This window comes from Ruegeria sp. YTSA144, assembly GCF_059610125.1.
Genome location: NZ_JBXWNA010000003.1, coordinates 54,047 through 110,052, shown reverse-complemented (window position 1 = coordinate 110,052; position 56,006 = coordinate 54,047). Strand labels below are relative to the sequence as shown.

Annotated in this window: 56 protein-coding genes, 1 tRNA gene and 1 riboswitch (2 of these 58 running past the window's edge); of the genes, 29 read left to right on the top strand and 28 right to left on the bottom strand. The window is 58.7% G+C overall.

All coding sequences use genetic code 11. The annotated features are described in order from the left end of the window. Both AC2FF8_RS09385 and AC2FF8_RS09380 read left to right on the top strand, forming a co-directional pair. A protein-coding gene (locus AC2FF8_RS09385) for a TylF/MycF/NovP-related O-methyltransferase (RefSeq protein WP_257600501.1) crosses the window boundary here: on the top strand, window positions 1-551 show its 3' portion. Its footprint begins 202 nt before the window's first position; only the last 551 of its 753 coding nucleotides appear in the window; the start codon falls outside the window, past its left edge; it ends in the stop codon at window positions 549-551. A 210-nt stretch (window positions 552-761) separates the two neighbouring features. After that, window positions 762-899 carry a hypothetical protein gene (locus AC2FF8_RS09380; protein WP_496879531.1) on the top strand — a complete coding sequence of 46 codons (138 nt, stop codon included), beginning with the start codon at window positions 762-764 and terminating at the stop codon, window positions 897-899. 4 nt (window positions 900-903) lie between these two features. On the opposite strand, the gene AC2FF8_RS09375 is transcribed toward AC2FF8_RS09380, so the two are convergent. Then, window positions 904-990 (bottom strand) — tRNA-Leu (locus AC2FF8_RS09375). 141 nt (window positions 991-1,131) lie between these two features. On the opposite strand from AC2FF8_RS09375, the gene AC2FF8_RS09370 reads away from it, so the two are divergent. Both AC2FF8_RS09370 and lipB read left to right on the top strand, forming a co-directional pair. After that, window positions 1,132-1,791, top strand: coding sequence for a DsbA family oxidoreductase (locus tag AC2FF8_RS09370; protein WP_496879530.1), 660 nt, complete (start codon window positions 1,132-1,134; stop codon window positions 1,789-1,791). Between the two features lie 39 nt (window positions 1,792-1,830). Continuing rightward, window positions 1,831-2,487, top strand: coding sequence for a lipoyl(octanoyl) transferase LipB (gene lipB / locus AC2FF8_RS09365; RefSeq protein ID WP_496879529.1), 657 nt, complete (start codon window positions 1,831-1,833; stop codon window positions 2,485-2,487). A gap of 315 nt (window positions 2,488-2,802) precedes the next feature. On the opposite strand, the gene AC2FF8_RS09360 is transcribed toward lipB, so the two are convergent. Continuing rightward, entirely contained in the window at window positions 2,803-3,744 is a 942-nt protein-coding gene (locus tag AC2FF8_RS09360; protein WP_496879528.1) for a cation diffusion facilitator family transporter, read from the bottom strand. Window positions 3,745-3,826: 82 nt separating this feature from the next. Between AC2FF8_RS09360 and AC2FF8_RS09355 the strand changes: the two genes are divergently transcribed. Further along, complete coding sequence (locus tag AC2FF8_RS09355; RefSeq protein WP_425078056.1) at window positions 3,827-4,249, top strand: MerR family transcriptional regulator; 423 nt, start codon at window positions 3,827-3,829, stop codon at window positions 4,247-4,249. Here the strand turns inward: AC2FF8_RS09355 and AC2FF8_RS09350 are convergent, their stop codons facing one another. Continuing rightward, window positions 4,250-4,669, bottom strand: a complete 420-nt coding sequence (locus AC2FF8_RS09350; protein WP_480684584.1) for an HIT family protein — start codon at window positions 4,667-4,669, stop codon at window positions 4,250-4,252. A 305-nt stretch (window positions 4,670-4,974) separates the two neighbouring features. Between AC2FF8_RS09350 and ctaD the strand changes: the two genes are divergently transcribed. From ctaD to AC2FF8_RS09335, 3 genes are all read left to right on the top strand, one after another. After that, complete coding sequence (ctaD, locus tag AC2FF8_RS09345) at window positions 4,975-6,633, top strand: cytochrome c oxidase subunit I (RefSeq protein WP_257600497.1); 1,659 nt, start codon at window positions 4,975-4,977, stop codon at window positions 6,631-6,633. Between the two features lie 122 nt (window positions 6,634-6,755). Further along, window positions 6,756-7,355 carry a 2-hydroxychromene-2-carboxylate isomerase gene (locus AC2FF8_RS09340; protein WP_170346620.1) on the top strand — a complete coding sequence of 200 codons (600 nt, stop codon included), beginning with the start codon at window positions 6,756-6,758 and terminating at the stop codon, window positions 7,353-7,355. Window positions 7,356-7,399: 44 nt separating this feature from the next. Continuing rightward, a complete protein-coding gene (locus AC2FF8_RS09335; RefSeq protein ID WP_496879527.1) occupies window positions 7,400-7,891 on the top strand; it encodes a DUF2244 domain-containing protein in 492 nt (163 codons plus the stop codon). 18 nt (window positions 7,892-7,909) lie between these two features. Here the strand turns inward: AC2FF8_RS09335 and AC2FF8_RS09330 are convergent, their stop codons facing one another. Beyond that, complete coding sequence (locus AC2FF8_RS09330; protein ID WP_170346618.1) at window positions 7,910-8,395, bottom strand: GatB/YqeY domain-containing protein; 486 nt, start codon at window positions 8,393-8,395, stop codon at window positions 7,910-7,912. Between the two features lie 183 nt (window positions 8,396-8,578). Between AC2FF8_RS09330 and carA the strand changes: the two genes are divergently transcribed. Both carA and AC2FF8_RS09320 read left to right on the top strand, forming a co-directional pair. Next, window positions 8,579-9,745 carry a glutamine-hydrolyzing carbamoyl-phosphate synthase small subunit gene (carA, locus tag AC2FF8_RS09325; RefSeq protein ID WP_170346617.1) on the top strand — a complete coding sequence of 389 codons (1,167 nt, stop codon included), beginning with the start codon at window positions 8,579-8,581 and terminating at the stop codon, window positions 9,743-9,745. An 81-nt stretch (window positions 9,746-9,826) separates the two neighbouring features. Beyond that, a complete protein-coding gene (locus AC2FF8_RS09320; RefSeq protein ID WP_496879526.1) occupies window positions 9,827-11,704 on the top strand; it encodes a glycosyltransferase in 1,878 nt (625 codons plus the stop codon). 3 nt (window positions 11,705-11,707) lie between these two features. On the opposite strand, the gene AC2FF8_RS09315 is transcribed toward AC2FF8_RS09320, so the two are convergent. Then, a complete protein-coding gene (locus AC2FF8_RS09315) occupies window positions 11,708-12,355 on the bottom strand; it encodes a GntR family transcriptional regulator (RefSeq protein ID WP_117869320.1) in 648 nt (215 codons plus the stop codon). Window positions 12,356-12,455: 100 nt separating this feature from the next. On the opposite strand from AC2FF8_RS09315, the gene AC2FF8_RS09310 reads away from it, so the two are divergent. The 3 genes from AC2FF8_RS09310 (at window position 12,456) to AC2FF8_RS09300 (ending at window position 14,705) form a co-directional block, all read left to right on the top strand. After that, a complete protein-coding gene (locus AC2FF8_RS09310; protein ID WP_170346615.1) occupies window positions 12,456-13,100 on the top strand; it encodes a pyrimidine 5'-nucleotidase in 645 nt (214 codons plus the stop codon). Between the two features lie 85 nt (window positions 13,101-13,185). Next, entirely contained in the window at window positions 13,186-13,434 is a 249-nt protein-coding gene (locus AC2FF8_RS09305) for a hypothetical protein (RefSeq protein WP_425078052.1), read from the top strand. A 74-nt stretch (window positions 13,435-13,508) separates the two neighbouring features. Next, entirely contained in the window at window positions 13,509-14,705 is a 1,197-nt protein-coding gene (locus AC2FF8_RS09300; RefSeq protein ID WP_496879525.1) for a UbiH/UbiF family hydroxylase, read from the top strand. A gap of 12 nt (window positions 14,706-14,717) precedes the next feature. Here the strand turns inward: AC2FF8_RS09300 and AC2FF8_RS09295 are convergent, their stop codons facing one another. Continuing rightward, entirely contained in the window at window positions 14,718-15,845 is a 1,128-nt protein-coding gene (locus tag AC2FF8_RS09295; RefSeq protein ID WP_496879524.1) for an aminotransferase class V-fold PLP-dependent enzyme, read from the bottom strand. A 229-nt stretch (window positions 15,846-16,074) separates the two neighbouring features. Between AC2FF8_RS09295 and hutC the strand changes: the two genes are divergently transcribed. After that, a complete protein-coding gene (gene hutC, locus AC2FF8_RS09290; protein ID WP_257600491.1) occupies window positions 16,075-16,776 on the top strand; it encodes a histidine utilization transcriptional repressor HutC in 702 nt (233 codons plus the stop codon). A gap of 6 nt (window positions 16,777-16,782) precedes the next feature. On the opposite strand, the gene AC2FF8_RS09285 is transcribed toward hutC, so the two are convergent. Then, entirely contained in the window at window positions 16,783-17,241 is a 459-nt protein-coding gene (locus AC2FF8_RS09285) for an Lrp/AsnC family transcriptional regulator (RefSeq protein ID WP_170346610.1), read from the bottom strand. Then, the gene (locus tag AC2FF8_RS09280) at window positions 17,238-17,693 is read right to left on the bottom strand and encodes an Lrp/AsnC family transcriptional regulator (RefSeq protein WP_496879523.1); all 456 of its coding nucleotides are present in this window, start codon (window positions 17,691-17,693) and stop codon (window positions 17,238-17,240) included. Before AC2FF8_RS09280 ends, AC2FF8_RS09285 begins: the two co-directional genes overlap by 4 nt. A 131-nt stretch (window positions 17,694-17,824) precedes the next feature. On the opposite strand from AC2FF8_RS09280, the gene ilvC reads away from it, so the two are divergent. Both ilvC and AC2FF8_RS09270 read left to right on the top strand, forming a co-directional pair. Beyond that, complete coding sequence (ilvC, locus tag AC2FF8_RS09275) at window positions 17,825-18,847, top strand: ketol-acid reductoisomerase (protein ID WP_170346608.1); 1,023 nt, start codon at window positions 17,825-17,827, stop codon at window positions 18,845-18,847. A gap of 134 nt (window positions 18,848-18,981) precedes the next feature. Continuing rightward, a complete protein-coding gene (locus AC2FF8_RS09270) occupies window positions 18,982-19,884 on the top strand; it encodes a DMT family transporter (RefSeq protein ID WP_496879522.1) in 903 nt (300 codons plus the stop codon). On the opposite strand, the gene glmM is transcribed toward AC2FF8_RS09270, so the two are convergent. From glmM to AC2FF8_RS09225, 9 genes are all read right to left on the bottom strand, one after another. Beyond that, the gene (gene glmM / locus AC2FF8_RS09265; protein WP_496879521.1) at window positions 19,881-21,224 is read right to left on the bottom strand and encodes a phosphoglucosamine mutase; all 1,344 of its coding nucleotides are present in this window, start codon (window positions 21,222-21,224) and stop codon (window positions 19,881-19,883) included. The genes AC2FF8_RS09270 and glmM overlap by 4 nt on opposite strands. A 33-nt stretch (window positions 21,225-21,257) precedes the next feature. Beyond that, window positions 21,258-22,256 (bottom strand): dihydropteroate synthase, encoded by a 999-nt coding sequence (gene folP, locus AC2FF8_RS09260; RefSeq protein WP_496879520.1) that lies wholly within the window; start codon window positions 22,254-22,256, stop codon window positions 21,258-21,260. Further along, complete coding sequence (locus AC2FF8_RS09255; protein WP_170346604.1) at window positions 22,253-23,173, bottom strand: dihydroneopterin aldolase; 921 nt, start codon at window positions 23,171-23,173, stop codon at window positions 22,253-22,255. The genes folP and AC2FF8_RS09255 overlap by 4 nt, the downstream gene beginning before the upstream one ends. A 101-nt stretch (window positions 23,174-23,274) precedes the next feature. Beyond that, window positions 23,275-24,648, bottom strand: coding sequence for a multicopper oxidase family protein (locus tag AC2FF8_RS09250; RefSeq protein WP_496879519.1), 1,374 nt, complete (start codon window positions 24,646-24,648; stop codon window positions 23,275-23,277). A 74-nt stretch (window positions 24,649-24,722) separates the two neighbouring features. Beyond that, the gene (locus AC2FF8_RS09245; RefSeq protein WP_170346602.1) at window positions 24,723-25,364 is read right to left on the bottom strand and encodes a cell wall hydrolase; all 642 of its coding nucleotides are present in this window, start codon (window positions 25,362-25,364) and stop codon (window positions 24,723-24,725) included. Window positions 25,365-25,551: 187 nt separating this feature from the next. Continuing rightward, window positions 25,552-28,092: a putative PEP-binding protein gene (locus tag AC2FF8_RS09240; protein WP_425078043.1), complete on the bottom strand. Its 2,541-nt coding sequence runs from the start codon at window positions 28,090-28,092 to the stop codon at window positions 25,552-25,554. Window positions 28,093-28,181: 89 nt separating this feature from the next. Beyond that, window positions 28,182-30,416: a glycine--tRNA ligase subunit beta gene (gene glyS, locus AC2FF8_RS09235; protein ID WP_496879518.1), complete on the bottom strand. Its 2,235-nt coding sequence runs from the start codon at window positions 30,414-30,416 to the stop codon at window positions 28,182-28,184. 9 nt (window positions 30,417-30,425) lie between these two features. After that, window positions 30,426-31,634 carry a sodium/glutamate symporter gene (gene gltS / locus AC2FF8_RS09230; RefSeq protein ID WP_496879517.1) on the bottom strand — a complete coding sequence of 403 codons (1,209 nt, stop codon included), beginning with the start codon at window positions 31,632-31,634 and terminating at the stop codon, window positions 30,426-30,428. An 8-nt stretch (window positions 31,635-31,642) separates the two neighbouring features. After that, entirely contained in the window at window positions 31,643-32,164 is a 522-nt protein-coding gene (locus AC2FF8_RS09225; protein WP_425078041.1) for a DUF6446 family protein, read from the bottom strand. Window positions 32,165-32,242: 78 nt separating this feature from the next. On the opposite strand from AC2FF8_RS09225, the gene AC2FF8_RS09220 reads away from it, so the two are divergent. After that, complete coding sequence (locus AC2FF8_RS09220) at window positions 32,243-32,875, top strand: MarC family protein (RefSeq protein ID WP_170346597.1); 633 nt, start codon at window positions 32,243-32,245, stop codon at window positions 32,873-32,875. 8 nt (window positions 32,876-32,883) lie between these two features. Here AC2FF8_RS09220 and AC2FF8_RS09215 read toward each other — a convergent pair whose 3' ends face one another. Further along, window positions 32,884-33,813, bottom strand: coding sequence for a glycine--tRNA ligase subunit alpha (locus tag AC2FF8_RS09215; protein ID WP_152457612.1), 930 nt, complete (start codon window positions 33,811-33,813; stop codon window positions 32,884-32,886). A gap of 206 nt (window positions 33,814-34,019) precedes the next feature. On the opposite strand from AC2FF8_RS09215, the gene AC2FF8_RS09210 reads away from it, so the two are divergent. Then, on the top strand, window positions 34,020-35,759 hold the full coding sequence (locus tag AC2FF8_RS09210; protein WP_496879516.1) for a serine protease: 1,740 nt from the start codon (window positions 34,020-34,022) through the stop codon (window positions 35,757-35,759). A 55-nt stretch (window positions 35,760-35,814) separates the two neighbouring features. Here AC2FF8_RS09210 and AC2FF8_RS09205 read toward each other — a convergent pair whose 3' ends face one another. Both AC2FF8_RS09205 and AC2FF8_RS09200 read right to left on the bottom strand, forming a co-directional pair. Continuing rightward, window positions 35,815-37,389, bottom strand: coding sequence for a thiamine pyrophosphate-binding protein (locus AC2FF8_RS09205; RefSeq protein ID WP_496879515.1), 1,575 nt, complete (start codon window positions 37,387-37,389; stop codon window positions 35,815-35,817). After that, window positions 37,389-38,837: a TrkH family potassium uptake protein gene (locus AC2FF8_RS09200; RefSeq protein WP_257600475.1), complete on the bottom strand. Its 1,449-nt coding sequence runs from the start codon at window positions 38,835-38,837 to the stop codon at window positions 37,389-37,391. The genes AC2FF8_RS09205 and AC2FF8_RS09200 overlap by 1 nt, the downstream gene beginning before the upstream one ends. 11 nt (window positions 38,838-38,848) lie before the next feature. On the opposite strand from AC2FF8_RS09200, the gene AC2FF8_RS09195 reads away from it, so the two are divergent. Next, window positions 38,849-39,484 (top strand): hypothetical protein, encoded by a 636-nt coding sequence (locus AC2FF8_RS09195; protein ID WP_496879514.1) that lies wholly within the window; start codon window positions 38,849-38,851, stop codon window positions 39,482-39,484. 340 nt (window positions 39,485-39,824) lie between these two features. On the opposite strand, the gene folE2 is transcribed toward AC2FF8_RS09195, so the two are convergent. Both folE2 and metZ read right to left on the bottom strand, forming a co-directional pair. Beyond that, complete coding sequence (gene folE2 / locus AC2FF8_RS09190; RefSeq protein WP_496879513.1) at window positions 39,825-40,928, bottom strand: GTP cyclohydrolase FolE2; 1,104 nt, start codon at window positions 40,926-40,928, stop codon at window positions 39,825-39,827. A gap of 230 nt (window positions 40,929-41,158) precedes the next feature. Continuing rightward, window positions 41,159-42,364, bottom strand: coding sequence for an O-succinylhomoserine sulfhydrylase (gene metZ / locus AC2FF8_RS09185; protein ID WP_496879512.1), 1,206 nt, complete (start codon window positions 42,362-42,364; stop codon window positions 41,159-41,161). 62 nt (window positions 42,365-42,426) lie between these two features. After that, a riboswitch (SAM riboswitch) is annotated at window positions 42,427-42,504 on the bottom strand. 121 nt (window positions 42,505-42,625) lie between these two features. Between metZ and AC2FF8_RS09180 the strand changes: the two genes are divergently transcribed. Beyond that, a complete protein-coding gene (locus AC2FF8_RS09180) occupies window positions 42,626-43,324 on the top strand; it encodes a glutathione S-transferase N-terminal domain-containing protein (RefSeq protein WP_496879511.1) in 699 nt (232 codons plus the stop codon). Between the two features lie 69 nt (window positions 43,325-43,393). Here the strand turns inward: AC2FF8_RS09180 and AC2FF8_RS09175 are convergent, their stop codons facing one another. Together AC2FF8_RS09175 and AC2FF8_RS09170 are read right to left on the bottom strand one after the other, a co-directional pair. After that, window positions 43,394-43,780 (bottom strand): hypothetical protein, encoded by a 387-nt coding sequence (locus AC2FF8_RS09175; RefSeq protein ID WP_170346588.1) that lies wholly within the window; start codon window positions 43,778-43,780, stop codon window positions 43,394-43,396. 246 nt (window positions 43,781-44,026) lie between these two features. Then, window positions 44,027-44,398, bottom strand: coding sequence for an OB-fold nucleic acid binding domain-containing protein (locus AC2FF8_RS09170; RefSeq protein WP_480684608.1), 372 nt, complete (start codon window positions 44,396-44,398; stop codon window positions 44,027-44,029). Between the two features lie 127 nt (window positions 44,399-44,525). Between AC2FF8_RS09170 and AC2FF8_RS09165 the strand changes: the two genes are divergently transcribed. Next, complete coding sequence (locus AC2FF8_RS09165; RefSeq protein ID WP_170346586.1) at window positions 44,526-44,849, top strand: 2Fe-2S iron-sulfur cluster-binding protein; 324 nt, start codon at window positions 44,526-44,528, stop codon at window positions 44,847-44,849. After that, window positions 44,849-45,592: an FG-GAP repeat domain-containing protein gene (locus tag AC2FF8_RS09160; protein ID WP_496879510.1), complete on the top strand. Its 744-nt coding sequence runs from the start codon at window positions 44,849-44,851 to the stop codon at window positions 45,590-45,592. Before AC2FF8_RS09165 ends, AC2FF8_RS09160 begins: the two co-directional genes overlap by 1 nt. Before the next feature lie 133 nt (window positions 45,593-45,725). Here AC2FF8_RS09160 and purD read toward each other — a convergent pair whose 3' ends face one another. After that, a complete protein-coding gene (gene purD / locus AC2FF8_RS09155; RefSeq protein ID WP_496879509.1) occupies window positions 45,726-46,994 on the bottom strand; it encodes a phosphoribosylamine--glycine ligase in 1,269 nt (422 codons plus the stop codon). A 75-nt stretch (window positions 46,995-47,069) separates the two neighbouring features. On the opposite strand from purD, the gene xseA reads away from it, so the two are divergent. Further along, window positions 47,070-48,554, top strand: a complete 1,485-nt coding sequence (xseA, locus tag AC2FF8_RS09150; protein WP_496879508.1) for an exodeoxyribonuclease VII large subunit — start codon at window positions 47,070-47,072, stop codon at window positions 48,552-48,554. Between the two features lie 3 nt (window positions 48,555-48,557). Beyond that, window positions 48,558-49,199: a glutathione S-transferase family protein gene (locus AC2FF8_RS09145; RefSeq protein WP_210092177.1), complete on the top strand. Its 642-nt coding sequence runs from the start codon at window positions 48,558-48,560 to the stop codon at window positions 49,197-49,199. On the opposite strand, the gene AC2FF8_RS09140 is transcribed toward AC2FF8_RS09145, so the two are convergent. After that, window positions 49,200-49,580 (bottom strand): hypothetical protein, encoded by a 381-nt coding sequence (locus tag AC2FF8_RS09140; protein WP_496879507.1) that lies wholly within the window; start codon window positions 49,578-49,580, stop codon window positions 49,200-49,202. Between the two features lie 155 nt (window positions 49,581-49,735). Between AC2FF8_RS09140 and AC2FF8_RS09135 the strand changes: the two genes are divergently transcribed. From AC2FF8_RS09135 to AC2FF8_RS09115, 5 genes are all read left to right on the top strand, one after another. Next, the gene (locus AC2FF8_RS09135; protein ID WP_496879506.1) at window positions 49,736-50,374 is read left to right on the top strand and encodes a lysoplasmalogenase family protein; all 639 of its coding nucleotides are present in this window, start codon (window positions 49,736-49,738) and stop codon (window positions 50,372-50,374) included. 58 nt (window positions 50,375-50,432) lie between these two features. Beyond that, complete coding sequence (gene ftsY / locus AC2FF8_RS09130; RefSeq protein ID WP_496879505.1) at window positions 50,433-51,572, top strand: signal recognition particle-docking protein FtsY; 1,140 nt, start codon at window positions 50,433-50,435, stop codon at window positions 51,570-51,572. 90 nt (window positions 51,573-51,662) lie between these two features. Continuing rightward, window positions 51,663-52,565: an EamA family transporter gene (locus AC2FF8_RS09125; RefSeq protein ID WP_496879504.1), complete on the top strand. Its 903-nt coding sequence runs from the start codon at window positions 51,663-51,665 to the stop codon at window positions 52,563-52,565. Window positions 52,566-52,581: 16 nt separating this feature from the next. Next, window positions 52,582-53,187, top strand: a complete 606-nt coding sequence (locus AC2FF8_RS09120; RefSeq protein WP_496879503.1) for an inner membrane-spanning protein YciB — start codon at window positions 52,582-52,584, stop codon at window positions 53,185-53,187. A gap of 113 nt (window positions 53,188-53,300) precedes the next feature. Next, on the top strand, window positions 53,301-53,969 hold the full coding sequence (locus AC2FF8_RS09115) for a Crp/Fnr family transcriptional regulator (RefSeq protein WP_170346577.1): 669 nt from the start codon (window positions 53,301-53,303) through the stop codon (window positions 53,967-53,969). A 222-nt stretch (window positions 53,970-54,191) separates the two neighbouring features. Here AC2FF8_RS09115 and AC2FF8_RS09110 read toward each other — a convergent pair whose 3' ends face one another. Together AC2FF8_RS09110 and AC2FF8_RS09105 are read right to left on the bottom strand one after the other, a co-directional pair. Next, window positions 54,192-55,706 carry a Do family serine endopeptidase gene (locus tag AC2FF8_RS09110; protein WP_496879502.1) on the bottom strand — a complete coding sequence of 505 codons (1,515 nt, stop codon included), beginning with the start codon at window positions 55,704-55,706 and terminating at the stop codon, window positions 54,192-54,194. 110 nt (window positions 55,707-55,816) lie between these two features. Continuing rightward, window positions 55,817-56,006 carry the 3' portion of a DUF2065 domain-containing protein gene (locus AC2FF8_RS09105; protein ID WP_480684618.1) on the bottom strand. It continues 5 nt past the right edge of the window, so only the last 190 of its 195 coding nucleotides appear in the window; its start codon lies beyond the right edge, outside the window; the stop codon is at window positions 55,817-55,819.

The window sequence follows — 56,006 nt, the reverse complement described above, 5'->3', positions numbered from 1 at the left end:
AATCCGTCATTGGCAACCAGATTCCCGGCGATTTTGTCGAAACCGGAGTATGGCGTGGCGGTGCCAGCATCTTTGCGAAAGCGGTTCTTTTTACATATGGCCAGAATGACAGACGCGTCGTTCTGTGTGACTCTTTCCAGGGGCTGCCCGAGCCGAATGAAGAACTGTATCCTCACGACAAGGGGTCTGATTTCCACAAATACGACGCTCTGGCCGTGTCAGCCGATTCTGTAAGGGCCAATTTTGAAAAGTTCGGGCTTCTGGACGATAATGTCGTGTTCATCGAGGGTTTCTTCAAAGACACCATGCCACTGGTGCCCAGCGAGCAGATTGCAGTGCTGCGTCTTGACGGCGACATGTATGAATCAACCATAGATCCATTGCGGCACCTTTTCGGCAAAGTCTCGAAAGGCGGCTGGATCATCGTTGACGATTATCACGTGGTTCCCGCAGCCAAAGCTGCCGTTCATGACTATCTTGACGAAGTGGGTTATCAGCCACCCGCAATCAACGAAATCGATGGTGTGGGCGTCTATTTTCAAAAGGTCTAGAAAGGACCAGGCCTTGGGTTCAGGTCATGGGTCAGATTGCGCCCGCCACTTGCGGGCGCTGCCGACGTCGGCGCCCGTCACCTGAACACCTGAAACCTCACGCTCAGCAAGGCTGCGGCCTGTTCGTGTTTCAGAATGGCCGACCAAGCTGACACCCTTGGTGGGTGCTACCGGGGTAGAATCCTCAACATCCCGATGAGCGTCCAAAACATGGAACTGATTCAGGTTCTGAAAGCGGATCTTTCACGTGGAACCGCTGTCTTCGGCCACCCTTTCGGACATCGCACACTGGGCGCCACACTGGATGCAATCTTCGCACCCGCCCTCAATTTCATGTTCTTTCACTGAAAGTTGGTGCGGTCGAGAAGACTCGAACTTCCACGGGAGTTACCCCACAGCGACCTCAACGCTGCGCGTCTACCAATTCCGCCACGACCGCACTGCCAATGACTTGGTAAAGCGGCGTATAGACGTTGGTGCGCGCGATGTGAAGAGGCAAAAACGCAGTGGTTTAAATTCCTTCACCACGGGCTTATCTCTGCCACTGGACAACACTCTATTGACCTGACAGGAGCCGCAGATGCCCTCGCCCGATAACCGCCCGATCGTTCAGATCGATATCGTCTCGGATGTTGTGTGCCCCTGGTGCGTTGTCGGGTTTCGACAGCTTGACATGGCGTTGCAGCAACAGGATGTCCTTGCCCGGCTTCGCTGGCATCCGTTCGAGTTGAACCCGAACATGCCGCCCGAGGGCCAGAATCTGCGTGAACATATCATGGAGAAATACGGCACGACCGCTGAACAAAGCCAGCAGGCCCGGAACCGGCTTACCTCGATCGGGGCCAAGCTCGGCTTTGCCTTCAACTTCGACGATGACAGCAGAATGGTGAATACATTCGCGGCGCATCAGTTGCTGGATTGGGCGGAAGAGTTGGGTCGGCAGCATCCTCTGAAGCTGGCTCTGTTCGACGCGTATTTCACTCAGCAGAGGGATGTTTCCGATATGGTTGTTCTGCTGGAAGTTGTTCGATCCATCGGGCTGGACGCGGATACGGCGCAACAAGCGCTTGAAAGCGGAAAACACATTGACCCGGTACGTGAAAAGCAGCAGTTCTGGACCAGCCGGGGCATTTCAGGCGTGCCATCCATGGTTTTTGGCGGGAAATACCTGCTGACCGGCGCGCAGGGTTCTGAAACCTATGCCCAGGTGCTGCAACGTTGCCTGTCCGAGGCCGCCTGACCCCTTTTCTTGACCGATCCAGACGGATATGAGACCGGCATGGAATGGAAAATCACCGATGGTCTGACCAGCTATGACGACGCCGTTGCCTTTATGGAGGCGCGCGTCGCCGCAATCGCAAATGGCAAAGCCGAGGAATGCGTCTGGCTGCTGGAACACCCGCCGCTTTATACGGCCGGCACTTCGGCCAAAATCGAGGATCTGACCGACCCCGATCGGTTTCCGGTTTACGAAAGCAAACGCGGCGGCGAATACACCTATCACGGGCCCGGTCAACGTGTGGCCTATGTCATGCTGGATCTGAACAAACGCGGCCGCGACGTGCGTCAGTTTGTGAAGCAGCTTGAAACCTGGGTGATCTCGGCGCTGGCGGAATTCAATGTAAAAGGTGAGATTCGTGACGGGCGCGTGGGGGTTTGGGTTCGGCGTGATGACAAGCCGCTGACGGCGACCGGCAAACCGGCGGAAGACAAGATCGCCGCCATTGGTCTGCGCCTGCGCAAATGGGTCAGTTTTCACGGAATCTCGGTGAATGTCGAACCTGATCTGGACCATTTTTCCGGCATCGTCCCTTGCGGGATCAGCGAATACGGCGTGACCTCATTGGTCGATCTGGGCTTGCCGGTAACGATGGCAGACCTTGATGCCGCACTGAAAAAGACATTCGCAGACGTATTTGGCCCTGTGGCACCCTGATTCCATCTGCCGATCACTGCGCAGCGAATCGCTGCGCGCCACTGTTGCAAACAACAATCCCTGTGACCGGCTGGCTCTGTTTCCCATGCGTAAGGCAATTAACCCTGAATTCGGTGGATTTATGGAAGTCTTTAAGCATTTTTTAACTCAGCTAGATACAAAGGCTCCGTTAACGAGTAATATGGAACTGCCAATCAAGAGTGAGTGGTATGTTAACCGGTGATCCAGGGCTCGCCCTCGAAATCCGAGAAGTGTTTGGTTACGAGTCTGCCGTTCCGACCCCAAATCGGAACGGCAATTCTCTTTGCGGCGCCGCTATTCTTCATGGTGCCCAAATCGGGACGAACCGACGCAGGCGCGGTCGGCCTGTTCCAGTTCGAGCGTCGCGTGGCCAACCCCGAAACGAACTTGCAGCGTTTGCCTGACACTGTCCCGAACCACTTCGGCATTTGACCAGGCGTTCGCATCGACGACCAGATGAGCCGTCAGCGCGGGCTGCCGTTCCTGCATACTCCACAAATGCACGTGATGTACTTCGGCCACCCCTTCTGTTTCTTCGATAGCCGCCGCAACCTGCTCTGGTTCCAGGTCGGGCGGAGCGCCCAGCATCAGAACACGGATTGTCTCACCTATCTCTTCTTTGACATGCCACATGATGTAAACCGAGATCAGGATCGTCACCACCGGGTCCACCCATGTCCAGCCAAGCAGGATCACTGCGGTGCCCGCTACGATCACGGCGACTGATCCCAATGCGTCAGCAACATTATGAATGAATGCGGCCCGGATATTCATGCTCTCCTTGGCCATGGCATACGTCAGCGCAGCGGTTACGAGATCGACCACCAATGCCAGCGCGGCGACCCAGACCATAATCCACCCGTTGATCGGCTCGGGTTCAAAAAACCGCATCACACCTTCGTAGAACAGATAAACCGACAGCACGATCAACGTGGTGTAATTGACCAATGCGGCAACCACCTCGGCCCGGCCATAACCAAAGCTCATCCGGGGATCTGCCGGGCGGCGGGCGATCTTGCGGGCGACAAAGGCGATGATCAGCGCGACTGCGTCCGAAAAATTGTGCAATGCGTCGGCGATCAGGGCCAGAGAACCCGAAATGATGCCTCCGATGACCTGAGCCAATGTCAGGAACATGTTCACCGCAATCGCCCAGGCGACGCGTGCATCACCTGCGCCCGGATCGATGTGGTTGTGCTTGTGACCATGCCCGGTGTGGGGATGCTGGTGTGCCATATCGTTTCATGTCCCTTGTTACGGCTTCCCAGAGCATGTAATTTCTCTAGCCACTAGAGGTTCAAGAGGTCGCAACGAAAAAATGTACTCGATCGGGGACTTATCGCACCGAACCGGAGTGAAAATTCCCACAATCCGGTTCTACGAAGACAAAGGCCTGTTGCCCAAGCCAGAGCGAACCGCGGGCAATCAACGCCGGTATGACGATGCCGCTTTAAAACGGCTGATCTTCATTCGCCATTGCCGTGATCTGGGATTGCCACTGGCCGACGTCGTGGGCTTGCTGTCCCTTGAGGGCGCATCTGGCAGCGATCTTAACCGGGCGCACGAAATTGCCGAAAAGCAACTGGCCGACCTCCGGGATCGTATTGCCCGCCTGCAAAACCTCGAGGCGGAACTGACCCGAATTTCAGCGGCCTGCGACGGGCAACACGACCATGTCTGTGCCGTGCTGCACGCGTTTCAGGATCACGGCGAATGCATGGGGCCACATGGCGCCGAATGATCAGGCGAGTGCGGCGCTGATCTTTTTCGCGTGCTCTCCGATAAGGTCAAAATCCCCCATCTTGCCCGGCGGGCGCATGGAAACCCCTTCGTGGCGCGGCAGGACGTGAAAATGCAGGTGAAAGACTTCCTGCCCGCCTGCCGCCTCGTTGAATTGCTGAATCGTCACCCCGTCCGCGTCAAAGGCGGACTTGACCGCCCGGGCCATCTTCTGCACCGTTTTCACAACCGCCGTCAGTTGCTCGGGCGTAGCATCCAGTACGTTGCGGCACGGTGTTTTGGGGATCACCAACAGATGCCCGTCCGTGCGCGGCATGATATCCATGAAAGCCAGCGTTTCATCATCCTCGTACACGCGCGTGCACGGGATTTCTCCTCGCAGGATTTTCGCAAAGATATTGTCGGGGTCGTAATCAGCCATCTCAAACCTCTGGATTGCGGGTGTTGGCACAGTTCTGAGACGCGTGCGGGCAACGGTCAAGGCGGAACTCTGCCAGCGCCCGTGCCGCATCGGCAGGCCGGGCTTGAATTCTCATCCGCCATGCCCAGATAACCCACGTTCAAGGCCGGAAAATCGTGCGGCACCCGCCTGCCCGCGACAATTAATCTTGATCCAGATCAAACTCGGCCATTGAAGGTGCCCTCGTCACATTCTAAAAACAGCAGGAATCCCGCGCGTTGGAGAGGTCCGACTGCGCGGTGCAGTTGCAACAGGAGGCACCTATAATGGCAGACGCAGCCATTCACGGTCACGACCATGAAGATCAGCGCAGCTTTTTCCAGCGCTGGTTCATGTCGACCAACCACAAGGACATCGGGATTCTGTACCTGGTCGTTTCGGCGCTGGCCGGTCTGATCTCGGTTCTGATGACCGTATACATGCGGCTCGAGCTGATGCACCCGGGCGTTCAGTACATGTGTCTGGAAGGCTTCATGGCCGACCCATGTACACCCAACGGGCATCTGTGGAACGTCATGATCACCTATCACGGTGTTCTGATGATGTTCTTCGTTGTCATCCCGGCCCTGTTCGGCGGATTTGGCAACTATTTCATGCCGTTGCAGATCGGCGCGCCGGATATGGCGTTTCCGCGGATGAACAACCTGTCCTTCTGGCTGTATGTCGCCGGCACCTCGCTGGGTGTCGCGTCGCTGCTGGCGCCTGGAGGCAACGACCAGGCCGGCTCGGGCGTGGGCTGGGTTCTGTATCCGCCGCTGTCGACGACCGAAGGCGGCATGTCCATGGATCTTGCGATCTTTGCCGTGCACGTATCGGGCGCCTCCTCGATCCTCGGCGCGATCAACATGATCACCACCTTCCTGAACATGCGTGCCCCGGGCATGACCCTGTTCAAGGTGCCGCTGTTCAGCTGGTCGATCTTCGTCACCTCGTGGCTGATTCTGCTGTCGCTGCCGGTTCTGGCGGGCGCGATCACCATGCTGCTGATGGACCGCAACTTCGGCTTCACCTTCTTTGATCCGGCCGGTGGCGGCGATCCGATCCTGTATCAGCACATCCTGTGGTTCTTCGGCCACCCGGAAGTGTATATCGTGATCCTGCCCGGATTCGGCATCATCAGCCATGTCATCGCCACCTTCTCGCGCAAGCCGATCTTCGGTTACCTGCCGATGGTCTGGGCGATCATCGCGATCGGCGTGCTGGGCTTTGTCGTGTGGGCGCACCACATGTACACCGTCGGCATGTCGCTGCGTCAGCAAGCCTACTTCATGCTGGCCACGATGGTCATCGCGGTTCCGACGGGGGTCAAGGTGTTCTCGTGGATCGCCACCATGTGGGGCGGCTCGATCGAGTTCAAGACACCGATGCTGTTCGCCTTCGGCTTCCTGTTCCTGTTCACCGTCGGCGGTGTGACCGGTGTGGTTCTGAGCCAGGCTGGCGTAGACCGCGCCTATCACGACACCTACTACGTGGTTGCGCACTTCCACTATGTGATGTCGCTTGGTGCTGTCTTTGCGATCTTCGCGGGCGTCTACTTCTACTTCAGCAAGATGACAGGTCGTCAGTATTCCGAGTTCTGGGGCAAGGTTCACTTCTGGATGTTCTTCATCGGCGCCAACCTGACCTTCTTCCCGCAGCACTTCCTGGGCCGTCAGGGCATGCCGCGTCGCTACATCGACTACCCCGAGGCATTTGCCCAGTGGAACTTTGTATCGTCGATTGGCGCGTTCATTTCGTTCGCCTCGTTCCTGCTGTTCTTCGGCATCGTGATCTACGCCCTCATGCGTGGCGCGAAAGAGACACGCCCGAACCCGTGGAACGAATACGCGGACACGCTGGAATGGACCCTGCCCTCGCCGCCGCCCGAGCACACGTTCGAGCAGCTGCCAAAGCAGGAAGACTGGGACAAAGGCCACGCCCACTGATCCCGATCTGATCCAAGGAAACCCCGCCCAAGTGGCGGGGTTTTTCGTTTTCACCTTTGCCGGTTCGCCAAGTGTACCAAAATCCGCTATGATACCCCCACAGAACAGTCGGAGGATCGGCAATGCCGGAAATCGACTTTTGGTATTCAATCGGCAGCACTTACAGCTTCCTTACCGTGATGCGTCTGGACGACTGGTGCGCTGAACATGACGCCACCGTGAATTGGCGGCCCTTCAATGTGCGCACGGTCATGTCAGCACAGCAGAATATCCCGTTTGCCGGAAAACCGGAAAAATCCGCATATATGTGGCGCGATATCGAAAGGCGCTGTGCCAAGTATCACATCCACGCCAGCCTGCCCGCACCCTATCCGATTTCCGATCTTGCCCTGGCCAATCAGGTCGCTCTGCTTGGTATGATGGATGGATGGGGCAAGTCATTTACCCAAAACCTTTACCGCATCTGGTTCGAGGATGGCGTCGAAGCGGGCAGCGAAAGCGCCCTGTCCGAAGCTTTGCTGCGGTGCCAGCAGGATCCCCGTCTGACACTGGCACGCGCACGCAGCCCGGATATCGTCGCGGCACTGGAAGCTGAAACAGACATCGCAGTGAAACTGGGTGTTTTCGGTGCCCCCAGCTTCGTGGTGAGGCAAGAGGTGTTCTGGGGCGACGACCGTTTGGATGACGCCTTGTCGTGGGCGCGGGTGGGCCACGTGGTCTGATCAAAACCCGTCGACATGACGCAGCACTGCGATATGTTTCCGGTATGCCCTACAAATGGAATCAGACATCCGAAACCGTACACGAGCTGCGCCTCTGGCCGCATAACTCACTGCCGCGACGTGGGGCGATGATTGCCATCCTGTCCGTGTTTCTGTTCGGTTTGATCCCATTGTTGGCCGTGCTTGGGTCGGTCGTGTTGTGGGGTCTGTTACCGTTTCTGTTATTGACGGTGCTTGGGCTTTGGCTGGCGATTCAGGCGAACTATCGCGCGCGCAGTACGTTTGAGGTTTTTACCTTGTCCGATTCACAAGCCCGCCTGGTGCATCACACCCCTGGCAAGGACCAACAGGAATGGTCGTGCAATCGCTATTGGGCACGACCTGAAATGTACGAAAAAGGCGGCCCGGTTCCACATTACGTCACGCTCGTCGGAGACGGGCGTGAGGTGGAAATCGGGGCGTTTCTGTCGGAAGACGAGCGTATCACGCTCTACGACGACCTGGCCAGGAAACTGCGCGATCCTGTCGCGCATTAGGTGTTTCAGCCTGATGTCTCAGCAATCGCCGTTTGATGCGGCACAGAGTTGGTCTTTGACCATGGGTCCGACCCTGCCGAAGTCCATCTGTCCGGTATAGCGGGTCTTCAGCTCGCCCATGACCTTGCCCATGTCCCGAATGGAACCGGCACCGGTTGAAGTGATCGCGGCCTGAATCGCCTTTGACACTTCTTCATCATCCAGCTGCTTGGGCAGAAACTCTTCGATGACGGCGACTTCCTGCATCTCGCGTTCGGCCAGGTCCAGGCGACCGCCCTCTTCATAGGCGCGCGCACTTTCCTTGCGTTGCTTGGTCATTTTGCCAAGAATTTCAAGCACCTCTGCATCACCGCAGCCCTTGACCTCTTCATTGTCCGAGGCGCGCGCGGCGATGTCGCGGTCCTTGATGGCCGCGTTGATCAACCGCAGTGTCGACAGACGCTCGGCTGCTTTGTCTTTCATAGCTTGCTTCAGGGCGGCATTCACCCGTGATCGCATATCCATTTGGCTTGTCCATCCCCATGACAACGGAACCCCGAACATATCTAAACAAAAAGCGTGATACAACCGGGGACGATCAGGCTTAACCCATTGAAAAATAACGATAGCCCAAAAATTGAACAGACTTGACCCAGGCGCTTAACCCCCTTAGGTATGCGCCGGTTTACCTTGCAGGAGAGTCGCGCCATGGCCCAGAACGCCCCGTCCAAGCCCACCGCATGTCTGGCTTTGGCCGACGGAACGCTGTTTTACGGCCTCGGTTTCGGTGCAACCGGACAGACCGTGGCCGAACTCTGCTTCAACACAGCCATGACCGGATATCAGGAAATCCTGACCGATCCATCTTATGCCGGGCAGATCGTCACCTTTACCTTCCCCCATATCGGCAATGTCGGCGTGAACCCGGAGGATGACGAAACCGGCGATCCGGTCGCCGCTGGCATGGTTGTCAAATGGGATCCGACCGAGCCGTCCAACTGGCGCTCGGCCGAGGAACTCAAGGGCTGGCTTGCCCGCCGTGGACGCATCGCCATCGGCGGCGTTGATACCCGCCGACTGACCCGCGCCATCCGCCAGCAGGGCGCGCCGCATGTGGCGCTGGCGCATGACCCCGAGGGCAATTTCGATATCGAAGCCCTGGTTGCTGCGGCCCGCGGTTTTGCCGGTCTGGAAGGTATGGACTTGGCCAGGGAAGTCACCTGTGCCCAAAGCTATCGCTGGGATGAAATGCGGTGGGCGTGGCCTGACGGGTACAAGCGACAAGAGGCCCCTGCCCACAAAGTCGTGGCTGTCGATTACGGCGCCAAGCGCAACATTCTGCGCTGTCTCGCCTCGGCTGGATGTGATGTAACCGTGTTGCCAGCGACGGCGACCGCTGCCGAAGTGCTGGCCCATCAGCCGGATGGCGTTTTCCTGTCGAACGGTCCCGGAGACCCGGCTGCAACGGGTGCCTATGCTGTCCCGATGATCAAGGAAATTCTGGACACAACCGATCTGCCCGTCTTTGGTATCTGCCTTGGCCACCAGATGCTGGCGCTGGCGTTGGGCGGTCAGACAGTCAAGATGAACCACGGTCACCACGGCGCGAACCACCCGGTCAAGGATCTGGAAACCGGCAAGGTCGAAATCACTTCGATGAATCACGGTTTTGCCGTGGACGCGCAGTCTTTGCCGGAAGGCGTGGTCGAGACACACAGATCGCTGTTTGACGGCTCGAACTGCGGTATCCGAATGACTGACAGACCTGTATACTCGGTACAATACCACCCCGAAGCGTCACCCGGACCCCAGGACAGTTTCTATCTGTTCGAGCGTTTCGCCGATGCGATGGAAAAGAAAAAAGAGCAGGCATAAACCCTTAAGTTACCAGAGTTAACGGCACATTAACCTTGTTTGATCAACCCTGAGCGCAGGTAACTGTGCCAGGGTTTCTTTATGGTTGAACTTAATCTCCAGGACTTTACAACCGCTGCCCCGATCCCGGCGCCCGGATTTCGCAAACCGCTGGGAACTTGCCTGCTGGAAACCGAGGTCATCACGCGCTCGCAACTGGACCATGCGTTGAGCTTGCAGACCAGGCAGAAAGCGCCGCTTGGCGAAATTCTGGTTGGCGAGGGCTATGCCACCAGGCAGGACGTACTGAAGGCCCTATCCACGCAGTTCGGGTGGCAGATCGCGGACCTCGAGCAAATTCCACCGATGCCCGGATTGTGCAACCTGAAGCCGGTAGACTTCTGGCTTGAGCACAATGTCATTCCCTGGATGCGCATCGGCCCTCTGGTTTTGGTCGCCACTGCCCGGCCCGATCGTTTTGCAACCGTGGTCGCCGAGATGCAGGATTGCGACTATGCCATCCTGCCGGTTCTTGCGGATTCTCATCAGATCGACCGGGTCATTGCACAGCACTTCTCGCGGACACTTGCAAAAGCGGCCGAAACCCGGGTGAACGCCGCTCAAAGCTGCCGCAACTGGACCGCCGGGCCCCGGCTCGTATCATCTGCAACAACGCTGGGTGTGCTGTTTCTTTTCGCCCTGTTCCCTTCGTTTGGATTGATGGTTTTGTTGGGCGCAGCCCTAGGCAGTTTGGTTCTTTTTGCCGCCTTTCGGATAATTGGCGCGCTGGCCTGTCTCAGCGACCACATGAAAAAGCCGACCGAGCCACCCGAGGCGGCAATCGCACTTCGGCACCCCTGCGTGTCCATCATGGTGCCGCTGTACAAGGAACGAGAAATCGCGAGTGCTCTGGTGCAACGGCTTCAAAGGCTGACCTATCCCAAAGCGCTGCTGGACGTCATTCTCGTGCTTGAGGAAACCGATGACGTGACGCGCGACGCCCTTGCGCGGGTGGCTCTGCCCAGTTGGATGCGTGTTGTTGAAGTCCCGGAACTGAACGGGTTGACCACCAAACCGCGCGCCATGAATTACGCGCTGGATTTTTGCCGTGGTGACATCGTTGGCGTTTGGGATGCCGAAGACGCACCACAGCCAGATCAGATCGAACGTGTGGTTGCGCATTTTACCCAAGCTTCGCCCGAGGTGGTATGCCTGCAAGGTGTTTTGGATTACTACAACCCCCGCACGAACTGGCGGTCACGCTGTTTTACCATCGAATACAACAGCTGGTTTCGCGTGATCCTGCCGGGCATCGCACGTATGGGGCTGGTCGTCCCGCTTGGAGGAACGACGTTCTTTTTCCGCCGCGAAAAGCTGTTGGAACTGGGCGGCTGGGACGCCCACAATGTCACCGAAGATGCCGATTTGGGTGTGCGGCTTTGCCGGGCCGGTTATCGGACCGAGATGGTGGATACCACGACATTCGAAGAGGCGAATTTCCGCGCCTGGCCGTGGGTCAAGCAACGCTCACGCTGGCTCAAGGGGTTCATGGTCACCTATCTTGTGCACATGCGCGACCCGCGGAAATTGTATGCTGATTTGGGTGCGGCGAAGTTTTTCGGCCTACAGGCGTTCTTTCTGGGCACTCTGGGTCAGTTCCTGCTGGCCCCTGTTCTATGGATTTTCTGGCTATACGCCCTGGGCATGCCCAATCCGATGGAGCAAATCCTGCCGCAACAGATCACGACGGCGCTGATCTGCTTGTTTCTGGCAACCGAGGCGCTGAACATATGCGTTGGGATCATCGCTGTTTCCGCGCGTGAACGTCGGTTTTTGCTGCCGTGGGTCCCGACGATGTGTCTGTATTTCCCTCTGGGGGTGGTTGCCGGTTACAAAGCGCTCTGGGAACTGGCGACAAATCCGTTTTTTTGGGACAAAACCCAACACGGACAGGCCAGCGAAGACGTTCCGCTGGCCTGACGTTCATTTATCGCGACGACTGGCATCCTGTTTCAGACGTGTCATGAAGGCGATTGAAATATGTTCCTTCAGCGCCCGCCCTGCGGCTTCCTCGTCTCGGGCGGCGATGGCCTCGACGATTCCCTTATGCTCACTTTGCGCAATCTCGCCACGCCCCTGAACAGCCAGCGAAGTGGTCGCCATCAAAGCCATGGTCCGATGGACCAGATCGAGCTGCTGAACCAGGTAGCGGTTGTGTGACGCCAGATGAATCTGTTCGTGAAACCGTCGATTGGCGCGCGACAAAGCCGTTGGGTCATCGATCAGCTTGTCGTCTTCGACGACCATGTCCTGAAGAACCTTGATTTCTTCTTCGGTGGCGTGTTTTGCGGCCAGCCGTGCGGCAAGACCTTCAAGTTCCCGGCGCACGATGTAAAGCTCGGCCATCTGGTTGTGGTCCAGAGACGCCACGATCAATGACCTCCCGTCCCGTTCCAGCAAGGATTGGGTTTCCAGGCGTTGCAGCGCTTCACGGATCGGAGTGCGCGACACGCCGAACCGTTCAGCCAGTTCGCTTTCGACCAACCGATCACCGGGCTTGTAGACGCCCACATCGATGGCTTCCAGGATAAGGCTGTAGGCGTCCTTGGTCGGGGATCGGGTCTGGCTCATGGGATCGTTTGTCTCCTCGTTCGGACATGTCTAGCCGTGTCAGGGGGCGGCGATCAAGTACGGCATTGAAAACCGCCCGACTGCGCCCTAAACCCAAGCCATGGTCAAACCTTCCTTTAGTCATGTCACCCAATGGGTGTTCGATCTGGATAACACCCTGTATCCGCCGCAGATGCGGCTGTTCGATCAGATCGAAGTTCTGATGACGGACTATGTGGTGCAAGCCATCGGTGTCGACCGGGCCGAGGCCGACAGGTTACGCGCGCATTACTGGCGCGAATACGGAACCACGCTGGCCGGGTTGATGGCCGAGCATGATCTGGACCCCGACCCTTATCTGCACGCGGTACATCAGGTTGACATGAGCCACATGGACCCGGATGCGGAACTGGCCGACCATATACGCGCCCTTCCAGGTCGGAGGATCGTCTACACCAACGGCAGCGCGCCTTACGCGGAACGTGTATTGGAAGCACGCGGCCTGACAGGCCTGTTCGACGCGATTTACGGTGTCGAACACGCAGGGTATCGACCAAAGCCGGAAAAAGCTGCCTTCGAAGCGATCTTTGAAAAGGATGGCCTCCAGACCGAAATGGCGGCCATGTTCGAAGATGACCCACGCAATCTCGCGGCCCCGCACGAGATGGGAATGCGTACGGTGCATGTTGCCCCCGACCCGCATGAAGCCGATCACATTCATCACCATACGGACGATCTGACCGCGTTTTTGGCCCGCCTGCGATAGCCTGTCACAGTGCGACGATCTGCACGTTCCGCACCTGCATCTGCATACCTATATGCGCGTCAGCGACGAACAGATGGAGACCCCGATGAGCGCGATTGACATGCCGCTGCGCCTGCCGATTTGGCAGCGCCTTTTCTTTGCAATTCCCGTTTTTGGATGGCTGGCGCGCGACGCGGTCAACGCGAAGGCAGAAGACTTGTATTACACCACCGCTGCGATTTTCAGCATGTGGGGCTGTTCCATCATGCTGTTTGGCCTTCCCGGTCTCTACATCCCTGCCCTTATGATGGTGCCGGTGATGTTTCTGATCCTCGTGCTGATTTCGCGCGGCTGAAATACGGGACAGGATGTCACTTGGCACTCGGGGCAGATCCGAATTAGGTTCTGCCCGGAATGATGAGAGGCGCCATGACCGACAGCTGTGACATCCTGATTTCCGGTGGCGGGATCGCCGGCCTGACCGCAGCGGCGGTATTCGGAACGGCAGGTTTTCAAGTGATCTGCGTTGATCCGAGCCCTCCGATCACCGAGCGGGACGTGGACGGGTCGGACCTGCGCACCACCGCTTTTTTGCAGCCTGCGCGCGGCCTGCTGGAACAATGCGGTCTGTGGGCCAGGCTGGATGCCCACGCGGCTCCGCTGCAAATCATGCGGATCGTTGACGCGGGGGGCGACGTGCCCGAGCCGCGCGTTGTCCGCGACTTCAACGCAGCCGACATTTCTGACCACCCTTTCGGTTGGAACCTGCCCAACTGGTTGCTGCGCCGAGAAATGGTGGCGCGACTGGCTGAATTGCCCAATGTCGATTTCCGCACCGGCACCGGAACCACCAGCCTGTTCACCCGAACCGCCGAGGCCCGCGTGGGCCTGAGCGATGGAAGCCGCGTCCGGTGCAGACTTGTGCTTGCCGCCGATGGTCGCAACTCACCTATGCGCGAGGCCGCCGGAATCAAAGTGCACACGACACGATATGGGCAGAAGGCGCTGGCCTTTGCGGTGACACACCCAATTCCACACGAGAATGTCTCGACCGAGATTCACAGATCGGGTGGACCGTTCACGCTGGTGCCTCTGCCGGACTGGGAAGGGCAGCCCTCGTCCGCCATCGTCTGGATGGAACGCGGACCGAAGGCCGTTGAACTCCTGAACCTGGAACCCGAGGCATTCGAGGCCGCCATGACCTCTCGGTCCTGCGGTTTGTTCGGCCCGCTGAAACTAGCATCCCGCAGAACGATCTGGCCGATCATCAGCCAATCGGCGGAACGGCTGGCGGGGGAACGCATCGCCCTGATGGCTGAGGCCGCGCATGTGGTGCCACCCATCGGAGCACAGGGCTTGAACATGTCGCTGGGCGATCTGCGTTGCCTGCTGGATTTGGCGCAGGCCCGGCCCGAAAGTCTGGGAGACGCACAGATGCTGGACGCCTATCACAAGGCCCGTCACACCGAGGTCGAGATGCGTGTCAAAGGCATTGATCTGCTGAACCGCGCCTCGATGATCGAGGCACGCCCGCTGCGGGATGCACGGGCGATGGGGCTGAGCGCACTTTATTCCCTGCCACCAGTGCGCAAGACGTTGATGCAGATGGGCCTTGGCGTTCGCTAAGGCCCGGGCTGCTTACAGAACCTGATCCAGCACACGTTTCAAACGCGCGATGGTGCCGTCCACGTCGTACAGCTTGTCGAGCCCAAACAGGCCCAACCGAAACGTGCTGAACCCTTCTGGCTCATCGCATTGCAACGGGACACCAGCGGCAATCTGCATACCCAGCGCCGCAAATTTCCTGCCGTTCTGAATTTCGGGATCCGAGGTGTAGCTGACCACAACTCCAGGCGCGCCAAAACCGTCGGCCGCGACCGAAACGACGCCCTTGTCCTTCAACATCGACCGCACACCGTCACCCAGCGCCCATTGCGCCGCACGCAGCTTTTCGAACCCGTATTCACGCGTCTCTGCCATGGTGTCGCGGAAAGCCAGCAACGCATCGGTCGGCATCGTGGCGTGATAGGCGTGGCCGCCGTTTTCATAGGCTTGCATGATCTGCCGCCATTTCTTCAGATCAAGGGCGAAACTGTCGGAACTGGTCTGCTCCAGACGTGCCTCGCCCCGTTCAGACAACATGACCAGACCGGCACATGGCGACGCGCTCCACCCCTTCTGCGGCGCCGAGATCAGAACATCGACACCGGTGGCTTTCATGTCCACCCAGGCGCAACCCGACGCAATGCAATCCAACACCATCAATGCACCCACCTCGTGCGCCGCGCTTGCCAGCGCGGTCACATAATCATCCGGCAGAATGACCCCCGCTGAGGTTTCGACATGCGGCGCAAAAACAACGCCGGGTTTTTGTTCGCGAATCGCGGCGACGACCTCTTCGATCGGAGCAGGCGCAAAAGGCGATGGGCTGGCATTGCCAGTCTCTCGCGCTTTCATGACCGTGGTCGAGTTTGTCAGAGAGCCGCTCTCAATGATCTGGCTCCACCGGTACGAGAACCATCCGTTGCGAACCACCAGCACATCCGCGCCGCGTGCGAACTGTCGGGCGACCGCTTCCATGGCATAGGTTCCACCGCCGGGAATAACGGCAACGCCATCCGCGTTGTACACGTCTTTCAGCATGTCCGAAATGTCGCGCATCACCTGCTGATACTTCTGCGACATATGGTTCAACGAACGGTCGGTAAATACGACCGAGAATTCTTCGAGCCCGTCCGGGTCAACGGTTTCCAGCAAGCCTGGCATGGCGCATCCTTTCCAAAGCGTTTTCGAAGTCTTGTCCGCTTTGTCAGTGCGGGTAAAGCCTTTTCGCGGCGAAATTTGACCTGACGTAAAGCTTAACAAACACTTAATTTTTCTCACTTAGTTTCCTGAGAACTGGAAAATGACGCCAACCAGTGTCACTTCCCCTTTACACTTCTACTTGCTTCTGAACAGATGCGCACACTTTATACTTGAAGGGATAGATTCACCCGTGACGATACAAAAGCGGATCAGCTTCCAGTTCGTTCGAGACGAAGTAAAACGACGCATTGAAAGCCGTGTCTGGCCACAAGGATCGCTTTTGCCGACGGAGACCCAGCTGGCAGAGGAGTTCAATTGCGCCCGGGCCACTGTGAACAGAGCCTTGAGAGAACTGGCCGACCAAGGCTTTGTCGAGCGCAAACGCAAAAGCGGCACACGCGTCAAGAAAGAGCCCAGCAAACACGCCAAACTCGAATTGTCACTGGCGCGGCAAGTGGTCGAAAACCAGAATGCAAATTATCGTTATGCGCTTGTTGAAAGAAATGTGGTCACCAGCCCTGGATGGCTTTCCTCGCAGATCAACGTGGCACCGGATGCGCGTGTTCTACATGTAATCTGTATGCACTATGCAGACAATCGGCCCTTCCAGATGGAAGAACGGTGGATCAACATCGAGGCTGTTCCAGATGTAGAGGACGCGGACCTGGTCGAACAGGGGCCACACGAGTGGCTGTTGACAGCTGCTCCCTTTACCGACGCCGAGGTCGCTTTCTGCGCCATATCCGCAGATGCGCGACTGGCAGAATTCATGGGCACCACGGCAGGAACATCCATGATTCAGATGGAACGCACAACCTGGAAAGAAGACAGGCCGCTTACCTTTGCGCGCATGACGCATCATCCGGGCTATTGCATCCGCACCAAGTACTGACTCTGTTCAGCCGATGGGACCGGGCAGACGTTCTTCGCTCAGCAGAACGTTGGCCTCGACGTCGCCTGCACCCGGCAGAGTCATGATCCGGCGCCGCAATACACGCTCGAAATCGGCCAGGTCTCGGGCCACCACACGCAGTCGATAGTCATACAGTCCAAGCACATGCTCGACTGTCTGCACCTCGGGAATGGCACTGACAGCGCGCTCAAAATCTTCAAGACTGACTTGGCCCTTGCGCCCCAGCTTGATGCCCAGAAAGACGGTAACACCGAACCCCAGCGCTTCGGCATTCAGACGCAGCCGACGGCCCTTGATTATTCCTGCCTCTTCCAACCGGCGAATGCGACGCCACGTTGCGGGTTGGGATAACCCGAACCTGCGCCCCAATGCTCCGGCACTTTGCGTGGCATCCTGTTGCAGCGCGCGAAGAAGGCGGCGATCAATCTCATCCAATTCGATCATACCGGCAGTACCTCGTCCCGCTTGACCCGCGCGATATGCATCAGGGCCTCAATATCGGCGATGTGAGGCAGGGTCAGAATCCGGTCGCGATAGAGCTGTTGATAGTGCTTCATATCTTTTGCAATGACGGAAAGACGAACATCGACCCGACCCAGAAAGGTCTGAATTTCGATCACCTCTGCCACGTCACGCGCCGCCTGCGTGAAATCGTCGAAAGCTCGGGCCTGCGTCTTGTCAAGCGTGATCCGAAGCGAGACCTCGACAGCATATCCCATCGCGGCCCAGTCTATCACGGCCTCCTGCCCTTGGATGATCCCTGCGGCCTGCATCTTTTCGATCCGCCGCCAGCAGACACCCGCGCTGATCCGGCAAAGATCGGCCAGTTCCGCTGTTGTCAGGCTCGGGTCTGCTTGAAAGTGGCGCAGAATGCGCCGATCAATATCATCAAGCATGATTTTTTTACATTCTCCAATTATCGCGAATTATTCTTCATCTTTTTTGCAAATACTCAAGCCCAACCCTATCGCCATTGGGCGAACAGGCAGATACAACCGCCGCAACCTAACCAGAAAGGACCGGCGAAATGCGCGTCTATTACGATCGCGATTGCGATATCAACCTGATCAAAGACAAGAAAGTTGCCATTCTCGGCTATGGCTCGCAAGGTCACGCTCACGCGCTGAACCTGCGCGACTCGGGCGCAAAGAACCTGGTCGTCGCCCTGCGCGAAGGATCGCCTTCCGCCAAGAAGGCCGAAGCCGAAGGTTTGCAAGTCATGGGCATCGCCGAAGCGGCGGCCTGGTGTGACGTGATCATGTTCACCATGCCCGACGAGCTTCAGGCCGAGACCTACAAAAAATACGTCCACGACAACATCAAGCCCGGTGCGGCCATCGCGTTTGCCCACGGCCTGAACGTACATTTCGGCCTGATCGAGCCGAAAGACGGCGTCGACGTCATCATGATGGCCCCCAAGGGCCCCGGCCACACCGTGCGCGGCGAATACACCAAGGGCGGCGGCGTGCCCTGCCTGGTCGCTGTCCACAACGACGCAACCGGCAAAGCGCTGGAAATCGGCTTGTCCTACTGCTCGGCCATCGGCGGCGGCCGCTCGGGCATCATCGAAACCAACTTCCGTGAAGAATGTGAGACCGACCTGTTCGGCGAACAGGCCGTTCTGTGCGGTGGTCTGGTCGAACTGATCCGCTGCGGCTTTGAAACTCTGGTCGAAGCCGGTTACGCCCCTGAAATGGCCTATTTCGAGTGTCTGCACGAAGTGAAACTGATCGTCGATCTGATCTACGAAGGCGGCATCGCCAACATGGATTACTCGATCTCGAACACCGCCGAATACGGCCAGTACGTCACCGGGCCGCGTATCCTGAAATACGACGAGACCAAAGCGCGTATGAAAGAGGTCCTGAACGACATCCAGCAGGGTAAATTCGTTCGTGACTTCATGCTGGAAAACGCCGTAGGCCAGCCGACCATCAAAGCGGCGCGCCGTGCCAATGACGAGCATATGATCGAGGAAACCGGCGCCAAGCTGCGCGGCATGATGCCGTGGATCTCGGCCGGAAAGATGGTCGACAAAGAAAAGAACTAAGCCAGACCTTAGTCAGCATAAGGGCGGCCACGGCGGTCGCCCTTTTTCGTTTGCACAAAAAAGTGGCGCGGCACATAAACGCCCGATCAGACCAATCTATTTCGCGAACTTGCGCTGCCCGACAGGACAAACCAATGGTGCAACAGCCGACAAGACAGGACTGGAGCGGCGTCTTCACGCTGGGCCTGATCTGGGGCGCGACCTTCATGGTCGTCACCATGGCGCTGGAAGGCTATGGGCCGATCACGGTCGCCACCTCACGAACCACGCTGGGCGCTGTTACCCTGTTGCTGATGATGACGGTGACCGGTCGCAAGCTGCCGGTTCTGACGCCGGCGCTGAGTGTTTCGATTGTCCTTATCGGCGTGCTGTCTACTGCCGTACCCTTCATGCTGCTCAGCTGGGGGCAGCAATTCGTGCCATCAGCCTTTGCGGGGCTGTCCATGGCTGCCATTCCGCTAATGGTATTGCCACTTGCGCATTTCTTTTCTGACGAGCCGCTCAATCTACGTCGCCTGCTGGGCGTGTTTCTGGGCTTCTCGGGAGCTTTGGTATTGATCGGCCCCGGTCTGGCACAGCTTGGCCAAGGGGCCGAACCTCTGGCCCAATTGGCCTGTATCACTGCCGCATTGTGCTATGCGTCTTCGTCGATTTTGACCCGTCGCTGTCCGCCTGTCGACCCGTTGGCCCTTGCTGCGCTGACCCTGCTGGTTGGGGCTGCGTTGTTGGTGCCCATCATGCTGATGACCGAAGGCTTGCCCAAATGGCAAGGCACGCGCCCCACACTTGCTCTGATCGTGCTGGGCTTGGTGCCAACGGCGTTCGCCACCCTGCTGCGCGTGTCCATCACCCGCAGCGCAGGTTCCGTGTTTCTGACACTGGTGAACTATCAGGTGCCCATTTGGTCAATGGTATTCGGCGCCTGGATTCTGTCCGAGGCCCTGCCCCTGCGCTTTTTCATCGCCCTTGCGCTGATCCTGACAGGCATGGCCATCAGTCAATGGTTCAGCCTGCGCAAGGTTCTGTTCGGGCACTAGCTTGTGGCGGCCTCGACCTCGGCGACGATGCTGTCAACGACTTGGGTCAGCAACCCATCATCCTCGCATTCAGCCATCACGCGGATCAACGGTTCGGTCCCGGATTTGCGGATCAACAACCGGCCCTGCCCATTCAACCGTGCCTCGGCATCGGCAATGGCCGCCTGTACACTTTGCACCTCCAACGGGGTTTGATCGCTGGAATAACGTACATTCTTCAGCAACTGCGGCACGGTTTCGAATTGTTTGGACAGATCCGACGCCTTGCGCCCCGACAGAACCATTTCCGCCAGGAAATGCAGGCCTGCCATCAACCCGTCACCGGTGGTGGCATAATCGCTCATCACGATATGGCCGGACTGTTCCCCGCCAAGGTTGAACCCACCTTCACGCATCCGTTCAACCACGTAGCGATCGCCGACGGCCGTTCGCTCGAGGCGCAAACCCTGCGCTGTCAGGTGGCGTTCCAGACCCAGGTTGGACATGACGGTCGCGACCAGGGCATCGCCCTTCAACTGGCCCGATTTCTTCCACGCCGTCGCCAGCAAAGCCATAAGCTGATCGCCGTCAGCCACCTGGCCGGTTTCGTCGACCACAACCACCCTGTCCGCGTCGCCATCCAGACAAATACCCACATCGGCACCATGCGCGACAACGGTTTCAGCGGCCAGTTGAGGCTTGGTCGATCCGCAGTTGAGATTGATGTTCTTGCCGTTGGGCGCGATTCCCACGGGGATCACTTCTGCGCCCAGTTCCCACAGAACTTCCGGCGCGGTGCGGTGGGCTGCGCCGTTTGCACAATCGATCACCACTTTCAAACCATCCAGACTGACGTTCCGCGGCAACGACGACTTCACACGTTCACCATAGCGAAACCGGGCGTCATCAACCCGGCGCGCCCGGCCGATATTCTGCGCCTGAGCGGGTCTGACGCCATCGTCGATCAGCTTTTCGATCTCGACCTCGGCCTGATCGGACAGTTTGTAGCCGTCGGGCCCAAAGAACTTGATTCCGTTGTCTTCGGCAGGGTTGTGGCTGGCCGAGATCATGACGCCCAGATCAGCCCGCATGGACCGGGTCATGAGACCAACGGCGGGTGTCGGAACGGGCCCCAGCAGCAACACGTTCATTCCCGTGGACGTCAAACCGGCCGTCAGCGCGTTTTCCAGCATATAGCCGGACAGGCGCGTATCCTTACCGATGACAACCCGGTGCACCCCTGTCGCGTCGCGTCGGAAATACCGCCCGACCGCAGCCCCGATGCGCAACGCCATCTCTGCCGTCATCGGATGCGTGTTGGCGGTGCCCCGCACCCCGTCGGTTCCGAACAGCTTGCGCATAGGTGTCACTCCGTGATTTGTCGTGCGACCGGATTACCGGACAGCAGCCCATAGGCGCAAGGCCTGAGAGGTCTCGGCCACGTCATGAACGCGAATGATCTGCACGCCCTGAGACAATCCAGCCAGAGCCACCGCAATTGATCCCGGCGCGCGGGCAGTCTTGCGAGGTTCCTTTCCGATAGAACCAATGAAGCCCTTCCGCGACACGCCCAACAGGATCGGGCAGCCCAATCCGTGGAACAGGCTGATATCGCGCAGAAGAGTCAAATTGTGATCCTCGGTCTTCCCGAACCCGATCCCGGGATCCACGACGATCTGACCGCGGCTCAGGCCAAGACGTTCCAGCAGCGCAATCTGGCCTTCGAGAAAATCGTAAACATCCAGCAGAACACTGTCGTATCGAGGATTGATCTGCATCGTCGCCGGATCACCCTGCATGTGCATGACACAGACAGGCACGCCCTGCGCGGAACAGAACGGTGCCAATTCGGGATCGAAGGTGAAGCCCGAGACATCGTTGACCAACCCTGCCCCGGCATCGCAGGCGGCCTTGGCGACATCTGCCTTGCGTGTATCGATGGAAATCAAAGCGCCTGTTTCCGACCGGATCGCTTCGATCAACGGGCGGGTTCGCGCGATTTCTTCCTCGGCCGGGACAAAATCCGCACCCGGACGGGTGGACTCTCCGCCGATATCCAGAATCGCGGCACCCTGCGCCACCATATTCACCGCAGCCACGCGAGCAGCATCTACCGAGCTGTGAACACCGCCATCCGAGAAGCTGTCCGGCGTGGCATTCAGAATCCCCATGATATGAGGCACATGCATATCAAGGCCCGCCACGTCAGCCCGCGGTTGGCTCAAACGGCTCAGGTGATCTGACGGAACGTCCGAGGCCGCGACGATTTCAGGTTCAGACCCGCGCCGCAGGGCCTCGGCATGAGTAAACCAAAGGGTTTGGCCCGCCAGCGGCACAGCGCCTGCGGGACGGGTCGCTCCATGCTGGACCAGTGGTCTGAAATAGGTTCTCACAGCTGGGCCTGATCCACCGCAACAGCGCGCAAGGGCGTTTTGGGTTCCGTCGGCAATGCGCCGCCGATCACCATCATTTCGCTCGCTTCAAAGGTCGCCGCGAACCATGCAGCCAGCGCCACGGCATCCGACGGGGCGGCAGACGGGCCGTCAACGGCATCCAGTACGATCTTGGATGGGGCCCAGACACAGATCTGGCCATTCTTCATCGCCCAATCCAATTCGGTCCGCGTCGAAACCACCACACAGCGATGATCCCGTGCCGCCAGAACCCAGGCATTCTGTTCAATTGCCAACAGGTCAATTCGGCGTTGTGTCATCGCATGACCCGTTTGCGGAGCCGCCAGTTCCGACGCCCCGACACACAGGATCAGCGGGCGCTGGCGGTTCTCCAACTGATCGATCCAACCCTTCAGGTTTTCCGAGGCGATGGCGTCATTCGACAGGAAGACAAGGCGGGGATGCGGGCGTTCTTCTTCGGCCACCTCATGATGGACCGAGTCTTTTCCGCGCACGATCTCAACCCCCAATGCGCCCGGACCCCGATCCAGTTTTTCGATGCGGACAAAGACCCTTACAGCCTGAGGCTCAAGCAGTATGCGTTCCGCAACGCGTTCGGCCAATGTCTCAAGCAGGTTCAGGCGCTCGGCCGCCAGCTCATAGGCGATGGATTCCGTTACCCGGTCATATGACAGGATGCGATCCACATCATCATCAATCGGGTCCGTCAGAGGCCGGACTTCGACCACGATGTTGAAACAGATCCGCTGGGTTGTTCCCCGCTCGGCCTGGAAGGCACCGATTTCGACTTCGACGATATGGTCGCGCAACGAAATACGATCCAACGGCCCCCGAGGAGACGTCGCCTCGGACCGTTCGGACGGGTGTGCGAATGCCAGACGGATTTCAGAACTCATGGGTCAGGCCTTTTCGGGCTCGTTTCAAAGTTCGCCCACTATAGGCGTTGCGAGGGCCTATAGCATTCAAACAAGCGCCATTCCAACCGCCGAATGCGGCGTCACAAGACCCGAAACCAGCTCATCATCCCGGACGCGGCGTGCCCCAGCATATGGCAATGCAGCAACCAGTTCCCCGGATTGTCCGCGATCAATGCGATTTGGCGTGCCTGTCCCCGCCCGACTAGAACGGTATCACGCCAGGGGCCAAGAGAACCATCATCCAGGATCAATCGGAAGTGATGCCCGTGCAGATGCATCGCGTGCGCAAACGCGGATTCATTCACGAACTCGATCCTGTGCAAACTGCCGACGGCTGCATCCAGAAAAGGATCTTCCGGGCGCTCGGCGTACCCGTTCAGTGCCCAGAACTTGCCCAACTGCGCCAACTCGCGGCCAGACAGTTCCGTTTCACCCAGCCGGGCACTTTCCAGCCAGCGCATTGCACCACCTTGCAGACGCATCTGGTGCGTTTGTGCTTCTTGAATATTTCCGATCTCAGGCAAGGGGTTAGGCGGCAATGCTGACACGCCTTGCCTGCGCGCCCCGGCAGCGGTTCCACCGACTTCGAACCGCGCCAGCCCATAGGAGCCATCTCTTTCGACACTGACCAGGCTTGCCGTTTCATCCTCGGTGATGACATCCAAAATCAGGTCCGCGCGCTGCGCAGGTGCCAGCGGGAAAGAGCCCGACAGCCTCAGTGGTGTTTCCAAGGGCATTCCATCCAAGGCAACGATCCACCCCGCAAGACCATCAAGATCCAGATCAAATATCCTGGCATTGGAGGCGTTGACCAATCGTAGTCGCAGTCGCTCGTTTCTTCGCACCGCAAACGCAGGATCGAATGATCCGTTGACGGTCAGGATGTTTCCAAGCCGGCCTGCATGGCTCAGATCATGGCCATTGTCGAAATCATCCGTTATCTGCGCGGTCTCAGGGTTCAACCGCCAATCATCCAACATCAGCACCAGATCCTGATCGACATCCGGTGCCGTGGCCTCTGCGACGATCAGCGGCCCGTAAAGCCCGCGGGCCACCTGTTCCATCGACCGATTGTGCGCGTGGTACCAATAGGTGCCCGCATCCGGGGCAACGAAGTCATAGTCGAAAGAACTGCCCGGTGCGACGGCATCCTGCGTCAGACCGGGTACACCGTCCATGGCGTTGTCAATGCGGATCCCGTGCCAGTGGACCGATGTTGGTTGCGGAAGGTCATTCACCAGTTTGCGCTGAACGCGTGCGCCCTGTTCGACCCTTAGGACTGTTCCGGGGACAGTGTCACCGTAACTCCAGACCGTTGTGTCAGGAAACCCTTCGGGTGCAACGCGCTGCCGGCTCAGATGCGCCTTGAGCGGCGGATAACCGGCGCGGGCCGCGACCGGCAGAATTGTGGCGGCGGCGGCTGTTTTCAGAATGTGTCGTCGAGTGAAAAGCATTACGGGCCTCCTGGGCCCGCAATATAGACTGCAACCTGCCGCGCGCCACCAAGCTTCCAGCGCGGGTGCGTCAATCAGTTGCTCGCTGTCCGATAGTTGTGGCGGTAGAAAATGTGCACACCGATCCGCGCGGTCTGTTTATAGACCCGCGACCAAGATGGCCGAACCGCCGTCGTGTGGTAGTGGGTCGCCCCTTCGGTCAGCTCTTGGCCAATACCATCAATGGCTGCCCGAGCGACCTTGGATACGCGCTCATAAGCCTTCTTCTCGTGGATGACCTCTTTGCGACCGTCACATGTATAGGTGAACTGGCACTGGTATTTCTTGCCGGTGCCCTGGCGGATCACACCACACAGAGAGCTTGGAAAGCGGCTGCTTTTGACCCGGTTCAAGATGACCTCGGCCACAGCAAACTGGCCACGCACGCTTTCGCCACGGGCTTCGAAGTACAATGCCTCGGACAGGCACTTCCAGTTTTCGTCACCGGTTGCCTTGGGTTGCTGGTCAAGCCAGTCCTTGGAGTATGTTACTTCAACTGGTTTGGCCGCCTTACGCGGTTGGAACAGTTTGAAATAGTCGCGAAAGCTTTGCGCCGGCAATTCGCTGCGGGCGACAAGCTCTTTCTTTGCAGTATCAATTGCTTCCCTCTCGGCGAAGGACGCACTCGGCAGCACGGTTGCCGCCATTGTGGCAACAGCCATTATGTAACGTAGCATCAGATAACCTCGCACAGGCACTTCACGCGCCATACCCTCCCCCGGCGGGCGCGACGAGGCATTTAACGCAATCGAGCGCAAAGGTCCAGTCTTTCAGAAAATGCAAGTGGAATCTTGCCCGTAGCGAAGATAAATTTCGCCTACGAGTGTCCAGATAACCCACTAATCCTTGGGTTTTCAGGCCCTGTCAACCCCCAAGTCTGGAGGAAATCGCCAGTTGAGCGGCAGCCAGCCGAGCGACCGGAACCCGGAACGGCGAACACGAAACATAGTCGAACCCCAAATCCCTGCAAATGGCGATTGATTCGGGGTTTCCGCCGTGTTCTCCGCAAACAGACAGGGTCACATCCGGTTTCGCGGCTCGTCCCCGCTCGGCTCCCAGCTTCAGCAGTTCCCCGACCCCATCCGGATCAAGAACGTGGAACGGATCTTCGCCGAAGACACCCTGGCGAACATAGGCGGACATGAAACGGCCGGCATCGTCGCGGGACAGACCATATGTCATCTGCGTCAGGTCATTCGTTCCAAAACTCATGAACGCGGTCTGCGGGGCGATCTCTTCTGCGCGCAGACAGGCGCGCGGGGTTTCGACCATCACACCCAGCCGATATTCAAACTCCTGCCCGCGTTCTGACGCGACCGCCGCCGCCACCGTATCGATGCGGGACTTGACCAGTTCGACCTCTCGTTTCGCGGATACCAGCGGTATCATCACTTCGGGCACGACGGGGGCGCCGTTCTTTCTGGCATCCAGCGTGGCTTCGAAGATCGCGCGCGCTTGCATGTCATAGATTTCGGGAACGGTCACGCCCAGACGAACACCGCGCAGGCCCAGCATCGGATTGTATTCCGTCATCGCGTCAACCCGACGCTCGACATCGGAAACCGGCAAATCCAGCGCCTCGGCCAATTCCCGTTGGCCGCTGCGTGTGGTTGGCAGGAATTCGTGCAAGGGCGGGTCGAACAGGCGAATGCAGACGGGCTGCCCTTCCATGATTCTGAACAGTTGAACAAAGTCTTCACGCTGCATCGGAAGCAAACGTTCCAGCACAGCCGCCCTGCCCGAAGACGTTTGCGCAAAAATCATCTCGCGCATCACGATCAGGCGACCGGGTTCAAAGAACATATGTTCCGTCCGGCACAGGCCGATCCCCTGCGCCTGAAAGTTGCGCGCGGTCTGCGCATCGGCCGGTGTGTCGGCATTGGCGCGGATGTCAATATCACGCTCGGCATCGGCCCACGCCATCAAGGTCTGAAAACAATCATCCAACGCGGCCTCAAGCATGGCGGGCTGCCCTGCCAGCACCTGACCGGAACTGCCATCGATGGTCAGAATATCGCCGGTCTTGAAAACTCGACCATCGGGTGCGGTCAGCATCTTCTTTTTGGTCTGGAACCGCATGTCTGAGGCACCAACGATACAGGGCAAGCCAAGTCCACGGCCAATCACGGCGGCGTGGCTGGTCATCCCGCCTTTTTCCGTCAGAACCGCAACGGCCGCATGCATCCCGCGCACATCCTCGGGCGAGGTTTCGCGGCGGACCAGAACGCAGGCCTCGCCGCGCGCGGCACTGGCCTGCGCTTCTGCGGATGTAAACACGATCTTTCCTGTTGAAGCGCCCGGGCTGGCACCGATGGCCGTCGTCAGCACGTCACGCCGCGCTTCCGGATGGACCTGCCGGTGCAAAAGTTCATTCAGCGCGTGGGGGTCCACACGCATCACCGCCTCTTGCGGCGGTATGATCCCGTCTTCGGCCAGACGAACGGCGATCCGCATCGCCGCGCGCGACGTTCTCTGAACCCGGACGCCGTCCAGAATATGCACGTTGCCGTTTTGAATGACGAACTCGACCTGCATTTCTTCGCGCAGTTTTTCACGCATCAGCGCAGCTTGTTGCTTCAACTCGGCAAAGGCTTTGGGTGCGACTTCTTCAAGCGACGGTCCACGCGGGTCTTTTTCAAGAAACAGCGCGGCCACATCTTCGCCCAGCGCATCACGGCCCTGGCTCTGGCTCAGGTAGCGCCCAGTGATCTGCGGCATTCCTGTGGTCGAGTCGACCAGTTGAAGCACACCTGATCCGCATTCACCCTGCCCGACCCCCGGGATCATCTCTTGAATGACAAGCCCAAGACCGGCATCTGCCGGGGCGCCCTTGGCCTGCCGCAACAGCCGAGCGGATGTCCCGTCCCATGCGCGGGCCATCGAGCGCAAAACACCGATCAGCTGTTCACCGCGGTCCTGCGGAAAAGCTTCGTCCGTTTCATCTTCGTACGCGCGCAGGGAATGGCGCAGACCTTCGCTGCCATCCATGTCGATGTCATCAAACACATCCGCGTCCAGCCGCGCCACGTGGATCGCATAGCTTTGAACGAACCTGAGATACAGCGCTGCGGCGGCCTCTGCCCCCATCGTATCGGACAGGTCCACATAGCGTGCATCATTCATGCCAATGTTCAGAACCGCACCGGGCCCGCCCCAGTCGGGATCTTCGGAACTTGGTCGGACGCACAGCAAGGTCGCCGGATCGAATTGCTCAAGGATCGCGTCAAGGTTCGGAACTTCGCCTTCCGCAATCTGATGGACCGCATCAAACGACAACGCGACGGTCCGGGGCACCGGCAGGTCCAGTCGAACCAGTCGTTGCAGACACTTGGCCCGCCCGCCATGGGTATGGGCCGTGACCGGAGCATCGGGCGTAATGAGCGTGGTATGCGGATTATTCTGCACTGCAGCACCTTTTGATTTGCGTGCAGCATAAGCGCTTGCGCCCTTCGTGCAAGGGCGTTGTGGGCACGCATCGCTGCGTGCCCGAGGTTTTAACCTTCGATCCGCGAAAGATCGGCCACGCTGGAACAAACCTGCCTGATCTGACTGAGCAGGTTCAGCCGGTTGCGGCGGATCACATCATTGTCGGTGTTGACCTGCACGTCCTCAAAAAAACCGTCCACAGGGCCGCGCAGCGCGGCCATGGCGGCCACGGCAGCTGCGAAGTCTTCGGACTTCAGAGCCACATCGATCTGCGACTGAGCCCTGTCCAAAGCCGCGAAAAGCGCCTTCTCGCTTTCGGTCTCGGCGAATTTCACATCCGCACCGTAAGAGTATTCCACGCCGTCCTTTTCCTCGGCCTGGGTCAGGATGTTGTTGGCCCGCTTGAACCCCTGCACGAGGTTTTCCCCATCCTCGGTCGCGATCACCGCATTCAGCGCGCGCGCACGTTTGACCAGCAGGTTGAGGTCGTCATTGCCCTCCATCGCGATGCAGGCGTCGATGATGTCATGGCGGATGCCGTCGTCTCGAAGGAAGACTTTGAGCCGGTCGTGGAAGAAGGACAAAAGGTCATCTGACGTATCGGGTACCTTCCGTTCAAGATGCAGAAAGTCCGCCATTTGGTGCGTCCCGGCCTTGTCGCCCGCAAGCTTCTCCTTCACCGTACGGAACGCTGCTCCGAAAACACCGTGGTCGGCAATCTCATCCAACAGCTCTGCGACATGCCCGTCGTGCAAGGCTTCGTTCGAAGCCGCTTCGGCCCGAACGAGTTGCGCGTCGAAGAAACGGTCGAGCTTCAGCCGCAGATCATTGTTCAGGATCAACCGGATCACCCCCAAGGCCGCGCGACGCAGCGCGAACGGGTCCTTCGACCCGGTGGGCTTTTCATCGATCGCCCAGAACCCGGCCAGAGTATCAAGTTTGTCCGCAAGCGCCACGGCGACCGACAGAGGTGCCGCAGGCACATCATCCGACGGCCCCAGCGGCGAGTAGTGTTCTTGCGCCACAGCTGCCACCGCGGCATCCTCGCCGGCGGCTTCGATGTAATACCGCCCCATGAGCCCCTGAAGTTCGGGGAATTCATAGACCATCTCGGAACTCAGATCGGCCTTGGCCAGGCGCGCGGCTTTCTCGGCCTGGTCCGGGTCGGCGCCCGTCACCGGGGCCAGTTCGCGGGCCAGCGCGGCGATGCGCTCGATACGTTGGGCCTGAGTGCCCAGCTTGTTGTGGAAGGTCACGTTCTCCAGCGCTCGGGTCCATTGGGTGATGTCCGACTTGGCAATGCGCAGGTCGTTCTCCCAGAAGAACTTGGCATCGGCCAGACGTGCCGACAGCACCTTTTGGTTCCCCGCCAGAATGGTTGCGCCGTTGTCGGCGGTTTCGCGGTTGGCGACGGTGATGAACCGTTCGATCCGACCTGTCTTGGGGTTCTTCACCGAAAAGAACTTCTGATGCTCTTTCATCGAGGTCTGCAATACTTCGGGCGGCAGTTCCAGAAACTCGTCATCGATCTGGCCCATCAAAACCACGGGCCATTCCACCAGCCCGGCAACCTCGGCCAACAGGCCCTTGTCTTCGACGATTTCCAGACCTGCGGCAAAAGCCATGTTCTGTGCATCATTCCAGATGTGTTCGGCACGTTCATCCGGCGAGAGAATCACGAATGCGCGTTTCAGCTTGGCGGCATAGTCCTCGAAAGACGTAACCGGGAACCGGTTGGGGGCCATGAAACGATGACCGGCTGTGGTGTCTCCGGAACGGATGCCGTCGACATCCATCGGAACAACCTGCGCCCCGGAATCATCCGACAGGATGCACAGAATGGAATGCAACGGACGCACCCACCGCAGGCTGCCACTGCCCCAACGCATGGATTTGGGCCATGGGAAGTTGCGAATGGTGGCCTCCAGCACTTCGGCAATGATCTCGGCGGCCGGACGGCCCGGTTTCTCGATGGTGGCGAAGTAAACGGCGCCCTTGGGGGTCTCACGCTCTTCCAGTTGGTCGCGGGTCAGGCCCGCGCCCCGCAGGAAACCTTCGATCGCCTTGTCCGGCGCGCCGACCTTGGGTCCTTTGCGCTCTTCCCGGATTGTCGGACTTTGCGCCAGCAGACCTTCCACCGCCAATGTCAGGCGGCGGGGTGTGGTCAGTGCGGCAGCGTTTGAATAGGTCAAGCCGGCCTCGACCAGACCATCGGTAATCCGCTTTTTCAGATCCTCACCGGCACGGGTTTGCATCCGCGCAGGAATTTCTTCGGAAAACAGTTCGATCAGCAGGTCGGGCATAGTCGGTCCTTAGAAGTTCACAATCGTCTGAATGACGATGGCATTGGCGATATCCACAAAGAAGGCGGATACAAGGGGCAGCACGATAAAGGCAATAGGCGAAGGCCCATATCGCTTGGTTACTGCCGTCATATTTGCAATCGCCGTGGGTGTGGCGCCCAGGGCAAAGCCTCCGAAGCCCGCGGCCAGCACCGCTCCGCGATAATTCGAGCCTATCAGGGGAAACAGCACCCATATCACGAAAACGACCGTGAACAGAGTTTGCGCCGACATGATCACGGCAATTGCCACACCCAGTTCCGCGATGGTCCACAACTGCAAGCTCATCAGTGACATTGCCAGAAAGGCACCAAGAGCAAATTCAGACAGCAACGCCAGCGACGGTGTACGCGCAACCGGCGGCGCGGACGGAGCAATGGCCGTTCGGACATTCGAGATCACGATGCCCATGATCAGACAGGGCACAAACAGCGGCAGCTTCAGCCCCGCGGCCGAAATCGCCTCGCCCAGCGCATAGCCCAGAATGATGGCAAGGTTCAGATGCAGCAGCACGCGCATAATGGTCACATGGTCAATTTCGGTGGCCACGGTCGCTTTTTCCGGCAGTCCGACCGTGTGTTCTTCGTCAGGTCGGTTCGGCGAAAGGTCTCGTGTTTCCACCAGAAGACGTGCAATAGGACCACCTACCAGCGCGGCAAGCACGAGTCCGAGCGTCGCCACAGCAACGCCAAGTTCGGTTGCACCGTCCAGACCCGTTGCGCTGGCAACTTCGGGTGCCCATGCGATTGCGGTTCCGTGTCCACCAATCAACGCGGCCGAACCGAACAGAACGCCAGCTTGCGCAGGATAGCCAAACAAGGACGCACCTGCCGCGCCGATAACGTTCTGCGCAACAATCGTAACAAGCGTCAAAATCAGAAGTATTAACAGAGGCTTACCACCGGCAATCAAGTCAGAAAGCCGCGCGTTCAGTCCGATCCCGGCAAAGAACAGAACCAGCAGAGCGTCCCGGGTCTGCAACTCGAATGACAGCTCTACATCGGCAACGAGATAGAGCAGCAAAACCACGAGCGAGGCCAAAAGGCCGCCTGTGACCGGTTCAGGAATGTTGAACTGCCTCAGAACCGCGACTTTGCCGTTGATCCGGGCACCCAGCAGATACACCGCAAATCCCAGAGTCGCGGTAATGAAGTCCGGGATCAAAACGGTATCAGCCATGGTTTTCCTCAGTTTTCAGGGCGTTTCGGGCACTCCTCACCCACCACCGTACCGTCATAGGCTTTTTCACCGCAGTTGTTCAGAGCGTGCCAGACATATCCCTTGCCATCCCTGGTGATCGCCACGATCCGGTCGACGCCGAAATGGATGTTCTTCACACCCAAGAACGCCTGCGCCTGACCTGATTTCAGCGCATCGCCCAGCGACACGGCATCGTAACAGTCAAACCAACCCGGCGCGGTCAAGGGTTCGGGGTTTTCGACAGGCATAAACCCGTCCATCTGATCCGGTTTCAGATCCGTTTCGAAACAGCCACGGTAGCGGATCGGAGAACTGTCTGCATCGATCGCCTGAAATTCTGAATAGGGGATCGGGACGGGCATATCGCCTTCTTCCGTCATCAGGACCACGTCCTGACCGGGTTGCGGTTCGACCTCATAGTAGAAACCGTAAATCTGCAAATAATACATTCCGGCCCCGGCCGCCAGGGCCGACAGCAACAGGACAATTGCCAGCAGTTTTCCCGTCATCTCTTAAGCCGCCTCTTTCAAGTTCTTGTAAAATAGGACAGGTTTCATCCGGGTACAGGCATCAATGAGGTCAACACCATGGATTCCACGCTTGCTGTCGGTTTTTTCGGCGCATTGTTTGCGATCATGAACCCGGTTTCCAACCTGCCGGTGTTTCTGAGCGTCACTCAGGATCTGCCTGCCGCCGACCAGCGCAAGATCGCGGTGAAGACGGTGATCTATTGCCTGATCCTTGGTGGAGCCTTTGCGCTGGTCGGAAGTCAGGCGCTTGGCCTTTTTGGCATCAGCGTCAATCACCTGCGCGTCGCCGGTGGCCTTGTCGTCATGATGATCGGCCTCAATATGCTGAACGGTAATGAAAGCACCTCTCACCACGGAACGAAAGGCGAAAAGGAAGCTTACCCCGAACCAGACACTGTGGCCTTTTACCCGCTGGCCTTTCCCATCCTGGTGGGCCCTGGCACGATAACCACCCTGATCCTGTATGCACATCAGGTCAAAACTCCGGTCGAAGCCTTTGTTTATGCAGCAGTATTCCTCACCGTAGTTGGCCTGCTTCTGATCACGTTCTGGAACGCCGCATGGCTGGCTGAACGCCTGTCCAGCAACGCGCGCGTGATCATGAGCCGCTTCATGGGCATGATCCTTGCGGCCATTGCCGTCAGCATGATCGCAGACGGACTCAAAGCACTTTTGCCCGGACTGGCCTGACTGCCTCATCAGGCCTGAAACCCGGCGGCCTCGGTCTGCACGAACGCATCCGCACATTGTTTGGCCAGCGCCCGAACACGCCCGATATAGGCCTGCCGTTCCGTCACCGAGATCACGCCGCGCGCGTCCAGCAGGTTGAAGATGTGACTGGCCTTGATGCACTGGTCATAGGCCGGGTGCGCCATGATGATGCGCTTGCCCGTCTTCGGATCCACATGCTCCTGGCTCAGAATTGCGGCGCACTCGGCCTCGGCCTCTTCGAAGTGGCGCAGCAGAACCTCGGTGTTGGCCACGTCGAAGTTCCAACGGGCATATTCCTCTTCGGTCTGCTTGAAGATATCGCCGTATGTCAAAGGGCTGGGCGACTGGGGATCGTTGAACGGCATGTCCATCACGTGATCGATGCCCAGAACATACATGGCCAGACGCTCAAGCCCATATGTCAGCTCGCCTGATACCGGCGCGCAGTCATGCCCGCCGACCTGCTGGAAATAGGTGAACTGGCTGACTTCCATTCCGTCACACCAGACTTCCCAACCCAGACCCCACGCGCCGAGTGTCGGGCTTTCCCAGTCATCCTCGACGAACCGGATGTCGTGCAGGTCCATGTCGATGCCGATGGCTTCAAGGCTTCCCAGATACAGTTCCTGCAAATCCGGTGGGCTGGGTTTGATTAGTACCTGATACTGATAGTAGTGCTGCAACCGGTTCGGGTTTTCGCCATAACGCCCATCCGTCGGGCGGCGCGACGGCTGAACGTAAGCCGCGGCCCATGCCTTGGACCCCAGCGCGCGCAGGGTCGTCGCGGGATGGAACGTTCCGGCCCCGACTTCCATGTCGTAGGGCTGTAGAATCGCACAGCCTTTCGACGCCCAATAAGTCTGAAGCCGCAGGATGATCTCCTGAAATGAACGCGGTGCGCTGGTCGGTTCGGTCATGGCATTCCCTCTGGGCGCCTCTGCGCCCGGTTCCGGTCGGTTTTGCCCTTCCTATGCAAGGGGCCAAGGGGCGTCAACGGGGCTTGGGTCCAAGCCTGTATCTGCGGAGCCACACCGGAAATTCCCCGCATTCGCGGCATGGCGTTTCGCAAATGAATTCGCGTATTCTGCACCAAAGCACAAACACTGCAAAAGACGGGCAGACTATGACACGCGTATTTTCAGCAATCCTATTGTTTCTTCTGGTCGGCCTGCGCGCCGCAACCGCACAACAAGATCCCGGCGTCTGGGTCCAGGTCGAGGCCCAGCCATCACTGCGCGAAGCGCAGGAACGGGCACAGGCCTATGCCGGCACCTTGCCGGACGTGAACGGGTTTCGCCTGAACAGCGGCTGGTACGCGATCGTGATCGGCCCCTATGCTCGTACCGACGCCGAACAGGTGCTGCGCGTCTATCGGGCCGAAGGCCAGATCCCGCGCGACAGTTACATCGCGTTTTCCAGCTCGATGGGGCAACAGTTCTGGCCCGTCGGGGCAAACGTGCTGAACCGCGGCACCGTCGCGGCACCAATTGAACCTGTGGCACAACCGGAAGAGGCTCCGGCTGTGGTCACACCACAGGATTCCGATGAAACCCGCGCACAGGCGCTTCAGTCCGAACGTCTGTTGACCGCGCAGGAACGCAAGGATCTGCAAACGGCTCTGCGCGCGGCGGGGTTTTACAACTCGACCATTGATGGTGCGTTCGGGCAAGGCACCCGCCGATCAATGAGCGATTGGCAGCGCTATAACGGGTTTGACGCCACGGGTGTTCTGACCACGTTGCAGCGCAAGGCCCTGATGGATGAATACAACGCGCCGCTGATCTCTGTCGGAATGGAGCGGTATTCCGACGACAAGGCCGGGATTGTGCTCGACATGCCTCTGGGCGCTGTGAGCCTTGATCGCTATCAAGCCCCGTTTGCACATTTCAAAAGCATCTCTGACCTGAACGCCAAGGCGCTCCTGATCAGCCAGGAGGGGGACAAGAACACGCTCCGCGCGCTTTACGAGGTGATGCAATCGCTTGAGATCGTTCCGCTGAATGGCCCTCGTGAACTGGGCCGCGACCGGTTTACCCTTGAAGGGCGCGGCAACGGCATAGTGTCCTTTACGCAAGCGCAATTGGCGGATGGAAAAATCAAGGGCTTCACCCTTGTCTGGCCCGAAGGAGACGAAGCACGTCGCCTGCGGGTTCTGTCAGCGATGACCTCCAGCTTCAGCACGACGGATGCGGTTCTGGATGCCTCCGCCGGTGCATCCGCAGAACAGCGCATCGATCTGGTGTCGGGCCTTCAGGTCCGCAAGCCTCGGCTGACGCGCTCTGGTTTCTTTGCGGATGAGAATGGGACAGTACTGACGGTTTCCGAGGCCGCGGACAGCTGCACGCGGATCACTCTGGATGATGATCACGAGGTTCAACTGGCCCTGACGGACCCTGAACTTGGCGTGTCAGTCCTGCGCCCTGCAAAGACTCTCGCCCCCATGAGCGTCGCCGCGTTCAGTGCCGCCAAGCCGCGCATCCAGTCAGAAGTGGCCGTGTCCGGCTTTTCCTATCAGGGCGCATTGGGCGGCCCCTCTCTGACCTACGGGCAGGTCGCGGACGTTCGTGGGCTGAACGGTGAGACCGGCGTCAAACGTCTGGCGCTGAATGCCCAACCCGGCGATGCAGGCGGCCCCGTCTTCAACAACAGCGGCAACGTCGTCGGAATGTTGTTGCCCACACCGTCCGAAGGGCGCACCCTGCCCGCTTCGGTCAGCCTTGCGGCCACCGTTGATCGGTTGACGGAAATTCTGGCAGAGGCCGGAGTGTCCGGTCAGTCGAGCGAGGAAACCACACGGATCTCACCCAATGAGTTGAACCGGCGCGCAACCGGCATGACGGTTCTGGTTCACTGCTGGGATTGATCCGACAGCACATCAATGCAAGACACGCGCCGCATGAAAATGCGGCGCGTTTTCGTTACAGAATGTCAGGTGTCACGTGGATCAAGGTCGGCACAGGCGCATCGAATGCAGCTCGGACGGCACTTTGCATCTCTGCAACGTTCGACGGCGCCATGGAAAACGCGCCAAAGGCTTCGGCAAGCTTACAGAAATCAGGATTGTGGGCCATGACCGCATTGGGGGCGATCTGGCTGCGCACCATACTGTCTTCGATTTCCTTCAGCTTGCCATTGTCCCAAAGAATGATCGGAAGCGACAATCCCAGTTCAACCGCCACGCCCAGTTCCTGCATCGTGTAATGGAACCCGTAATCCCCGGCGATAACCGCCGTGGGTTTGCCGCGTCGGGCAACCGCCCCGCCAATACCGGCGGGCAACCCGTAGCCAAGAGTGCCAAACCCCGTCGGGTGGTGCCAATGATGGGGGAAGGCCATGTCCCAGACCTCTTTTGCAACGTAAGCAAATTGGGTCATGTCCGAATAGATCATCGTATCGGCCGGCATGGCCGCGCGCAGGGCATCTGCGATCGGTACGATTCCGGGCCGCTCGGCATCCACCTCAGCACGCCAGCGCGCGCGCGCATCGGCCACTTCCTCGGGTGACCAGCCTGTTGCCGGTTTCATCTCCTGGGTTGCGTGCCACAGGGCGCGGGCAAAGCTCTGGCTGTCGACTTGCAGCTTGATGGCGGCGCGGTGGCGATCAGACAGAACCTCGGGGTCGAGATCAACGCGTATCAAGGTCGCCTTGTGCCCCAAATCCTGCCGCCACAAATCGACCTCGCCCAGCTCGGCCCCGACAGCGATCACCAGATCCGCCGAGGCGATTACCTCGGCACTGCCGGGACGCGGCAACATGGACCCGAAATCCAGCGGATAGTTAGCGCCCGGCAGCCCGCGCCCGGCATAGGTGGTAAAGCAAGCCGCCCCCAGCTGCGTCAGAATCTGCCGCCATTCATTGGATTTGCAGCCCCCACCCAGAATGAACAGCGGCCTTCGGGCCAGGTTCAACATGGACACGACCGATGACACGTCAGGCGGCAAGGCTTTGGTGCGCAGCGCGGGCTGGTTGGGGAACGGCGCCGGGTCGGCCTCGGCCTGCAACTGCGCGATGGGCACCTGAATGTGCTTGGGGCGCGGGCGCGAAAGCTCGAATTCTTCAAACGCCCGTTCTATCAGCCCATAGGCAGCTTCGGCGGAGTTGGCCTGTACAGACCAATCCGCAACTGTACCGGCGGCGACACATTGATCTTTCATCTGGTGCAACTGGCCCCGGACGGCCTGCGTTTCATCCAGACAGGAAGACAGAACCAGCATCTGAACCGAGTCGCTGTAGGCCTGTCCGATCGGGGTCATGATGTTGCACAAACCGGGACCGGTGATCACATAGGCGACGCCAGGGCGGCCGGTCGCGCGCGCGTAACCGTCAGCCATGAATCCAGCCCCCTGCTCGTGCCGGGCCAGAACATGCGTGATCCCGGCCTCTTCGATACCACGATACATTTCCTGATTGTGGACACCGGGAATGCCGAAAATCACATCCACGCCACGATCCTTGAGCATATGCGAAATTTGCGCGCCAAGGGGTCTTTTCATCAGCCTCTCCAGAATTGAACGGTGAAGATCGCGTATACCGCTAAAAGCTCGAGCCGCCCGACCAGCATTCCGGTTGTCAGCAGCCATTTGGCCGTATCGTTGAGACCTGCGAAATTACCCGCCGGTCCGATCTGATCGCCAAGACCCGGGCCAACGTTGGCCAGCGCTGTCGCGGCCCCGGACACCGAAGTAATGAAGTCCAGACCTGTCAGTGCCAACGCCCAGGACAATACGCCCATCGACAGAACGAAGAACATGAAGAAACTCATCACCGAGGTCAGAACGTCCCGTCCGACCGGCCTTCCATCATAGAGCGGCATGAACACGCCATGTGGGGACCGGATCCGTTTGATCTGGCTTTTGATCGAGGCAAACAGCAACTGATACCGGAAAACCTTGATCGAACACGCCGTCGACCCCGCGCATCCACCGATCAATCCGATCAGGAAGAACAGCATGATCGGAAAGCTGCCCCACCCCATGTAATCGACACTGGCATATCCTGTCCCCGAGATGATCGAGGTAATATTGAACAACGACTCGCGGAACGCCTGTTCCCAGTGATGGGGAAAGACCGAGGTCAGAAAGACTGACATGATGACAACCAGAACCAGAATGGTCGCCAGAAACGCCCGAATTTGACTGTCTTTCAACAGTGAAGATGTATGACCATTGGCCAATTGCACATAACGCACAAAGGGAAGAGCCGCCAAGATCATGAAGACGGATGCAGCATATTCGGCCGGGCCTGAAAATGTACCAAACGAGGCATCATAGTTCGAGAAACCGCCCGTGGACACCGTCGTGAAAGCATGGACCAACGCGTCAAAAAAGCTCATCCCAAACGCGGCATAGACCAGCACGCATACAACTGTCAGGAAGACGTAGATCAGGGAAATCTGCCCCGCAATCTCCTGCGCGCGAGGCAGGATTTTCCCCATGGTCTCAAACCCTTCCGAACGGAAGATCTGCATGCCACCAACCCGCAATTCCGGCAGGAACACCATCGCAACAACGATGATACCGATGCCCCCCAGCCATTGCAGGATGCCCCGCCACAACAAAAGACCCTTTGGCAGCGTGTCCAACCCTGATATCACGGTCGAACCTGTGGTCGTCAGACCTGACATCGCCTCGAAATACGCATCGACAAAGCGCAGCTCGGTTTCACCGAACAGAAACGGAATTGCCCCGAAGACCGGCAGCGCAACCCAGACCCCTGTTGTCAACAGAAAGGTCTGCCGAATGGTCAAGCCCTCGCCCACGCCGTTGGAACAGCTCATCGCCAGAACGGATCCGGTCAGTATCGTGATGATTGCGCTTTCCAGGAAGACATTCCATTCGCCGCGACCCTCGATGATGTCCGCAAGCATAGGAAACAGCATGGTCGCCCCAAGAATGGCGACCAGCAAGCCAATCACATATCCGACCGGGCGAAGATCCATCATGACGCGCAGCGTTGGCGCGCCAGCCCGACCGTGTCAAGCAGATGATCCCGGTTTACGTGTCTGTTTTGGTATCTGCCCCCGGCATTGCGGGCGGTTTCGACGGCGGTCGCGTTTTGCGCGCCTGCGGTTTTGTTTGTTCTGCCGCTGCCGCGGATTTTGACTGCGCAGCAGAAGACGCCTTGGTCGCCGAAGCCGCCGGACGGGCCCGAGATTTCTTCGGCGGGGTCGCCGCAGCAGTGGAAGACGCGGCGGGGGCTGTATTCCGCGCAACCGGTTTGGCGTTCTTGGCTACAGTTGCGGCCGGTTTCGCATGGGTTTTTGGCTGCGACGCCGGCTTGGGTGCGGGCTTTGCTTTCGCCGCAGGTTCAGCCCGTGGCGTGACGGCAGCGCGTGGCTTCGCGGAGAACTCCGCCGGTTTGGGTTCAACGACGGCAACCTTCTTTACGGTTTTTTTCACTGCTGCGGTCTTTTTGACGGCAGGTTTTGGCACACGCGGCGCGGTGGCTTTTACCTTGACCGGCGCCTTTTCCACCGGCTTTTCCGGAGACGCCGCAGCCACGTGCAACGCGTGCACAGGCGCCATCGGCAATTCAAACGCTGAACGGGTCACGATCTGCATGATCTTCATCTGGTTGACCATTGCGTAACCAGCCATGCGAATTGCCGCAGCTTGAAACTCCAGCGGTTGGGTAATCGGATTCATTACATGTTTCTCCTGTAAAAACGATGCAGCCCGAGATTTGTGACTAAAGTGGCTTGTCCGCTTCGATTTCTCGAACGGTGATCGCGGTCTTGCAGTCCAAGGCGTCTCACGTCTCGGCTTCCTTTCGGGGCCGTTCACCATTCAATTGGCATACAAACGGCTGCTGCATTCCCTATGGATATACAACAAGAACAGCGCGGATGCAGCATTTTTGCTGCGTTGCGGCAAAAGAACGCTTACAGATGAAATCTCTGATTAAATTCTAGCCGCTTATGCAGGTGTATTCACCCAACGTGAAACAGGGTGGTGAACAGTCTTGGATCCAGGCTGGAGGCCGCAAAGGTTGGACCTTCGGTCAGAATCGACACGGCGTCGTGGCTGTGCAGGCTTTCCTGATGGCTGGCGACAACCCGAAAATCACCGACGTGATGATCTGCCAGCAATTCAGCGCAGAACAAGCGCGCCGCATCTTCGACAAAAATCGGATTGGCGGCGTTCAGCTCGGCAAAAGCCTGTTCATCTTCACGTTTGACCATGACCTGCGTTTCGGTCGGAACCGCGCGTCGGCACAGCCCGATCAGGTCTTCAAACCAAAGACAATCGGCATCGCAATCCACGACCACGGAAATCCGCGCGACGGAACGTTGTGAATGCGGTGTCGCCAATTGTCCCCGCATGACGCGGGCATGCTCGCTCAACTCCAGAGAGCATGGGCAGGTCGAGGAATAGACATAGTCCAGATGCATGATCTTCTGGCGTACACCGTTGGATTCCACCAGTTCCAGAGCGATGTCGTAATACTGGTACCCTTCCAGACCCGATCTCAGGCTCTTGATCTTGTCGGGGTAGGAAAACCGCATCTGGATACGTGCGTCAAAGCTGTCCAGATCAGTCATGTAGTCGTCAAGCGCCGCCTGCATGACTTCAAAGCTGAAAGTACGCTCGGCATGTTTGTAGAATGACCGCATGATCCGGGACATGTTGATGCCCTTTTTCTCGGCCTCAAGGCTGACGGTGCCCGTAACAGACGTCTCAAGCGTCAGGTCTTCCCCATCTTTCCGGTGGAAACGGATCGGCAGGCGGAAATTCGAGATGCCAACATGCTGAATCTGCTGTTTGGCACCGCGGATCAGGCTGGACGGGCCGTTTTGCAAGTCGGGCAGTGACGCGCGGTAATCCGCGTCAACCGAGAAACCCTCCGGGTACTCGCGCGAAAGCGAAGGATAGTTCACCTGCGTCAGGCCGGGCACCAGCCGCGCAATGGCCGGATCCAGCTGGCTGATCTCGGATGCCGTCGCAGATTCCGCCCATTGCCGCAGAACTTTCAGGGCCTCGGCGGCTTCTTCCTGATCCGGGGTCTCATCAATGTCGCGAGGGTGAATGTTCATCGGCTGCGGTTCCTCGATTGGTCGTAGGAATATATACGACTACAGGTGATTTACCAGTTTAACCCAATACGCAGGCAATAGCAGTCCGGATTGAAAAAACCGGCGCAAAACCGTCATTTCGCAACGAAATACGCCTTTTGCAGGTACAAAGACCAACCTTCAACCGCGAATACCGCCCGAAAAGACGCCGCGTTCACAGACAACGCGACGACCCCAGCGGCAAGAGGCTTTCACCGTGCTGCTGTTTGCTTCTGCGAAGCCTCCAGTGCCTGCTGGATGTCCGCCAGCAGGTCCCCGGCGTCTTCCAGGCCAACGGAAAAACGGATCAGCCCCGGCGTAATGCCAAGCTCGTCTTTCTGCGCATCGCTCAGACGCTGGTGCGTTGTGGTCGCCGGGTGCGTCGCGATCGACTTGGCATCGCCCAGATTGTTCGAGATCACAGGAATGGTCAGCGCATTCAGGAACGCAAAAGCCGCGTCCTTGCCGCCCTTGATATCCAGGGACAACACGGTCCCGCCTTTTCCACCAAGTTGCGATTGAACCAGAGCATTTTGCGCGTGGGTCTTCAAACCAGGGTAAAGGGTACGCTCCAGCGCGGGATGCCCTTCAAGCGCCTCTGCGATCTTTTGCGCGCTGTCGGCCTGCGCATTGACGCGCAGCGCCATGGTTTCCAGACCTTTGAGCATGACCCAGGCATTGAACGGGCTGAGCGCGCCGCCGGTATGCTTCAGATACGGCTCAACGGTTCCGCGGATGAAGTCCCTGGTGCCGATGATCACACCGCCCAGCGCACGGCCCTGCCCGTCAATGTGCTTGGTTGCCGAATAAACGACCACATCCGCGCCCTGTTCCATCGCGCGCGAGAAGACGGGCGTCGAAAACACGTTGTCCACCACCACAATCGCCCCAACGGCATGGGCCAACTTGGACACGGATGCGATGTCGATCACTTCAAGTGTCGGGTTCGACATCGATTCGAAAAAGACCGCCTTGGTATCCGGGCGGATCGCTGCCTGCCACTGTTTCAGGTCCGTGCCGTCCACAAAGGTCACTTCGACGCCAAATCGGGACAGGATGTTCTCAAGAATATACAGGCAGGACCCGAACAATGCCTTTGCTGAAACAACATGGTCCCCGGCCTTCAGCATCGAGGTCAGCGCACCGTTGACCGCCGCCATGCCCGAGGCCGTCGCAAACGCATCCTCGCCACCTTCAAGGGCCGCGATGCGCTGTTCGAACATAGACACGGTCGGGTTGCCATAGCGGGCATAGATGAACTCATCGGGGCCGCATTCCAGAAACCGGGCTTCGGCCTGTTCGGCAGTTTCGTACACAAAGCCCTGCGTCAGGAAAATCGCCTCGCTCACCTCGTTGTACTGACTGCGGCGGATACCGCCATGGACGGCTTGTGTGCGCTTGTTCCAGTTCTCGCTCATCTCATTCCCTTTCAGCCTCCGGCGGAGGCAAACAAAAAACCCCAGACGCGGCCAAGCGAAAGGGGTCTTTCATCCTGACCTTTTAGCGGTGTTGTTTAGCGTGGCCCGCAATCCGGTAACAAATCGCCACGTAGCTTTGGGATGGCAATACGCCTCGGGCGGTTTGCGGTCAAGCCCGGCTTGCATTCGGTCACGCTTTCGTAAGCGACTCTTGCCGAGCCGGCAGAAACCCGCATGATCCACCCAACATCAGGAGAACACATGGCTGACCCGATTGATCTGTATTTCTGGCCCACACCAAACGGCTGGAAAGTGTCCATCGCTCTGGAAGAGATGGAGCTGCCCTACACCACTCATCTGATCGATATCGGAAAGGGTGATCAGTTCGACCCGCAGTTCCTGAAGATCGCCCCGAACAACCGGATGCCAGCAATCGTGGACCCTGACGGGCCAGATGGTGCACCGGTCTCGGTTTTTGAAAGCGGGGCAATTCTGATGTATCTGGCCCGCAAGACCGGGCAGTTCTATGGCAAGACCGAGCGTGATCGGATCGCCGTCGAAGAATGGCTGATGTGGCAGATGGGCGGCGTTGGTCCAATGGCCGGTCAGGCGCATCACTTCCTGAAATACGCCCCGCAACTGAACCCGCCACAGGACCTGCCCTATGCCAAAGATCGTTACCGGGCCGAGGTCGGTCGTCTGTACGGGGTGCTCGACAGACGGCTGGCCGAGAACGAATACGTTGCCGGAGACTTCTATTCGATTGCAGACATGTCGATCTGGGGCTGGGCCAGCCTGTGGGAAGGGCAGCAGCAAGTGCTGGAGGACAAACCCCACTTTGCGCGCTGGCTGAAGGCCGTCGGCGCCCGCCCCGGTGTTCAGGCCGGGCGCGCTCTGCACGCAGAGCTACGAGGAGACAATCGTGACAAGCAGGCGCAGGAGGTCTTGTTCAAACGATGACTGCGTTGAAAACCCGTTTGGATTGACGCTGATCATCAGCCCTGGCTGCCTTGGCCGCGGCAGGATCGGCTAGCGAAACTTGAATTCGGGTTCCGCCAGGAAAGGCATCGGGGTGTTCCTCCAAACCCCACTGCGCAGCGCGGCAGGATTTCTGTGGTCAACGCGCATCCGGGGCGTCAGGACAAAAGCCGCCTGCTTCTTCCCATCCGTTTCCCGCACCAAGCGTGTCATCTCTTTGCGCTTTAGACGCTGCAATTCCGAGAGGTATTTTTGGGTGTTCCCAAGGTGTCTGCGCTCGAAAGAGTGGGCACTCAAAGCTTCCTCGATCATTCTGGCGGTATGCACGTATCCTTTTGAACGCGTATGCTCCAACAGTTCGCCAAGGCGACCGGCAATCTGGCTCTCATCCATCTGGACGGTTTTTTCGAACGATCCATTTCGTGTTACTTCAGGCATCTGAACTGACTCTGAGAAGATGTTGAGTGGCGTGCCATCGCGCCTGCGTTCAGACACAGGCCGACGCATAGAGATGCCCGCAGTACTAACACGGCATCAAAGAGTCGACCGGCCAATGCCGAATTGGCGGAAAAGCGCCTTTGACCCAGCGTGATATGCGGGAACTTACCGACATTCATCGGCGCACAGGTCTTGTTGCGCGCAAGGCAACAAGGTAGCCGCCTGTTATTTCCCGTCACATCAGGCCTACCCTGCGCCCTGCACCAGCATATCCAGCATCCCCGAAATATCCTCGATTTCTTCCGCAATCACATGGGTCACTGAATGCGCCCGCTGCATCCGGCCTGTCACTTTCAGCAACCGCCCCGAAATCACCGCACGGCGGAACCGTTCGTAGATTTTGCGCCAGACCACCACATTCACGACCCCGGTCTCGTCTTCAAGCGTCAGAAAGATCACCCCCTTGGCCGTTCCCGGCCTCTGCCGCAGGATCACAAGCCCGGCCACAGCCACGCGCGCGCCCTCGGGCGGGGAATCCAGTTGGCTGGAAGGCAGACAGGACGGCGGGCGCGGCCAATCCCGGTTTGAAACCACAGGGCGAACGGGTGCAACAAGCATGAGAACAAAAATAGAACAAACAGCAAGAAAGTCCAGACATGGCGCGCTGAGTCGCAAATGAGGCTGGAAAGACCTAAATGCCTTCACTAAGGAAGAAATCGAACATCGTAAAAGGAAGACGCACGCAATGGCAAAGATCACCTATGTCGAGCACGGCGGTACCGAACACACAGTCGAGGTCGCCAACGGACTGACCGTCATGGAAGGGGCCCGCGACAACAACATCCCCGGCATCGAGGCCGATTGCGGCGGCGCCTGCGCCTGCTCGACCTGCCATGTTTACATCCACCCCGACTGGGTCGAGAAAATTCCGGCCAAGGATGACATGGAAGAAGACATGCTGGACTTTGCGTTCGAGCCCGACCCGGCCCGCTCGCGCCTGACATGCCAGATCAAGGTCACCGATGCGCTGGACGGGCTGGTCGTTCAGATGCCTGAAAAGCAGATCTGATGCACAACAAGGCGCCGCGCCTGCCCCGCCGCTTTTGGCAACGTCGGGCACGCGGCGCTTTGCTATCTTTCGGACTTTGGCTCGCGCTGCCACAAGCTGGCACGGCAGATACCATAAACGACGCCCGCTTCACAGAACCAACCACTCGTTACGCCCATGGCGTCCTGGGTGACACGATCGAATATGGCGCGCTGGAATTCACGACCGACAGTACGGTCGTAACTATTCGCCTGCCACAGGATCGCGTGTTCGAAGACATCGCCCCGCGCTTGGCAGACGTCACCCTGGACGGCGCACGCGAAGCAATTGTCGTTGAATCCCACGACAAAACAGGGGCTCAACTTGCGATTTACGACGCCGCCGGAGACAAGATCGCGGCCACGCCTCATATCGGCACCCGCTTCCGCTGGCTTGCCCCGATCGGGGCCGCCGACCTGGACGGCGACGGGCATATCGAAATCGCTTATATCGACCGTCCTCATCTGGCCAAAACACTGCGCATCTGGCGCTACAAAGACAACGCCCTGAGCGAAATCGCGGCTCTGCCCGGATTGACCAACCACAGGATCGGTGAAGATTTCATTTCCGGTGGCCTGCGCACCTGCGGCGACCGCCCGGAACTGATCGTGGCCAGCGCCGACTGGACGCGGATCGTCAGCGTCTCTTACGACAACGGCTGGATCACATCCGACCGGGGCCCGTTCAACGGCCGCAAAAGCCTAGCCCAAGCCCTGAACTGCTGATCCGCCTCTTCATCTGGCCAAAAATATCCTGAGGGATGAGCGGTTGAAAGGAAATCGTCCAGTGGACGATTTCGACCGCGAGCGCGCGCAGCGCCGGGAGGCCGCAAGGCCGAGGGGCAAACCCCCTGCCCGATCAATCATCCAATGCACGCCATCCGATATCGCGCCGGTAAAACCCGTCAGGCCAATCCACGGCTTCAACCATTTCATAGGCCCGGTCGCGCGCCTCCTTCAGTGTGCTCCCCCGGGCGGTCACGTTCAGCACGCGCCCGCCCGATGCAACCACCTGCCCATCGGCACTCTTTGTACCAGCGTGAAACACCATGTTCCGGCTGTCTTCCGGCAGGCCTTCAAGCCCTTTGATCGCAGTGCCTTTCTTGTAAGCACCCGGATAGCCATTGGCCGCCATCACCACAGTGATGGCATGGTCATCCGCCCAATTCACCCGCATCTCACCCAACCTGCCTTCGGCAGCCGCGTGCATCAGGTCCATCGCCTGCGCGCCCAAACGCATCATCAGAACCTGACATTCCGGGTCACCGAAGCGGACGTTGTATTCGACCAGCCTTGGCTGCCCGTCCTTGATCATCAAACCTGCATAGAGAACGCCCTGAAACGGCGTTCCCCGGCGCTTCATCTCGGCGATGGTAGGGCGCACAATTTCTTCCATCGCACGCGCCTCCACCTCTTCGCTCAACACCGGCGCCGGAGAATAAGCGCCCATCCCGCCGGTGTTCAGGCCGGTATCGCCCTCGCCAACCCGTTTGTGATCCTGGGCCGTGCCGACTGAAAGAATGTCCTCACCATCGCACAGAACGAACAGCGAGGCTTCTTCACCATCCATGAATTCTTCGATGACGACTTCCGCGCCCGCACCGCCAAAGGCACCGCCGAACATGTCGTCAATGGCGTCCAATGCGGTCTTCTCGTCCATCGCAACGATCACGCCTTTGCCTGCGGCCAGACCATCGGCCTTGACCACAATCGGCGCGCCCTGTTCGCGGATATAGGCTTTGGCAGGCTCAGCCTCGGTAAACCGGGCATAAGCCGCGGTGGGGGCGTTGGCCGCGTCGCAGATTTCCTTGGTGAAGCTTTTCGACGCTTCCAGCTTCGCCGCCTCGGCTGAAGGTCCAAAAACCAATACACCGGCTTCGCGCAACCGATCGGCCACACCGGCCGCCAAAGGCGCCTCGGGTCCGACAATCACGAAATCAATCGCATTTTCTTCGGCAAAGCCGACAACAGCGCCGCCGTTTTCAATATCCAGAGCGGCACAGTCAGCGATCTGAGCGATCCCCGCATTCCCCGGAGCCACGATCAGACGGTCGCATTTGGGGTTTTGCAGCACTGCCCATGCCAGGCTGTGTTCGCGCCCGCCGCTGCCGAGAATGAGGATATTCATGAAAGCTCTCCGATCTGCTTGGCCTTGCCTGCGCGGCGTTCTAAGCTGGGCGCGCATTTGAAACAAGGCGCTGAAATGTCCGACCTGCTTGATGACCCGATTCCGGGCCAAAACACCCCTGAATACACTGTGTCCGAAATTTCGGGTGAGGTGAAACGGACGCTCGAAGGCTCGTTCGGTCGAATCCGCGTGCGCGGTGAGGTTGGGCGCGTGTTCAAAGCCCGATCCGGGCATCTGTACTACGACATCAAGGACGACAGGAACGTTTTGGCCTGCACCACGTGGAAAGGTCAGATTTCCGGCCTGTCCGTTGTGCCCGAAGAAGGATTGGAGGTCGTCGTCACCGGTCGCCTCACGGCTTTCGGGGCGCAATCCAAATACAACCTGAATGTCGATGAGGTTTCCGTCGCGGGTCAGGGCGCGCTGATGGCGCTGCTGGAGAAGCGCAAGAAGCAGCTTGAGGCCGAAGGATTATTCGCGCCCGAACGCAAAAAACCCCTGCCATACCTGCCGCAGGTTATTGGCGTGGTCACATCCCCCTCAGGCGCCGTGATCCGCGACATTCTGCATCGGCTCAGGGACAGGTTCCCGCGCAAGGTGCTGATCTGGCCTGTGGCGGTTCAAGGGGCCAACTGCGCGCCCGAGGTTGCCCGCGCCATCGAAGGCTTCAACCAATTGACACCCGGCGGCGCGTTGCCCCGGCCCGACCTGATCATCGTGGCCCGTGGCGGCGGATCGATCGAAGACCTCTGGGGCTTCAATGAAGAGATCGTCGCCCGCGCCGCAGCCGCGTCGGACATACCGTTGATCTCGGCCGTTGGGCATGAAACCGACACCACCCTGATTGATTTCGTTTCGGACCAGCGCGCGCCAACACCCACCGCGGCCGCCGAACTGGCCGTTCCCGTCCGCATGGAACTGCTTGCCTGGACTGGCGAGCAAGGCGCACGCCTGTCCCGCGCGGCAACGGATGCCGTCCAACGCCGAACGCAAAGGCTGCGCGATCTGTCCCGCGCCCTGCCGCGCCCGGATAGCCTGTTGAACTCTCCGAGACAACGCCTTGATTTGATTGCAGATCGACTCACGCCCGCCTTGATCCGCGGGGTTCAGAACCGTCGCCTTCAAGTGGTGGAACTGTCTGCCCATCTGCGCCCCTCAACCCTGCGCAGTCTGGTATCTGCACGACGGGAATCACTACACAACCTGTCCTCACGCCTGTCTTTGCGCCCAATCCAAAGGGAAATTGATCAACAGCGGCAGAACCTGAACCGTCTTGGCGATCGAATGCATACGGCCCAAACCACGCGACTGGACCGCCTCAAACAGCAACTCGAAGCGACGGATCGCCTGCGCGAGACGTTGAGCTACAAGGCCACTTTGGACCGCGGATACGCGGTCGTCCGGGCCGAAGGGAATGTGATCACCACCAAGGCTCAGGCCGCCAAACAAACGGCGCTCGAAATCGAATTCGCCGATGGTGTTCTCAGCACGGGCCCGGCCGCGAAGTCACCTTCGAAAAAACCCAGACCGGACACCCCGGATCAGGGATCGCTGTTCTAGGCCATGCTGACCATCTGGGGCCGAAGAACATCATCCAATGTACAGGCCCTGATGTGGTGCGTCGGTGAACTGGCGCTGGAGTTTCAGCGCCACGATGTGGGGCACAGGTTCGGCGGGCTGAACACGGATGGCTTTCGCAAACTGAACCCAAACGGCACCATCCCGGTGATACAGGATGGCGAACGCCCCCCGCTTTGGGAGACGGGCCCAATCCTGCGGTATCTGGCCTCCGCGTATGGTGAAGATGATTTCTGGCCACGCGACCCGACCCGGCAAGCCGAAGTGGACAAGTGGGCGGAATGGGCCAAGATCAACGTCGCGATGGCATTCACGGTACCTGTGTTCTGGCGGGTTGTGCGGACACCGGAGGCAGAGCACGACCACCATGCAATCGAAAAAGCCCTGACAGCGCTAGAAAGCACGCTGGCAATCGCCGATGCGCAACTGTCTGAACATGCGTTCCTGTGCGGTTCCTGCCTGACTTTGGCCGATATCCAGTTGGGACACGTTCTCTATCGCTACTATGACATCGATATATCACGTACATCACTGCCCAATTTGCGCCGGTACTATGACACGCTGACCGAAAGGCCAGCCTACCAGACCCATGTCATGATCAGCTATGACGAGCTGCGCCGAAACTGATCAAACGCCAACGTCGGGCCCGTAACAAACCATTTCTTCCCCAAGATCCTCTGCCTCATACAGTTCGGTCGCTTCCGGATTACCTTCGAATTGCGCAATCAAACCGCCACCGGATTGAGTGAAAACCCAGCATTGCGGATCCAGCCTGTCTTCGTAGACAAAGCAAATCTGTTCACCCTGCTGATACCAAATACCTTCCTTGCAATTCCCGTCGAGAAAAGACCAGATCACACGACGGTTCGGAAGATACCGCTCCACCCCGTAAATCTGACCTTCGAACCCGTAGAACAGAGTTTTACCCTGCGTATACTTGTCGAACTCCGAGCCAGACAAAGGCGTTTGTGCCGCCACTGACTGTGCGGCAAAAGTTGCAAGAATCATAAAGGATCTGAACATGTTTCCATTTTGGCAGAAGCGCTCCGGTCATGCCATTCGCCTGTTGGACCGGTGTCATCACATAACACTTAACTCGACGTAAGCGGTTGATTTCACGCCACGCCGCAGATCAGATTATTCTGAACCGGCGAGGAGATGACATGACAACCATACTGTTCTGGATCGCCCTTGGCAGTGCCCTTGGTTATCTGCCGCTGACCTCCCGACCCGCCGGATCTTTGCGCACCGTGCTGAAAACCGCTTCGGTCGTCTTGTTGGCGGTCATAGCCGTCTTGCACGGTGGGCCTTGGTTGTTGGTTCTTGCGCTCGCTCTGTGTGCGTCCGGCGACGCTATGCTGTCACGCGAAACAGATACCACGTTCATGGCGGGCATCGCCGCTTTTGCCGCCGGGCATCTGGCCTATATCGCTCTGTTCCTGTCTCATCCGACAAGTTCCGCTGCGCTGATTTGGAACGCACCAGCGATTGTATGGTCCTTGATCATTCTTGGCATCATCATGGCCACACTGCTTGCGCCCCGCGCCGGAGACCTGAAGGGGCCCGTTCTGGCCTATATCCCGATCATTCTCGGAATGGGGATCACTGTGCTGGCACTGCCGGATGCCGGCCCGCTTCAGTGGGCCTTGCCCGCCGCCATGGCCTTCATCGCGTCAGATCTGATCCTCGCAACCGAGAAATTCCTGCTGCCACCGAACCACCCTGCCCTCAAGGTAACGCCTTATCTGGTGTGGCCCCTCTACTGGGGCGCGCAATTCGGCTTTGTCCTTGCGTTCGCGTGACCCTTTGCAACTGCCGCAAATCCGCATTAGGTGAAGGGAACACCTGTGGAGACCAAGTATGGCGTTTTTCTCAAAGCTAAAGGACAAGCTGTTCAAATCTTCATCTCGTCTTGAAGAAGGGCTGGAAGCCATCGTCGAGGATGGCGGCGAGGAAACGGCGGCTCCGGACCCGGTGATCCCCCAGCCGCAGCCCGATCCGCAACCCGTTCCAGAAGTGCCAGAGCCTGCCCCGGCCCCGCAACCGGTTGAACCGCCGGCACCGATCCCGACTGACCCCACGCCTGTCGCTCCACCGCCGGAAATACCGGAATCCAAGGGTATCCTGAACCGCCTGTTCAATCGAGGCGCCGCCACGGAAATGCGCCGCACCCTGGACGATGACATGCTGGAACAGCTCGAAGAGCTGCTGATCGCCTCGGACATGGGCGTCGACACGGCCTTGCGGGTCACGTCTAACATGGCTGAGGGCCGCTTTGGCCGCAAACTGTCGACCACAGAGATCAAGCAACTTCTGGCCCAGGAAGTCGCCCACGTGATGGAGCCTGTGGCCAAGCCTCTGCCGATCTATCCCAAACGGCCACAAGTGGTGCTGGTCGTCGGCGTCAACGGCTCGGGCAAGACCACGACAATTGGAAAACTGGCCAGCCAGTTCAAAGAGGCCGGCAAAAAGGTCATCATCGCCGCCGGCGACACCTTCCGCGCTGCGGCCGTGGAACAGTTGCAGGTCTGGGGCGATCGCGCCGGAGTTCCGGTTCTGACCGCACCAGAAGGCTCGGACCCTGCCAGCCTCGCCTTTGACGCGCTGACCCGTGCACAGGCAGAAGGCGCCGATCTGCTGATGATAGATACGGCAGGCCGCCTGCAAAACCGCACCGACCTGATGGAGGAACTGGCCAAAATCGTCCGCGTTATCCGCAAGGTTGATGACACCGCTCCACACAATACCTTGCTCGTACTCGACGCCACCACCGGTCAGAACGCACTGAGCCAGGTGGAAACGTTCCGCAATCTGGCGGACGTTTCCGGTCTGGTCATGACCAAGCTGGACGGCACGGCCAAGGGCGGTGTTCTTGTTGCCCTGGCAGACAAATTCGGGTTGCCCATCCACGCGATCGGAGTCGGCGAACAGATCGACGACCTTGCCCCTTTCGACCCCGAAGAATTCGCCGCCGCCCTCACCGGTCTCGACAAAGGCTGATCCCAGGCTTCATCTGGCCCCAAATATCCTCGGAGGGTGTGGGGGGCAGACAGCCCCCCACCTTCTCCGCTCCGCAAAAGGTCCGCGTATTTGAGCGACTGGCTGATCTCTCTCGAAGGCACCGAGACCGGACACCAACTGGCATTGGCGCTGGCCTTGATGGCGGCGTTCCTGCACGCGGTCTTCGGTGCATTGCAAAAAGGCAGGCACGACCCGTGGCTGTCCCGTGGCGCGATCGACGCCTGCTATTGCCTTATGGCAGCCCCCTTCGCCTTTTTCGTGGTCCCATGGCCCGAACCTCATATGTGGCCGATCTTCGCACTCGTCTGGCTGATCCACATCGCCTACAAGACCCTGCAAGCCATGGCGTACACCAAAGGCTCTTACACCGTCGTCTATCCGGTGGTGCGCGGGACGGGTCCGCTGTTCACCGTCATCGGTGCCTATCTTCTGTTCGGCGAAGCATTCTCGGCCGTGCAATGGCTGGGCGTAGCTACGTTGCTGGCCGGGATATTCGGGTTGGCCGCCTACAACTTCAGGTTCCTGGAAACCGACAGGGATACGCTGGGCATCGCGCTGACACTGGCGGTCATCACAGGCCTGTTTGTGGCCCTGTACACCACCTATGACGCCTATGGCATTCGCGCCACCGCCGATCCGTTCACCTTTCTGGCCTGGTTCTTCATGATCGACGGCGCGGCCATGCCGATCTACGCATTTCTCAGGTGGCGCGCGATGGCGCACAGACCTGCACCTGGCCCGCTGATGCTGCGCGGCCTCGCCGGCGGTATCATCGCCCCTTTGTCCTTCGGGGCGATCATGCTGGCCACCCGGTTGGACAAGGTCGGTGAAGCAGCCGTTCTGCGCGAAACCTCAACGGTCTTCGCTGCGCTGATCGGCTGGCTTGTGCTAAAGGAAACTGTCGGCCCAAGACGCATTGCCCTGATGGCATTGATTGCACTTGGCGCCGTAATAGTTGAAATGGGCGGGTAAGCAGCAGGAAGTACAGATGACAGGCAAAAAAGACATCAACCCGTTTCTGAAACAGGTTCTGGAACTTGGCCCCCCGCTGGCCTTCTTCTTCATCTACCTGCGCCTGCGCGACGACAGCTTTCTGATCGGCGGCATCGAGTATTCCGGGTTTATCATCGCCACGATAATCTTCGTCCCGCTGATGCTGGGGGCAATGGGTATCCTGTGGTATCTGACCGGCAAACTCAGCCGGATGCAGATCTTCACGGCCTTCATGGTGATTTTCTTCGGCGGCCTCACAGCCTGGTTCAACGACGAGCGGTTCTTCAAGATGAAAACCACGCTTGTCTATGGGCTTTTTGCCCTGATCCTCGGCATTGGTCTGATGCAAAAGAAATCCTATCTGGCCTATGTTCTGGACGAAATGCTGCCGATGAAACACGAAGGCTGGATGATACTCACGCGCCGCCTGTGCGCGTGTTTCGCCGTACTGGCCACCGCAAACGAATTCGTCTGGCGCACCATGTCGACGGATCTATGGGTCAAGATCGAGACCTTCGGCTTTCCCATCGCGCTGATGGCCTTCCTGATGCTTCAGTTCAGCATTCTGCAACGATATATGGACGATCCCAAGCAGAAATAGCCCCCTGCACCCGCCAGACCTGCCAAAACAAACAAAATTCTTGGCTTGAGCGCCCAGCTATGGGAAGTTGTACCACCACCCACACTCATACTTTGCCCAAGATCGGTGCATACATGACGGCCTTTCCCAACAGCGGCTTCCTTGCCGAAGCTTCCGACGGGCTCAGAGAAATGCTTTCGGCGCAGGCGACCGAAATATCTCTGTCCCAAGGTGATGTACTTTTTGAACAAGGCGACGAGGGCGACTCTCTCTATGCCATTCTGGAAGGCACATTGGAGGTTTCCTTTCTGGCAATGAGCGGCCGCAAACTGACGCTGACCTTGATGCGCCCCGGCGAAGTCTTCGGTGAAATCGCGTTGTTTGACAATGGCCCGCGTACGGCCACCATTGCGGCGGCAGAACAGTCACGTGTACTGCGTGTGCGCCGCAACGACGTTATGAACCAGATCAGACAACAGCCTGATCTGGCAGTGGATATGATCCGACTTGCCGGATTGCGGATGCGATGGATGGGATCGCAATTGAACGAACAGGTGTTTCTGCCCATGCCGATCAGGCTGGCTCGCAAGCTGCTGCACCTGTCGGGTTTGCAGGACGACCCGTCCGCGCGCATCACCCTGTCGCAGAGCGAGCTGGCCGAGTTTGTCGGAGCCACGCGCGAGGCGGTTTCCAAAACCATCTCGACCTGGAAACGCGACAACATGGTCGAAGCCTCTCGTGGCGGCTTGCTGATCCAGGATTTTGAAGCCCTGCGGGAATTGGCTGATTCAGATCTTATTTGATCAGGTGTGACCTGGTTCACAGACCATTGATTCCGCGTTGACCTAAGGTGAGTTTGTTACCGTAGGAGGTCAGAGAATCATCCCCGATATCTGTCCACTGACCTCTCCCTGTATCTGAGCCATACGCAATCACTGCGTATGGCTCATTTTATTTGCGTGCCGGTAAAACCCGGTCCGGCCCGCAGCCAAAAAAAGGCCGGGAGGTTATCCCGGCCTGTTCAATCAGTTCTCAAGGCTCAGCGCCACAAAACGCGGATCACCGCCCCTGCGCACCAACAGCAGCAGAGATTTGCGACCGGCTTCGCGCGATTCTTCCATCCGAGCTTCGAGATCTCCGATGGTTTCCACCTTTTGCTGGCCTGCTTCGGTGATCAGGTCACCCGCCCGCATCCCCTTGGCATACGCCTCGGATGCTTCATCGACATCCGTAATCACAAGACCGTCTGCATCAGAATCCAGCCCCAGATCTGCACGCAGGGTATCAGTCAGGGGGGAAATCGTGAGGCCCAGAATATCCGCGTTCTCTTCAATCGGAGCTTCCTGCGGTTCCTCCTCGCCATTGTCGGCGCGTTCCGCATCTTCCCGACGCCCCAGTGTCACAAGTACGGTCTGCGTTCCGCCGTCGCGGTGCACGATCACTCTGACGGATTTGCCGACCTCTGCTTCGCCGACCTGACGCACCAGGCCACGGGTGTCTTCCACCTCGACGCCGTCAAAGCTGAGGATCACGTCACCCGCCTTCAATCCGGCTTCTTTGGCGGGACCCTCCGGTACATCGCTGATCAGCGCGCCGCCCGGCTTTTCCAGCCCCATGGCTTCTGCCATGTCCTCGGTTACGTCCTGAATACGGACGCCCAGCCAGCCGCGACGGGTCTCGCCATATTTGCGCAGTTGATCCGCGACCTTCACGACGACATTCGATGCCATCGAGAAACCGATGCCGATCGAACCGCCGTTGGGCGACAGGATTGCGGTGTTCACACCGATCACTTCGCCGTCCATGTTGAACAGCGGCCCGCCCGAGTTGCCCCGGTTGATCGCCGCATCCGTCTGAATGTAGTCGTCATAGGTTCCGCTCAGCGCTCGGTTGCGGGCTGAAACGATCCCTGCCGATACCGAAAAGCCTTGCCCAAGCGGGTTGCCCATGGCGATGACCCAGTCCCCGACACGCGCCACATCGCTGTTGCCGAACTTCACGTATTTCAGCGGACCCGAAGCCTCGACCTTGAGCAGAGCGATATCGGTCTTCTCATCAGTTCCGATGACTTTGGCCACCAGTTCTTTCTTGGGCTGACCATCGCCGGGAAAGAATTCCACAAGGATCTCATCAGCTTCGGCAATCACATGGTTGTTCGTGACGATAAAGCCGTCTTCCGAGATCACGAACCCCGACCCCAACGCATTGCTGCGACGCGGCGCGTTGTCGTTTTCTCCGCCGTTTCGGTCCTGGAACTCGCGAAAGAAGTCTTCAAACGGAGAACCTTCGGGCACGATGCCCTGCGGGCCAGTCCGGCCCTCGATCAGGGTGCTGGTGGTGATGTTCACAACCGCCGGGCTGACTTTCTCGGCCAGTGGTGCCAGGCTTTCGCCCCTCGCCTGTGCCACCGCCGATTGCGCCAGCAAAAGCAGTGAACCGGCAAAAGCCAGCCACATCAGCCGCATCCAAACACTCACTTCGTCCCACCGGACGGATACACTGCGCGCTTTCGCCTGCACTTGAGCTCTCCTTGTCGACATTCTCGTCAAGACCGCTTGTTCACGGCCTTTCTTACAAACCAATGTAGTCAGTTTGACCCCACGAGCAACTCGGGATCGCAACGAAATCACCGGCAAGTGAAACCGCAGCGTCAAAATCCCAGGTGTTGCGCGCCCCAAAGCAGGATCAGCCCGCTGATCACACACAGCAATCCGACCAGACGCCGGGCTTGCTCTGGCATGTCCCGCAGGGCTTCAAGCATCCGTTCGACAAGCGAAGGGGCCAGCGCATAGGCCAGCCCCTCGACAATCAGCACCAGCCCGAAGGCCAGAAGGATCATA

Excerpts from the sequence above, each read along its gene's own strand:
- AC2FF8_RS09270 (WP_496879522.1), top strand. The coding sequence starts at position 18,982 with ATGGTGCAACAGCCGACAAGACAGGACTGGAGCGGCGTCTTCACGCTG.
- lipB (WP_496879529.1), top strand. The coding sequence starts at position 1,831 with ATGGAATGGAAAATCACCGATGGTCTGACCAGCTATGACGACGCCGTT.
- purD (WP_496879509.1), bottom strand. The coding sequence starts at position 46,994 with ATGAATATCCTCATTCTCGGCAGCGGCGGGCGCGAACACAGCCTGGCA.
- AC2FF8_RS09200 (WP_257600475.1), bottom strand. The coding sequence starts at position 38,837 with ATGATGGATCTTCGCCCGGTCGGATATGTGATTGGCTTGCTGGTCGCC.
- AC2FF8_RS09320 (WP_496879526.1), top strand. The coding sequence starts at position 9,827 with ATGGTTGAACTTAATCTCCAGGACTTTACAACCGCTGCCCCGATCCCG.
- metZ (WP_496879512.1), bottom strand. The coding sequence starts at position 42,364 with ATGAGCGAGAACTGGAACAAGCGCACACAAGCCGTCCATGGCGGTATC.
- folE2 (WP_496879513.1), bottom strand. The coding sequence starts at position 40,928 with ATGAACATTCACCCTCGCGACATTGATGAGACCCCGGATCAGGAAGAA.
- AC2FF8_RS09300 (WP_496879525.1), top strand. The coding sequence starts at position 13,509 with ATGACCGACAGCTGTGACATCCTGATTTCCGGTGGCGGGATCGCCGGC.
- AC2FF8_RS09255 (WP_170346604.1), bottom strand. The coding sequence starts at position 23,173 with ATGAGTTCTGAAATCCGTCTGGCATTCGCACACCCGTCCGAACGGTCC.
- AC2FF8_RS09280 (WP_496879523.1), bottom strand. The coding sequence starts at position 17,693 with ATGCTTGATGATATTGATCGGCGCATTCTGCGCCACTTTCAAGCAGAC.
- AC2FF8_RS09205 (WP_496879515.1), bottom strand. The coding sequence starts at position 37,389 with ATGAAAAGACCCCTTGGCGCGCAAATTTCGCATATGCTCAAGGATCGT.
- xseA (WP_496879508.1), top strand. The coding sequence starts at position 47,070 with ATGTCCGACCTGCTTGATGACCCGATTCCGGGCCAAAACACCCCTGAA.
- AC2FF8_RS09305 (WP_425078052.1), top strand. The coding sequence starts at position 13,186 with ATGAGCGCGATTGACATGCCGCTGCGCCTGCCGATTTGGCAGCGCCTT.
- AC2FF8_RS09180 (WP_496879511.1), top strand. The coding sequence starts at position 42,626 with ATGGCTGACCCGATTGATCTGTATTTCTGGCCCACACCAAACGGCTGG.
- AC2FF8_RS09350 (WP_480684584.1), bottom strand. The coding sequence starts at position 4,669 with ATGGCTGATTACGACCCCGACAATATCTTTGCGAAAATCCTGCGAGGA.
- glyS (WP_496879518.1), bottom strand. The coding sequence starts at position 30,416 with ATGCCCGACCTGCTGATCGAACTGTTTTCCGAAGAAATTCCTGCGCGG.
- AC2FF8_RS09285 (WP_170346610.1), bottom strand. The coding sequence starts at position 17,241 with ATGATCGAATTGGATGAGATTGATCGCCGCCTTCTTCGCGCGCTGCAA.
- AC2FF8_RS09175 (WP_170346588.1), bottom strand. The coding sequence starts at position 43,780 with ATGCCTGAAGTAACACGAAATGGATCGTTCGAAAAAACCGTCCAGATG.
- AC2FF8_RS09210 (WP_496879516.1), top strand. The coding sequence starts at position 34,020 with ATGACACGCGTATTTTCAGCAATCCTATTGTTTCTTCTGGTCGGCCTG.
- carA (WP_170346617.1), top strand. The coding sequence starts at position 8,579 with ATGGCCCAGAACGCCCCGTCCAAGCCCACCGCATGTCTGGCTTTGGCC.
- AC2FF8_RS09370 (WP_496879530.1), top strand. The coding sequence starts at position 1,132 with ATGCCCTCGCCCGATAACCGCCCGATCGTTCAGATCGATATCGTCTCG.
- AC2FF8_RS09355 (WP_425078056.1), top strand. The coding sequence starts at position 3,827 with ATGTACTCGATCGGGGACTTATCGCACCGAACCGGAGTGAAAATTCCC.
- AC2FF8_RS09165 (WP_170346586.1), top strand. The coding sequence starts at position 44,526 with ATGGCAAAGATCACCTATGTCGAGCACGGCGGTACCGAACACACAGTC.
- ftsY (WP_496879505.1), top strand. The coding sequence starts at position 50,433 with ATGGCGTTTTTCTCAAAGCTAAAGGACAAGCTGTTCAAATCTTCATCT.
- AC2FF8_RS09310 (WP_170346615.1), top strand. The coding sequence starts at position 12,456 with ATGGTCAAACCTTCCTTTAGTCATGTCACCCAATGGGTGTTCGATCTG.
- glmM (WP_496879521.1), bottom strand. The coding sequence starts at position 21,224 with ATGCGCAAGCTGTTCGGAACCGACGGGGTGCGGGGCACCGCCAACACG.
- AC2FF8_RS09315 (WP_117869320.1), bottom strand. The coding sequence starts at position 12,355 with ATGAGCCAGACCCGATCCCCGACCAAGGACGCCTACAGCCTTATCCTG.
- ctaD (WP_257600497.1), top strand. The coding sequence starts at position 4,975 with ATGGCAGACGCAGCCATTCACGGTCACGACCATGAAGATCAGCGCAGC.
- AC2FF8_RS09360 (WP_496879528.1), bottom strand. The coding sequence starts at position 3,744 with ATGGCACACCAGCATCCCCACACCGGGCATGGTCACAAGCACAACCAC.
- AC2FF8_RS09145 (WP_210092177.1), top strand. The coding sequence starts at position 48,558 with ATGCTGACCATCTGGGGCCGAAGAACATCATCCAATGTACAGGCCCTG.
- AC2FF8_RS09115 (WP_170346577.1), top strand. The coding sequence starts at position 53,301 with ATGACGGCCTTTCCCAACAGCGGCTTCCTTGCCGAAGCTTCCGACGGG.
- AC2FF8_RS09225 (WP_425078041.1), bottom strand. The coding sequence starts at position 32,164 with ATGACGGGAAAACTGCTGGCAATTGTCCTGTTGCTGTCGGCCCTGGCG.
- ilvC (WP_170346608.1), top strand. The coding sequence starts at position 17,825 with ATGCGCGTCTATTACGATCGCGATTGCGATATCAACCTGATCAAAGAC.
- AC2FF8_RS09220 (WP_170346597.1), top strand. The coding sequence starts at position 32,243 with ATGGATTCCACGCTTGCTGTCGGTTTTTTCGGCGCATTGTTTGCGATC.
- AC2FF8_RS09135 (WP_496879506.1), top strand. The coding sequence starts at position 49,736 with ATGACAACCATACTGTTCTGGATCGCCCTTGGCAGTGCCCTTGGTTAT.
- AC2FF8_RS09215 (WP_152457612.1), bottom strand. The coding sequence starts at position 33,813 with ATGACCGAACCGACCAGCGCACCGCGTTCATTTCAGGAGATCATCCTG.
- AC2FF8_RS09250 (WP_496879519.1), bottom strand. The coding sequence starts at position 24,648 with ATGCTTTTCACTCGACGACACATTCTGAAAACAGCCGCCGCCGCCACA.
- AC2FF8_RS09380 (WP_496879531.1), top strand. The coding sequence starts at position 762 with ATGGAACTGATTCAGGTTCTGAAAGCGGATCTTTCACGTGGAACCGCT.
- gltS (WP_496879517.1), bottom strand. The coding sequence starts at position 31,634 with ATGGCTGATACCGTTTTGATCCCGGACTTCATTACCGCGACTCTGGGA.
- AC2FF8_RS09245 (WP_170346602.1), bottom strand. The coding sequence starts at position 25,364 with ATGCTACGTTACATAATGGCTGTTGCCACAATGGCGGCAACCGTGCTG.
- AC2FF8_RS09340 (WP_170346620.1), top strand. The coding sequence starts at position 6,756 with ATGCCGGAAATCGACTTTTGGTATTCAATCGGCAGCACTTACAGCTTC.
- AC2FF8_RS09295 (WP_496879524.1), bottom strand. The coding sequence starts at position 15,845 with ATGCCAGGCTTGCTGGAAACCGTTGACCCGGACGGGCTCGAAGAATTC.
- AC2FF8_RS09160 (WP_496879510.1), top strand. The coding sequence starts at position 44,849 with ATGCACAACAAGGCGCCGCGCCTGCCCCGCCGCTTTTGGCAACGTCGG.
- AC2FF8_RS09335 (WP_496879527.1), top strand. The coding sequence starts at position 7,400 with ATGCCCTACAAATGGAATCAGACATCCGAAACCGTACACGAGCTGCGC.
- AC2FF8_RS09120 (WP_496879503.1), top strand. The coding sequence starts at position 52,582 with ATGACAGGCAAAAAAGACATCAACCCGTTTCTGAAACAGGTTCTGGAA.
- AC2FF8_RS09110 (WP_496879502.1), bottom strand. The coding sequence starts at position 55,706 with ATGTCGACAAGGAGAGCTCAAGTGCAGGCGAAAGCGCGCAGTGTATCC.
- AC2FF8_RS09170 (WP_480684608.1), bottom strand. The coding sequence starts at position 44,398 with ATGCTTGTTGCACCCGTTCGCCCTGTGGTTTCAAACCGGGATTGGCCG.
- AC2FF8_RS09140 (WP_496879507.1), bottom strand. The coding sequence starts at position 49,580 with ATGATTCTTGCAACTTTTGCCGCACAGTCAGTGGCGGCACAAACGCCT.
- AC2FF8_RS09330 (WP_170346618.1), bottom strand. The coding sequence starts at position 8,395 with ATGGATATGCGATCACGGGTGAATGCCGCCCTGAAGCAAGCTATGAAA.